53 protein-coding genes (2 of these 53 running past the window's edge) are annotated in these 57671 nt (G+C 33.7%); 25 read left to right on the top strand and 28 right to left on the bottom strand.

The genetic code is table 11. The features are described from left to right. From MK119_RS03760 to MK119_RS03745, 3 genes are all read left to right on the top strand, one after another. Nucleotides 1–699: the 3' end of a PQQ-dependent sugar dehydrogenase gene (locus MK119_RS03760; protein ID WP_366512765.1), read on the top strand. The gene continues 939 nt to the left of window position 1, outside the view; 699 of the gene's 1638 nt are visible here — the last part of the coding sequence; its start codon lies off the left edge, out of view; its stop codon occupies nt 697–699. Between the two features lie 200 nt (nt 700–899). Continuing rightward, nucleotides 900–2615: a peptide-N-glycosidase F-related protein gene (locus MK119_RS03750; protein ID WP_290671039.1), complete on the top strand. Its 1716-nt coding sequence runs from the start codon at nt 900–902 to the stop codon at nt 2613–2615. Nucleotides 2616–2717: 102 nt separating this feature from the next. After that, complete coding sequence (locus tag MK119_RS03745; RefSeq protein ID WP_290671037.1) at nt 2718–4865, top strand: M1 family metallopeptidase; 2148 nt, start codon at nt 2718–2720, stop codon at nt 4863–4865. On the opposite strand, the gene MK119_RS03740 is transcribed toward MK119_RS03745, so the two are convergent. Next, nucleotides 4862–5386 carry a hypothetical protein gene (locus MK119_RS03740; protein WP_290671035.1) on the bottom strand — a complete coding sequence of 175 codons (525 nt, stop codon included), beginning with the start codon at nt 5384–5386 and terminating at the stop codon, nt 4862–4864. The two genes, MK119_RS03745 and MK119_RS03740, sit on opposite strands and share 4 nt — an antisense overlap. 341 nt (nt 5387–5727) lie before the next feature. After that, complete coding sequence (locus MK119_RS03735) at nt 5728–6066, bottom strand: hypothetical protein (protein WP_290671033.1); 339 nt, start codon at nt 6064–6066, stop codon at nt 5728–5730. 130 nt (nt 6067–6196) lie between these two features. On the opposite strand from MK119_RS03735, the gene MK119_RS03730 reads away from it, so the two are divergent. Continuing rightward, nucleotides 6197–6679 carry a hypothetical protein gene (locus MK119_RS03730; RefSeq protein ID WP_290671031.1) on the top strand — a complete coding sequence of 161 codons (483 nt, stop codon included), beginning with the start codon at nt 6197–6199 and terminating at the stop codon, nt 6677–6679. A gap of 57 nt (nt 6680–6736) precedes the next feature. On the opposite strand, the gene MK119_RS03725 is transcribed toward MK119_RS03730, so the two are convergent. The 3 genes from MK119_RS03725 to MK119_RS03715 form a co-directional block, all read right to left on the bottom strand. Next, the gene (locus tag MK119_RS03725; RefSeq protein WP_290671029.1) at nt 6737–8287 is read right to left on the bottom strand and encodes an FMN-binding glutamate synthase family protein; all 1551 of its coding nucleotides are present in this window, start codon (nt 8285–8287) and stop codon (nt 6737–6739) included. Nucleotides 8288–8293: 6 nt separating this feature from the next. After that, nucleotides 8294–9562 carry an amidohydrolase gene (locus MK119_RS03720; RefSeq protein WP_290671027.1) on the bottom strand — a complete coding sequence of 423 codons (1269 nt, stop codon included), beginning with the start codon at nt 9560–9562 and terminating at the stop codon, nt 8294–8296. Between the two features lie 145 nt (nt 9563–9707). Further along, the gene (locus tag MK119_RS03715; RefSeq protein WP_290671025.1) at nt 9708–10955 is read right to left on the bottom strand and encodes a hypothetical protein; all 1248 of its coding nucleotides are present in this window, start codon (nt 10953–10955) and stop codon (nt 9708–9710) included. Between the two features lie 179 nt (nt 10956–11134). On the opposite strand from MK119_RS03715, the gene MK119_RS03710 reads away from it, so the two are divergent. Further along, entirely contained in the window at nt 11135–12169 is a 1035-nt protein-coding gene (locus MK119_RS03710; protein ID WP_290671023.1) for a hypothetical protein, read from the top strand. A gap of 130 nt (nt 12170–12299) precedes the next feature. Beyond that, nucleotides 12300–14639: a UvrD-helicase domain-containing protein gene (locus MK119_RS03705; protein ID WP_290671021.1), complete on the top strand. Its 2340-nt coding sequence runs from the start codon at nt 12300–12302 to the stop codon at nt 14637–14639. Nucleotides 14640–14717: 78 nt separating this feature from the next. Here the strand turns inward: MK119_RS03705 and MK119_RS03700 are convergent, their stop codons facing one another. The 7 genes from MK119_RS03700 to MK119_RS03670 all read right to left on the bottom strand — a co-directional run bounded on the left by MK119_RS03700 (nt 14718) and on the right by MK119_RS03670 (nt 18582). Continuing rightward, entirely contained in the window at nt 14718–14915 is a 198-nt protein-coding gene (locus MK119_RS03700) for a hypothetical protein (RefSeq protein WP_290671019.1), read from the bottom strand. A gap of 586 nt (nt 14916–15501) precedes the next feature. Beyond that, a complete protein-coding gene (locus MK119_RS03695) occupies nt 15502–15981 on the bottom strand; it encodes a hypothetical protein (RefSeq protein ID WP_290671017.1) in 480 nt (159 codons plus the stop codon). Nucleotides 15982–15991: 10 nt separating this feature from the next. Next, entirely contained in the window at nt 15992–16498 is a 507-nt protein-coding gene (locus MK119_RS03690) for a TlpA disulfide reductase family protein (protein ID WP_290671015.1), read from the bottom strand. 142 nt (nt 16499–16640) lie between these two features. Beyond that, the gene (locus MK119_RS03685; protein ID WP_290671013.1) at nt 16641–16832 is read right to left on the bottom strand and encodes a class I lanthipeptide; all 192 of its coding nucleotides are present in this window, start codon (nt 16830–16832) and stop codon (nt 16641–16643) included. A 120-nt stretch (nt 16833–16952) separates the two neighbouring features. Further along, nucleotides 16953–17369, bottom strand: a complete 417-nt coding sequence (locus MK119_RS03680) for an SRPBCC domain-containing protein (protein ID WP_290671011.1) — start codon at nt 17367–17369, stop codon at nt 16953–16955. A gap of 26 nt (nt 17370–17395) precedes the next feature. After that, nucleotides 17396–17698: a metalloregulator ArsR/SmtB family transcription factor gene (locus tag MK119_RS03675; protein WP_290671135.1), complete on the bottom strand. Its 303-nt coding sequence runs from the start codon at nt 17696–17698 to the stop codon at nt 17396–17398. 20 nt (nt 17699–17718) lie between these two features. Continuing rightward, nucleotides 17719–18582: an AraC family transcriptional regulator gene (locus tag MK119_RS03670; RefSeq protein WP_290671009.1), complete on the bottom strand. Its 864-nt coding sequence runs from the start codon at nt 18580–18582 to the stop codon at nt 17719–17721. A 165-nt stretch (nt 18583–18747) separates the two neighbouring features. Between MK119_RS03670 and MK119_RS03665 the strand changes: the two genes are divergently transcribed. The 4 genes from MK119_RS03665 to MK119_RS03650 all read left to right on the top strand — a co-directional run bounded on the left by MK119_RS03665 (nt 18748) and on the right by MK119_RS03650 (nt 23858). Continuing rightward, nucleotides 18748–19668: a dihydrodipicolinate synthase family protein gene (locus MK119_RS03665; protein WP_290671007.1), complete on the top strand. Its 921-nt coding sequence runs from the start codon at nt 18748–18750 to the stop codon at nt 19666–19668. Nucleotides 19669–19883: 215 nt separating this feature from the next. Then, nucleotides 19884–21467 (top strand): aldehyde dehydrogenase (NADP(+)), encoded by a 1584-nt coding sequence (locus tag MK119_RS03660; protein WP_290671004.1) that lies wholly within the window; start codon nt 19884–19886, stop codon nt 21465–21467. A gap of 10 nt (nt 21468–21477) precedes the next feature. Further along, nucleotides 21478–22485, top strand: coding sequence for a 4-hydroxyproline epimerase (locus tag MK119_RS03655; protein WP_290671002.1), 1008 nt, complete (start codon nt 21478–21480; stop codon nt 22483–22485). 125 nt (nt 22486–22610) lie between these two features. Next, nucleotides 22611–23858 (top strand): FAD-dependent oxidoreductase, encoded by a 1248-nt coding sequence (locus tag MK119_RS03650; protein ID WP_290671000.1) that lies wholly within the window; start codon nt 22611–22613, stop codon nt 23856–23858. 324 nt (nt 23859–24182) lie between these two features. Here MK119_RS03650 and MK119_RS03645 read toward each other — a convergent pair whose 3' ends face one another. From MK119_RS03645 to mnmE, 3 genes are all read right to left on the bottom strand, one after another. Then, nucleotides 24183–24380, bottom strand: coding sequence for a hypothetical protein (locus MK119_RS03645; RefSeq protein ID WP_290670998.1), 198 nt, complete (start codon nt 24378–24380; stop codon nt 24183–24185). A gap of 553 nt (nt 24381–24933) precedes the next feature. Next, complete coding sequence (locus tag MK119_RS03640; RefSeq protein WP_290670996.1) at nt 24934–25125, bottom strand: hypothetical protein; 192 nt, start codon at nt 25123–25125, stop codon at nt 24934–24936. Between the two features lie 42 nt (nt 25126–25167). Then, on the bottom strand, nt 25168–26559 hold the full coding sequence (mnmE, locus tag MK119_RS03635) for a tRNA uridine-5-carboxymethylaminomethyl(34) synthesis GTPase MnmE (RefSeq protein ID WP_290670994.1): 1392 nt from the start codon (nt 26557–26559) through the stop codon (nt 25168–25170). A 257-nt stretch (nt 26560–26816) separates the two neighbouring features. Between mnmE and MK119_RS03630 the strand changes: the two genes are divergently transcribed. Further along, nucleotides 26817–28199, top strand: coding sequence for an AbgT family transporter (locus MK119_RS03630; protein WP_290670992.1), 1383 nt, complete (start codon nt 26817–26819; stop codon nt 28197–28199). A 2-nt stretch (nt 28200–28201) separates the two neighbouring features. Beyond that, nucleotides 28202–29347, top strand: a complete 1146-nt coding sequence (gene argE / locus MK119_RS03625) for an acetylornithine deacetylase (protein ID WP_290670990.1) — start codon at nt 28202–28204, stop codon at nt 29345–29347. A gap of 191 nt (nt 29348–29538) precedes the next feature. Here argE and dnaN read toward each other — a convergent pair whose 3' ends face one another. From dnaN to MK119_RS03595, 6 genes are all read right to left on the bottom strand, one after another. Next, entirely contained in the window at nt 29539–30657 is a 1119-nt protein-coding gene (dnaN, locus tag MK119_RS03620; protein WP_290670988.1) for a DNA polymerase III subunit beta, read from the bottom strand. Nucleotides 30658–30808: 151 nt separating this feature from the next. Further along, on the bottom strand, nt 30809–32491 hold the full coding sequence (gldG, locus tag MK119_RS03615) for a gliding motility-associated ABC transporter substrate-binding protein GldG (RefSeq protein WP_290670986.1): 1683 nt from the start codon (nt 32489–32491) through the stop codon (nt 30809–30811). 2 nt (nt 32492–32493) lie between these two features. After that, nucleotides 32494–33219 (bottom strand): gliding motility-associated ABC transporter permease subunit GldF, encoded by a 726-nt coding sequence (gene gldF / locus MK119_RS03610; protein WP_290670984.1) that lies wholly within the window; start codon nt 33217–33219, stop codon nt 32494–32496. Beyond that, complete coding sequence (locus tag MK119_RS03605; RefSeq protein ID WP_290670982.1) at nt 33220–34035, bottom strand: class I SAM-dependent methyltransferase; 816 nt, start codon at nt 34033–34035, stop codon at nt 33220–33222. Nucleotides 34036–34110: 75 nt separating this feature from the next. Continuing rightward, a complete protein-coding gene (locus tag MK119_RS03600) occupies nt 34111–34407 on the bottom strand; it encodes an antibiotic biosynthesis monooxygenase family protein (protein WP_290670980.1) in 297 nt (98 codons plus the stop codon). 3 nt (nt 34408–34410) lie between these two features. Continuing rightward, nucleotides 34411–35241 carry an SAM-dependent chlorinase/fluorinase gene (locus MK119_RS03595; RefSeq protein ID WP_290670978.1) on the bottom strand — a complete coding sequence of 277 codons (831 nt, stop codon included), beginning with the start codon at nt 35239–35241 and terminating at the stop codon, nt 34411–34413. A gap of 108 nt (nt 35242–35349) precedes the next feature. On the opposite strand from MK119_RS03595, the gene MK119_RS03590 reads away from it, so the two are divergent. Further along, entirely contained in the window at nt 35350–36303 is a 954-nt protein-coding gene (locus MK119_RS03590) for a PhoH family protein (protein WP_290670976.1), read from the top strand. Between the two features lie 104 nt (nt 36304–36407). Continuing rightward, the gene (locus tag MK119_RS03585; protein ID WP_290670974.1) at nt 36408–37358 is read left to right on the top strand and encodes a phosphoribosylaminoimidazolesuccinocarboxamide synthase; all 951 of its coding nucleotides are present in this window, start codon (nt 36408–36410) and stop codon (nt 37356–37358) included. Nucleotides 37359–37417: 59 nt separating this feature from the next. On the opposite strand, the gene MK119_RS03580 is transcribed toward MK119_RS03585, so the two are convergent. Continuing rightward, complete coding sequence (locus MK119_RS03580; protein WP_290670972.1) at nt 37418–37579, bottom strand: hypothetical protein; 162 nt, start codon at nt 37577–37579, stop codon at nt 37418–37420. A gap of 378 nt (nt 37580–37957) precedes the next feature. Next, nucleotides 37958–40381: a zinc-dependent metalloprotease gene (locus MK119_RS03575; protein WP_290670970.1), complete on the bottom strand. Its 2424-nt coding sequence runs from the start codon at nt 40379–40381 to the stop codon at nt 37958–37960. A 505-nt stretch (nt 40382–40886) separates the two neighbouring features. Between MK119_RS03575 and MK119_RS03570 the strand changes: the two genes are divergently transcribed. Together MK119_RS03570 and MK119_RS03565 are read left to right on the top strand one after the other, a co-directional pair. Continuing rightward, nucleotides 40887–42491 (top strand): helix-turn-helix domain-containing protein, encoded by a 1605-nt coding sequence (locus MK119_RS03570; RefSeq protein WP_290670968.1) that lies wholly within the window; start codon nt 40887–40889, stop codon nt 42489–42491. A 95-nt stretch (nt 42492–42586) separates the two neighbouring features. Beyond that, nucleotides 42587–42778: a hypothetical protein gene (locus MK119_RS03565; protein ID WP_290670966.1), complete on the top strand. Its 192-nt coding sequence runs from the start codon at nt 42587–42589 to the stop codon at nt 42776–42778. An 85-nt stretch (nt 42779–42863) separates the two neighbouring features. On the opposite strand, the gene MK119_RS03560 is transcribed toward MK119_RS03565, so the two are convergent. Both MK119_RS03560 and MK119_RS03555 read right to left on the bottom strand, forming a co-directional pair. Then, nucleotides 42864–43073, bottom strand: coding sequence for a hypothetical protein (locus tag MK119_RS03560; RefSeq protein WP_290670964.1), 210 nt, complete (start codon nt 43071–43073; stop codon nt 42864–42866). Nucleotides 43074–43298: 225 nt separating this feature from the next. After that, nucleotides 43299–43487 (bottom strand): hypothetical protein, encoded by a 189-nt coding sequence (locus MK119_RS03555; protein ID WP_290670962.1) that lies wholly within the window; start codon nt 43485–43487, stop codon nt 43299–43301. Nucleotides 43488–43716: 229 nt separating this feature from the next. On the opposite strand from MK119_RS03555, the gene MK119_RS03550 reads away from it, so the two are divergent. From MK119_RS03550 to MK119_RS03540, 3 genes are all read left to right on the top strand, one after another. Further along, nucleotides 43717–45108 (top strand): MATE family efflux transporter, encoded by a 1392-nt coding sequence (locus MK119_RS03550; RefSeq protein ID WP_290670960.1) that lies wholly within the window; start codon nt 43717–43719, stop codon nt 45106–45108. Beyond that, the gene (locus tag MK119_RS03545) at nt 45095–45322 is read left to right on the top strand and encodes a hypothetical protein (RefSeq protein ID WP_290670958.1); all 228 of its coding nucleotides are present in this window, start codon (nt 45095–45097) and stop codon (nt 45320–45322) included. Before MK119_RS03550 ends, MK119_RS03545 begins: the two co-directional genes overlap by 14 nt. A gap of 101 nt (nt 45323–45423) precedes the next feature. Continuing rightward, complete coding sequence (locus tag MK119_RS03540) at nt 45424–45993, top strand: phosphatase PAP2 family protein (RefSeq protein WP_290670956.1); 570 nt, start codon at nt 45424–45426, stop codon at nt 45991–45993. 449 nt (nt 45994–46442) lie between these two features. Here the strand turns inward: MK119_RS03540 and meaB are convergent, their stop codons facing one another. Further along, nucleotides 46443–47528 (bottom strand): methylmalonyl Co-A mutase-associated GTPase MeaB, encoded by a 1086-nt coding sequence (gene meaB / locus MK119_RS03535; RefSeq protein WP_290670953.1) that lies wholly within the window; start codon nt 47526–47528, stop codon nt 46443–46445. A 329-nt stretch (nt 47529–47857) separates the two neighbouring features. Between meaB and MK119_RS03530 the strand changes: the two genes are divergently transcribed. From MK119_RS03530 to MK119_RS03515, 4 genes are read left to right on the top strand one after another with little or no spacing between them, the layout of a single operon-like run. Then, nucleotides 47858–48352 carry a sigma-70 family RNA polymerase sigma factor gene (locus MK119_RS03530; protein ID WP_290670951.1) on the top strand — a complete coding sequence of 165 codons (495 nt, stop codon included), beginning with the start codon at nt 47858–47860 and terminating at the stop codon, nt 48350–48352. Further along, entirely contained in the window at nt 48349–48870 is a 522-nt protein-coding gene (locus MK119_RS03525) for a hypothetical protein (RefSeq protein ID WP_290670949.1), read from the top strand. Before MK119_RS03530 ends, MK119_RS03525 begins: the two co-directional genes overlap by 4 nt. Next, nucleotides 48851–50014 carry a hypothetical protein gene (locus MK119_RS03520; protein WP_290670947.1) on the top strand — a complete coding sequence of 388 codons (1164 nt, stop codon included), beginning with the start codon at nt 48851–48853 and terminating at the stop codon, nt 50012–50014. The genes MK119_RS03525 and MK119_RS03520 overlap by 20 nt, the downstream gene beginning before the upstream one ends. 15 nt (nt 50015–50029) lie before the next feature. Continuing rightward, complete coding sequence (locus MK119_RS03515) at nt 50030–51226, top strand: redoxin domain-containing protein (protein WP_290670945.1); 1197 nt, start codon at nt 50030–50032, stop codon at nt 51224–51226. A 139-nt stretch (nt 51227–51365) separates the two neighbouring features. Here the strand turns inward: MK119_RS03515 and MK119_RS03510 are convergent, their stop codons facing one another. Together MK119_RS03510 and MK119_RS03505 are read right to left on the bottom strand one after the other, a co-directional pair. After that, nucleotides 51366–54641: a VIT domain-containing protein gene (locus MK119_RS03510; RefSeq protein WP_290670943.1), complete on the bottom strand. Its 3276-nt coding sequence runs from the start codon at nt 54639–54641 to the stop codon at nt 51366–51368. A gap of 168 nt (nt 54642–54809) precedes the next feature. Continuing rightward, nucleotides 54810–55682: an alpha/beta hydrolase gene (locus MK119_RS03505; RefSeq protein WP_290670941.1), complete on the bottom strand. Its 873-nt coding sequence runs from the start codon at nt 55680–55682 to the stop codon at nt 54810–54812. 544 nt (nt 55683–56226) lie between these two features. On the opposite strand from MK119_RS03505, the gene MK119_RS03500 reads away from it, so the two are divergent. Together MK119_RS03500 and mltG are read left to right on the top strand one after the other, a co-directional pair. Next, a complete protein-coding gene (locus MK119_RS03500; RefSeq protein ID WP_290670939.1) occupies nt 56227–56850 on the top strand; it encodes an L-threonylcarbamoyladenylate synthase in 624 nt (207 codons plus the stop codon). Between the two features lie 18 nt (nt 56851–56868). Continuing rightward, nucleotides 56869–57671, top strand: partial view of an endolytic transglycosylase MltG gene (gene mltG / locus MK119_RS03495; protein WP_290670938.1) — the 5' portion only. It continues 241 nt past the right edge of the window; 803 of the gene's 1044 nt are visible here — the first part of the coding sequence; its start codon is at nt 56869–56871; its stop codon lies beyond the right edge, outside the window.

Genomic DNA, 57671 nt, shown 5'->3' with positions numbered 1-57671 from the left:
CCAAGTGGAATGGCATTTGTAACCAGCGATGTATATCCTGAACTAAAAGGACATTTAGTTGTTGGTTCTTTAAAATTTCAATATTTAGAATTCTTAACTCTTACGAATGATGAAAAAGTAGCCAAGCGCGAAAAGTTATTAGAAGGAATCGGTCGTGTACGTTCGGTACGTCAAGGTCCGGATGGTCATATTTATGTAGGTGTTGATGGTGAAGGTGTGTTTAAAATGGTTCCAAATGCAGCTGGAAAGAAAACTTCTTCAGCATCAAATACTACAGTGAAAACGGAAGCTTCATCAGAAGAAATTAAAGAAGTACCAGTAGTAAAACCAACTTTTGTAAAACTCGCAAACGCTTCTAAAAAAGATGTAGAAGAAAGTTTAAAAAGAGGAAAAGCTATTTATACGAATGTTTGTGTGCAATGCCACTTAGCGAATGGAGAAGGAGTACCAAAAGCATTTCCTCCATTAAAGGGATCAGATTGGTTGACAGATAAAGTGGTGGAAAGCATCCGATCAGTAAAATATGGATTAAAGGGACAAATTACTGTAAATGGTGTAAAATATCAAGGTATTATGTCGCCACTTGGACTAAGTGATAAGCAAGTTGCAGACGTGATGAATTATACGTCAACTTCTTGGGGAAATACAACAGAAAACTTTTACACTCCTGAAGAAGTAGCAAAAGTAGAGAAAGAATAGCTATTTAAACATAAAAGTATATCTTATAAAACCTTAACAGAAAAATGTTAAGGTTTTTTGTTAAAAGAAAGTTTCATCTTTTTTACTTACTTTTAGCTACCAAACCAACAAATATGAAATGAGCCATCACAATACAATAATTATAAATTGACATGTGTATTGGCGAATTCCATCTGAGAATTAAAAAAATAAAATAACAGATGAAAAGAAAACCAACCATTCACACCATTTTTTATGCGCTTTTAGCATTTACGTTTATATTTTATGCCTGTAGTTCTGATGACAGTTCTGGAACTGCTAATCCTACGCTAAGTATAAATAACTCAAGCGTTAGTTTCAGTCCAATTCAAGCGGGAACTACTTCTTCTCCGAAATCAATTTCTGTGACAGGAGCACGTTTAACAAGCACTGTTTCCATGAGTGTTTCAGGAGCTTTTGAAATTTCTAAAGACAATACAAATTATAGTTCAAGTATTAGCTTTACAGCAGATCAAGCAAACCAAAGTAATACTATTTACATACGATTCTCACCTTCAGAAACGGATCTTGGTGATTTGACAGGAACAATTTTAATTACTTCAAGCGATTTTGATAACAAACAAGTAGCACTTACAGGAACTGCACTTGAAATTGTTAGAGAAATTCAAATAACAGGAGTTATAAATCCGTTTGGAAATATTACCATCGGAACAAATTCGACAGCACAAATTGTACAAGTAAGAGGTGTGAATTTAGAAAATGATGTCGTTGTAACTGTTGGAAGTCCATTTGAAATCTCTAAAGATAATCTCTCTTATGGAGGTTCAGTTACGTATGATCATACAGCAATCAATACAGCATCCGAGAGTTTATATGTACGTTTCAGTCCAACAGCAGCTGATTTAGGAACGCAAACAGGAACAGTTACCTTAGCAGCTACAGGAGTTACAGATCAAACTATAAGTGTATCAGGAGTTGGAGCTGCTGTACGTCATAATTACCAAACATTCAGTGATCAACGCATTGCTTTTGGTGGCGGATTCTCTCAAACGGTAACAAACACATATGATTTACATACAGATATGTCTAATATCGAACAAATCATGATGTATATAGAATTGCGTTGTCCAACGGGCGGTTGTAATGCATGGGATGTATACGCTAACATCAAAGTAAAAGATGATGTTTCTGGAGAATTCTATGAAATCGGTCGTTATATTACACCGTATGGAGTAGATAATTCACAATTGACAAGAGGTTTTGAAATTGATGTAACAGATTTTAAATCTCTATTGCAAGGAAACACAGAATTATTTGCACGTATCGAAACTTGGGGATCCGACGGATGGGAACTATCTGTAGAGTTTGACTATGTAGAAGGTACGCCAGATTACGAATATTACGCAATTGCTGATGTAATTACCTATGATGATTGGTCAACTTCAGGAGTTCCTTATGGAGTAGCGATTGATCCAATGACGTGGGATTTAACAAAAACAGTTAGCATTCCTGCAAATGCAGAAGCAACACATTTACGTACTATTATTTCAGGTTGGGGACACGCAACACCTGTAGACTCTGATAACAGACCATGTGCAGAATGGTGTTTTAGAACACACGATGTAAAAATTGATGGAACTACTACCTTTCAGCACAACATGGGACCTATTGGCTGTGCCTCTAATCCTGTGCAACCACAATCAGGAAATTGGGTTCCAGATAGAGCAGGTTGGTGTCCAGGAATGGCAGTTCCAGTTCGTGTAGATCAATTTGGTACGCCAATGAATGGAAGTATGTTTACTTTTGAATATGACTATCAAGATTGGACAAGTGATGGCGGAACAACCTCTGGACAAGGCGGAGCGTTTTATGCAACTTCTACATTTGTGGTTGTAAAAAGTTCGACACCAATTGTAAAACCTACAGTAACGGATTAATTATTTTTTAAAATATTAACTCAATAAATAATACACTGAAATATACTATTTTGGTGTATTATTTGTTTATAGCGTACTATGAAATACATTTTTTACATTTTTATGTATTGTTGTATAAGTCTTGGATTTGCACAACAAACTGAAGTTGTTGACTTTAAAAAAGCAGCTGTCGATATTGTAATTCGTCCCACATTAAAAGAAATTGGTATTGATGTACAATACGAATTTGAAATTTTAAAAGATACAGATTCAATATATTTAGATTACCGAGAAGTATATCATTATGAAGTTCATAAAAAGACTTTTAAGGGTAAATTTGAAGAAGTAGGAAACAAATTAGTATTCAAAAGTAATTTTAAAAAAGGAGAGAAGCATACGCTTGGTTTAGTATGGTTTACACGTCCCAAAAAAGCGATATATTTTATTGATTGGAATGAAAAAAAAGGTCGAAAACAAGTCTGGACGCAAGGTCAAGGAAAATATACAAGTAATTGGCTTCCGAGTTTTGATGATGTAAACGAAAAAGTAGAGTTTGACTTTAGTATTACGTTTGACAAGCGTTATGAAGTTATTGCTAATGGGAAACTCATCAAAAAAGAATCACCAAATGATTCGTTGACAAAGTGGTATTACGGCATGAAACAGCCGATGAGCAGTTATTTGGCTGCGATTGCGATCGGAAAGTATAACAAGAAAGTGATTAGTTCAGAAAGTGGCGTTCCAATAGAATTGTACTATTATCCAGAAGATGAAGCAAAATTTGAACCAACATATCGACATACGAAGCGTATTTTTGACTTTTTAGAAAAAGAAATTGGTGTTGCTTATCCTTGGCAAAACTACAAACAAATTCCTGTAAAGGACTTTTTGTATTCAGGAATGGAAAATACAGGAACTACCATTTTTTCAGATAGTTTTGTAATAGACAGTATTGGTTTTATCGATAGAAATTATGTCAACGTAAACGCACACGAATTGGCACATCAATGGTTTGGTGATTTAGTCACAGCAAAAAGTGGAAAACACCATTGGTTACAAGAAGGATTTGCAACGTATTATGCATTATTGGCTGAAAAAGAAATCTTTGGAGACGATTACTTTTATTGGAAACTCTTTAAATCAGCGATGGATTTAAGAGCTTTGAATGAAGGGAAAGGAGAAGCTGTGTTAAATCCGAAAGCCAGTAGTTTAACGTTTTATCAAAAAGGTGCATGGGTGTTGCATGTATTACGAAGTAAAGTAGGAGATAAACCTTTTAAAGCTGCTGTAAAGCGTTATTTAAATACGTATCAGTTTAGTAGTGCGGAAACTAATGACTTTATCAAAATTGTAGAAGAAGAAAGCGGACAAAATCTAGATCAATTTGTGCAGACTTGGTTGGTAAATCCACAGTTGCCTAATGATTTTTATGATTTTGATAAATTATTGACACATAATTCTGGCATCAATGAAAATATGTATTCACTTTTAGGTGGAATGCAAGGTGCGCCAGCACAAGTAGCTTCTTTTAGAAAGTTTAAAACTTCTGATGAGAGCGTTAAAATTTGTTTAAATATTTCTAAAGTTTTTGAGTTATCACAGAATGAATTAGTGCAAAAAGAAGTTCCTATCTCAGAAGAATTATTGGTTAATCTTACTAAAAATATACCTAAAGATAGTCCAATGGTAAGCAATAATGTTTACAAAGCTGCTTTTGCAACGAATAACCTAAAAGTCCGTCAAACCATAGCACAAACACTCACAAAGATTCCTTTTGGATTAAAAGCAGAATACGAAACTTTGCTAAATGATGCCTCTTACGAAACAAAAGAAGCCGCTTTGTATAATTTGTGGGTAAACTTTCCTGCGGATCAAAAAAAGTATTTAGATCTCACCAAAGATGTGATTGGTTTTAACGACAAAAGCTTTCGAGTATTATGGTTAACGCTCGCTATTGTAACTAAAAACTATAGCGGACGAAATATGCCAGTATATTACCAAGAACTTTCAAACTATACACGCGCTTATAATCATTTTGAAGTACGACGAAATGCATTTGTATTTATCAATGAATTGCAAGCATTTTCAGACCAAAATCTAGCGGATTTAATCAACGGAGCAAGACATCCAAATTGGCGTTTTGCTAAGTTTTGTAGAGATTTATTAGATAGTATTATTAAAAACCCTAAATATCAAGAGAATTTAGAACGCACAAAAAAACTCCTTACGGAAAAGGGGTTGGTATTTTTAGAAAAGCGAATGAAAATTTAAGGATTTAAAATATCACCAACTTCTTTTTTGATAAACGCTAAAGCAGCACTACTTGGCGATTCTTGTTCCATCATTTCCGTAAGAATGACTTCACGTAATTTATCGGCAGAAGTAACTTTTTCAGACAATCCTGCTTTACGAATCAATTGTATTGTGGTATTTTTTGCGGCAATGATGATATTCCAACATTGATCGCTCATATAAATTTGCTGTGATAAATTATGATCAAACTCTTGTTCGATGCTCTTAATCAACAAACTTTCATAAATTTCTTTATCGGAAGAACTTGGCGAAATACGAATTAATAATTTTGCTGGAGTAATGCGCTCTAAAAACAATGAAAGTCGCTCGTATGCTTGTAAACGTAAAGGTAAAGCCTCTTTTTGAGAATCTTTATGCAGTAAATAGCGTCTTCTTCGATCTTCATTTTGCATATGATCTCTAAAGAAAAAATAAGCAATTCCTCCCGTAATGATGGCAGGAATAGTATACATTAACAAGTCAAAAATTTTGTCTTCCATAAATTAGCATTTTTAGCAAACATAATACGTTTTAACTAACTAGACAAATAAAGATTTATTGTACGAAAGATCATATTTGAAGTGATGTACTGTGAGAGTGAATTAGAGTAGCTTCAAGTTCTATAAAATATTTAGGAATAGTATGTTTATCAGTGTATTTTCTTAGCAACTCTACCAGTCTCTTTCTGAAAATAAGTTTGATATTTCTTTTTAGGATTAGACAATGGTGCATGTGCTTCCATGTCTAATGTTCCATCCTCTTTGATCCTATACAATTTTTCTTGTGAGAAGAATAATTTTTTCGTTGGTTTCACACGATACTGACCACCACTAGAAATTAATTATACAAGGTATTCATTGAATCCAATCCGATCTACATTTTTATCCTGTGAAAGCACTAAAGTATCTTTTAGAATTTTACTTCTTGTAACTGGAATTCTTAGAGTATCGAGTACTAGTTTTGTAGAAAGATATATAGTGTCATTTTGTATGCTCCAAGTCCCATCAGTCCAGCTTGAAGCTAGATCGAAACGATAGGTATGACTAAATGTTGAATCAGCTCTTAATTCAATTTTCTCAGAAAAATAATCAAAATAAACGCCTATAACTTTTGGATGTGAACAAGCCACAACTCCTGATAGAATTGAAAAAATGATCCAAGTAGTTTTAATAGATTTCATATTTTTTGTGATTGGTATGTATGAAATTAAGTATGCGTGGAAAGATGTGAAACTAGAATTTAGTAAACATGTTATTTCATTTAGTAAACTTGATACAATTTATTAAATTACGCCAAAATAATTAGTAAGCATGAAAGCAGTTAATGTTTCCGTCCTCAAAAAAGAATTGGCAGCACATTCGCATCAAGAATTGATGGAAATTTGTTTGAAATTAGCAAAGTTTAAAAAGGAAAATAAAGAGTTACTTACGTATCTTTTGTTCGATTCTCAAGATGAAGATGCATACATTCGTTCAGTCAATGAAAAAGTGAATGAAGAGTTTACCAAACTGAATCATTCAAGTCTTTATTATGTTAAAAAAAGCATACGTAAAATTCTTCGAATGATTAAAAAATACATTCGATATTCTAAAAACAAAGAAACGGAAGCTTCATTATTACTACATTTTTGTGGGAAGCTAAAAGAATTGACACCTAGACATCAAAAGAGTTTGCAAATCCACAATATATATGAACGTCAATTAAATATGGCGAAAAAAGCCATTAGTACATTACATGAAGATTTACAATATGATTTTATTCTTGAATTAGAAGAATTAGGCGAGAAATTATAAAAAAATATAACTTCTATGCATAAAGCATAGTAAAGCAGAATCAATTAGCCAAAAAAACTATTTTCCTCCCAAATGTGTACATTGCTGCAATGATTGCATACCTTCAAATGGAACAGGTGTTTTTTGATAATTATAGGTAATATCTAAATCTTTAGACAAATGATGATCGTCCACATTCATCACTACATCTTTCATGGTAAACTGACACGGATGTTCATAACCCGCAGCATGTGTAATTTCGATAAATTCTTTTCGAAAAGTTTTAAAATACTGCGCTAATCGCACTGATTTCAACGTTGGATCAATTCCGTTTTGCAACCATTTACTTTGTGTAGCTACACCGGCAGGACATTTATTGGTATGACATATTTGTGCCTGAATACAACCAATACTCATCATGGCTTCACGGGCAACATTGATACAATCAACGCCCATAGCAAAGGCCATTGCTGCTTTGGCAGGAAATCCTAATTTTCCACTTCCAATCCATACAATGCGCTCTGACAATCCTTTGTCTTTAAACAACTTATACAAATCGGCAAACCCGTATACCCAAGGTAAGGAAACGTGATCTGCAAAGCTGGGCGGTGCGGCACCAGTTCCTCCTTCACCACCGTCAACTGTAATAAAATCAGGTCCTTTTCCAGTGGTTTTCATGATATCGGCCAATTCTTCCCATTGTTCTAATTTTCCAATAGCAGCTTTAATGCCTACAGGCAAGCCAGTAGCTTCAGCAATAGCTTCTACAAAATCTACCAATTCTGGTACTGTTGAAAATGCTTTATGATTTGGAGGAGATAACACATCTTTTCCAACTTCAACACCTCTAATTTTTGCAATTTCAGGTGTGATTTTTTTCCCAGGTAATACACCACCTTTTCCAGGTTTTGCTCCTTGCGATAACTTTACTTCAATGGCTCTGATAAAAGGGTTGTCTTCTACCAATTTGATCATTTTTTCCATAGAAAAACCACCATCATCGGCACGAACTCCAAAATATCCTGTTCCAAAATGAAAAACGACATCGCCTCCATAACTGTGATAAGGAGATAAACCACCTTCACCTGTATTGTGATAAGCATTTGCCATTTTTACACCTTTGTTCATGGATTCTACTGCTTTTGCAGACAACGAACCAAAACTCATAGCAGAAATATTGATGATAGAAGCAGGACGATAGGGACGTTTCCTTTTGTTGAATTCACCCATGACTTTTGCACATGGCAAAAATGACTTTTCTAAAGCGTTTGGATGGTCTTCAGTAACTTTGTACGGTATCATTGCATTATTGATAAACGTATGATGATGTGCATAAATATCTCTATCAGTACCAAAACCTTCGTAATTGTTTTGCTTTTTGGCAGAAGCATAAATCCAACCGCGTTCAATACGATTAAATGGTAATTCTTCACGATTGTTTGCCACAAAATATTGGCGGATTTCTGGACCAATACTTTCAAACATATATCGAATATGTCCAACGATAGGGAAGTTATGACTAATGGTATGTTTTCTTTGTAAAATGTCTCTGATAGCGATAATAAGTAGTGCAATCAAAATCCACATCCACCAAGTGATGTTTCCTAAAAAGTCTAAAACTGCATCCATAAGGTATTAATTATTGAGATAATCTAAAGTAAGTTGAACAAATGTTTTTACACCGAGTTTCATTCCGCTTTCGTCAATATAAAAATCTGGTGTATGATGTGAAGTTGCTACTTTTCCAACAGGTTTTCCTCCTAAGAAGAAATATAAACCTGGTACTTCTTTTTGAAAAAATGAAAAATCTTCGGCTCCAGTAATTGCTTTAATTTCCTTAACATTATTAGTACCAGCAGCTTTTTGTAAGGATGGAAGCATTTGTGCTGTTAATTTTGGATCGTTGTATGTAATTGGATATCCTTTAGCAATGTCGATGGTTGCTTCCGCTCTGTAGGCTTTGGCAATGGCAGGCACCATTTCTTTCATACGTTTATTGATAAAAGCTTGCATGTCATAATCTAATGTACGGATAGTTCCAATAAGTTGTGCTTTTTCAGGAATGATGTTACTGCGAACTCCACTGGTAATTTTTCCGACAGTAATAACAGCGCCTTCTTTTGTTAATTCAGATTCTCTACTGATGATAGTTTGTAAGCCATCAATAATCTTTGCACTTGTCACGATAGGGTCAATACTTGTCCAAGGTCTTGAACCATGACTTTGTTTCCCTTTGATATTAATTTCGAAACTCTGTGAAGCTGCCATAATTCCTCCAGGTTTATAGCTAATTGTTCCTACATCAAATCCTGCACTAATGTGCAATCCGAAAATTGCATCCACATCTGGGTTTTTAAGAACACCTTCTTTCACCATCATTTCTGCGCCGCCTTCTTCACCTTTGGGAGCACCTTCTTCTGCTGGTTGAAAAATAAATACTACAGTTCCTTTTATTTTATTTTTATGTTTAGAAAAGATTTCTGCAACGCCCATTAAAATTGCGGTATGTGTATCGTGTCCACAGGCATGCATTACACCAGTATCAACTCCATTGAAAGTCGTTCGAACCATAGATTTAAAAGGAACGTCCGTACGTTCTGTTACTGGCAGCGCATCAATGTCAGCACGTAAAGCAACTACTTTTCCGGGTAAATCTCCTTTTAAAATACCTACAACGCCAGTATGTGCTACACCAGTTTGTACTTCTAAACCAAGTGATTTTAGATGTTTTGCTATTTTTTCAGCAGTTTTAAACTCTCTATTCGATAATTCTGGATTTTCATGGAAATCGCGTCGCCATTCAATTACTTTTGATTCAATCGCGTCTATATCTTTTTCTAGCCCATGTTGTGCATTCGCTAAGCAACAAGCAAGAAAAAAACTGGCAAGAAATAATTTCTTCATAGTGTTGAGTGATTGGGAATAATTATAAAACCAAAGATATTCAATTTTTTGGTTACTTGAAGAATTCAAATTGTGCCAATTATTTAGAATGAAAAAAGCTTCCAGTTTCTTGAAAGCTCTTTTCATATTTTGTTATTAGGATTTCTTATTTACGAATTGGTTCAGGAAATAAAGCTTCAAAAGTATTCAATACTTCATACGCATTTTCACAAATTCCTTGTGTTGGATGATTGTTTATAGATTTATTCCAGCGTAAGCAAATAATACTTTTATAAATATCTAAAAAAGAAATGTTTGTGTGAGTATAAAACTTGTAATATAAAAATAAAGCTGCCACAGTTACAGAGCGACTTCCTCCTTCATGACTGTGAATTACTAAGTTTCCTTGTGCATAAAAATTTGATGCGCCATTTGCTTTTTGTTGAGCTGTTGAAGGCGTATTGAGTAATTGTTCCGCTTCTAATACCGCTGCTACTAACGTCATCATATCATTTTTATTCGTATCTGTCAAACCAACTTTACTTAGTTGATTGAGATAATATTTTTCATGTTTCGCCAAGTCAAAAGGCAACGCTGCACGTTTATCAACTTGTGGATCAGAGAATGGAATTTGTAAGTCTTCGGCATCATTTACTTCAGTAGCAACATTTAAAACACTTGCAATTTGATTATTTATAATAGCAGTTTCAGACAATAAAAAGCTTGCACCTACAAAAATGAATTGTTGCGTCAATCCTTCTGGAACATTGGCTTTTGGTACTTGAAAAATACAAGTCATGGCTTGGTTAGGGAAATTTCCAGCTGGCGTTGGGATATTTCCACTAAACAATTCACGTGGATCAATGGTTTGTAGTTCTTGACAGAAAGTTTTGGTAACAGGATCTACAATAATATCATCTGTGTCTCCATACATTAATAATTGCGGAATTTGTTCTAAAGAATAGGTTTGATCTCCGTTATACGTAAGTTTCCAAACCAAATCATAACAATCACCAGACCATGGAGATGTTGGTACATCTTTAGTTCCAAATGCGTTAGTTATGCTTTCAATATCGGTGTGTTGCCAAGCAATTGCAATGACACTATTTGTATATTTATCATCACCAAAAATATGAGTTACCATATCTTGATATTGATACTTTAAGAATTCATCATGGATTTTCTTATCTAAACGAGTAGCTAAAGGTGTTACCGTTTCTACGGGACGTTTGCTAGGGCTTTTAACACCAATACCAGCAGCAAAAATATGATCAATTGCACCAAAAGTATCTGGCAAATAGTAAGCGAGTGCAGCGGCACGTTCATATCCTTTTGTAGATAAGTTTTCATTTGTAGTCGTATCTGCAGGTTTTTCTGCATGTCGTAAGATCAAAATTTCTTTTGGATATCCCATCTAATAATTTTTGCTTAAAAGTAGCAAAATATCCGAAAAACTTTGCACCGTAGTTTTACGTAATTTTGATCTAACTAAAAAAGTGGTTCAGGAAATAAAACAGCAATTCATGTAATAGAGGTTGATAGAATGCTTACTTTTTTCCTACATTTATTATTATGTAAATTAAATTCTCTACCATGAAAAAAGCGATTTTAATGATATGTCTGTTAATACTGTTCACGAGTTTTGGACAGACTACTGGTACAAATGACACTGAAAATACCAATGATGCGTCTGATTCCAATGCTTTCAATGACTATTATCCAATAGCAGAGAAACCAACTTTCAGTTATATGTCAAACATGAATGCCACAGAAAGTATTCTTTTTGATGCAAAACCAGTAGTGTATTACAGCATTATCAACAATATTCGTAAGAATATGCAAGAATATGAAGATAGACCTGGAAATGCTTTGTATGTCACGTTTCAACCGCATATTCGAATGTATTCTGAAACATCAAAACCTGTAAAAACACCTTCCTATCGTATACTTTTTGGTTGGCAACAGATGATTAAAACGAGCAGTAATAACTTTTTTACATGGGCAATTGAGAGTGGGCATTATTCCAACGGGCAATCTGGTTGTGCCTTTTTAACTGGTGAAGAAGATGAGACCATGCCATGTACTGATTTTCATGCTACAATTACAGATGACACAAATTTATCTGATTTACTCAATAGAACCAATGGAAACTTTTCTACAAACACCTCTAAACTCTGTGTAAATTTTCGATTTAATGAATTGAATAAGCGTGACGAACCTTTTAAAATCCATTCGTTTACAGCTTCTTGGGAATTGTATCACAATCGTTTTTTCTGGTTGTTTGATTTTGGAGGTTATTCAGATTTTGATATTGATATTTATGGTCGAAATCGTTTTGGATTTGCCTATGAATACGAACATCAATGGAAACCCAAACTACGCTATGCTATTGAGCAAAAAGTAGAACTCATTCAAGGCGCGCATCCTTTTGTAGAACCGTTGCGAAGTGAAACATCGTTTACCTTATATCCTTTTAATCGCGATATCGGATTCTTTGTGAGTTATATCTATGGACATGATAATTACAATTATCGCTTTGTAGATTCTGGAAATCAGATTGCTATAGGTGTAAGTTGGGATTGGTTTCAACCGTTTCAAATTAGTCGTGTAAAAACTACCGATCAATAATTTTCTTACCCTAAAACCCAATATCCAACATCATATACCCAAACCTCAGAAAACTAACAACAAAAAGTGTATAACTTTCACAAATTCTTATTGTAATAGCGGCTAGAGTGTTTTATTTTTGAGGCTAATTATGGAGCAAGACATTCAACACTATATTGCACAGCTAAATGATGCACAGAGAGCGCCTACTATCCACAAAGATGGCGCATTAATGGTGATCGCTGGTGCAGGTTCTGGAAAAACAAGAGTACTGACGTATAGAATTGCGTATTTGATGAGTGAAGGCGTAGATTCTTTCAATATTTTAGCACTAACATTTACCAACAAAGCAGCACGTGAAATGAAGGAGCGTATTGCTAAAATTGTAGGTGGAAGTGAAGCTAAAAATTTGTGGATGGGAACATTCCATTCTATCTTTGCAAAAATTTTACGCTTTGAAGCCGATAAATTAGGCTATCCAAGTAACTTTACGATCTATGATACACAAGATTCTGAACGTTTGATTCGTTCCATCATTAAGGAAATGCAGCTTGATAAAGATGTCTACAAATACAAGCAGGTACGTTCGCGAATTTCGTCTTTTAAGAATAATTTGATAACGGTTCGTGCGTATTTTAATAATGCCGATTTAGTAGAAGCAGATGCAATGGCTAAACGCCCACGTATGGGAGAAATCTACAAAGAATACGTAGATCGTTGTTTTAAAGCTGGAGCGATGGATTTTGACGATTTATTATTACGAACGAATGAATTGTTAAACCGTTTTCCAGATGTGTTAGCCAAATACCAAGATCGTTTCCGTTATATTTTGGTAGATGAGTACCAAGATACCAATCATTCGCAATATTTGATTGTAAAAGCCTTGGCAGATCGTTTTCAGAATATATGCGTCGTAGGAGATGATTCGCAGAGTATTTATGCATTCCGTGGCGCTAATATTAACAACATTCTGAACTTTCAAAAAGACTATGATGGAGCAGTAATGTATCGTTTGGAACAAAATTATCGTTCTACTAAAAACATTGTAGAAGCTGCGAATTCAGTTATCGAGCATAATAAAACACGTCTTGATAAAGTCGTTTGGACTGCCAATGATCCAGGACCAAAAATCAAAGTCAATCGTAGTATTACCGATGGAGAAGAAGGACGTTTTGTTGCAAGTTCTATTTTTGAAACAAAGATGCACGAACAATTACCCAATGGTGATTTTGCCATCTTATACCGTACCAATGCACAGTCTAGAGCAATGGAAGATGCCTTACGTAAACGAGATATTCCATATCGAATTTACGGAGGTTTATCATTCTATCAACGTAAAGAAATCAAAGATGTATTGGCATATTTACGCTTAATTGTCAATCCAAAAGATGAAGAAAGCTTAAAGCGTGTTATCAATTATCCCGCTCGTGGAATTGGACAAACGACAGTCGATAAATTAGTCGTTGCTGCCAAGCATTATGGACGTTCGATATTTGAAGTAATGGAAAACATTTCAAAAATTGATCTGCGGATAAATGGTGGAACCAAAACAAAACTAGAAAACTTTGTGACGATGATTCGAAGTTTTCAAGTGATGAATGAAAGTGCCAATGCTTTTGAATTGACTTCACACATTACCAAGAAGACAGGTTTGGTTCAAGAATTGAAAAAAGACGGTACGCCAGAAGGAATTGCTCGTATAGAAAATATTGAAGAATTACTGAATGGTATCAAAGATTTTGTGGAAGGACAAGTTGAAGTTGCAGATGCCACAGGAGCTTTGGCTGAATTCTTAGAAGATGTAGCACTTGCAACCGATATGGATAATGATAAAGGTGATGACGATCGTGTAGCACTGATGACGATTCACTTGGCAAAAGGACTGGAATTCCCGCATGTGTACATCGTAGGAATGGAAGAAGATCTTTTCCCTTCAGGAATGAGTATGAATACACGAAGCGAACTCGAAGAAGAACGTCGTTTGTTTTATGTAGCATTAACCAGAGCCGAACAACAAGCATATTTAACATATACGCAAAGTCGTTATCGTTGGGGAAAATTGGTCGATGCTGAACCAAGTCGTTTCATTGAAGAAATTGACGATAAATTCCTAGATTATATCACACCAGTTGAAAGTTATCGTTTCAAACCCTTGATTGATAATGATATTTTTGGAGAAGTTGATAAGAGCAAATTACGTTTACAGAAACCAAAATCTGGTCGTCCTCCAGTTGTGGGAAGTCCAACACCAGAACAAATACGAAAACTACGAAAACTCAAACCACAATCTTCACAAAGTAGTCCGCCAAGCGGAAGTCTGTTAGATGAAAGACTTGTGCCAGGAACGCTAGTTGAGCATTCACGTTTTGGTCGTGGAGAAATTTTACGTTTGGAAGGAGTAGGAGGCGATAAGAAAGCAGAAATTAAATTTAAAGTTGGCGGAATTAAAAAGCTATTACTACGTTTCGCAAAACTTGAAATTGTTAAATAACATTCAATATATAAGCCGTTTCAATTCATGTTGAAACGGCTTTTTCATTTTCTCTAAACTAAGAGAATGCTGCTGTTTCTAGTTGTAGTTACATCTAGGATCTCTCACAGTACGCTGTGGACAAGGATATTCTCTAGTCACACCTTGACAATTAGAACAAGTGTCCTGTAATCCTGAACAAATCATTGTTCCAGCTCCTTTTACTTGCTCAGATTTTAAATTAGATACAGAATTCTTTCCTAAATCTAGCTTTGCTTTTAAATTTCTTTTTTTCATGGTTAATTAAATTTTAATTGTTTATCATGAAAATACATTCAATTTGATAATTGTCATAACAATTATAGTCGATATTTATGAATATCGAGAAGTTTGGAATAGACTAATTTATTGTCAATAATATTCTTAAATTAAGCTTTTACTAGTTTCTGTAGATGATTAGTTAATTCTGTAAAACTAAGATTGTATCTGTCTGCACATCGAATCACATATTTAGTGTTATTTTGATCATAAATAATAAGAGCTGGATAGTATTTAGCCAATCTTTGGATCTTACAATTTTTAATCTTTTCAATCAGAATTTTCCTTTCATCATCAATTATGATCGCATGCTTATTGAGGCTTATAATTGCTTGTTTAGTAAGCTTATTTTCGATTCGACTTGTAATGAATAATCCAAGAAAGATTTCACTAATTATAATAAAATAAATAATGATGTCTGATTTTTCTATTTTAAAAAGATAAACAACCCAAGAAGCTATAATAATAATTGATATTATTGAAATACCTACAGAAAGTAAGGTGTAAAAATATAATTTTCTTAGTGAAATAACCGGAAAACGATATGTCATAAATTACTACATTATTAAACAGTGAGTTCTTCAATCATTCGTTTAAAGTATGGAAAGTAGATCATTCCCCACATAGGTTTTTTATCAAAAAAGAATATTTCTTTCTTAGAAGCATCAATCACTACCGGAATGGCAAATCCTGCCCATTTTTTACCAGATTTCAGCTTTTTACAATACACTTTAGCTTCTTCCGATACATTTTCTGAAATTAAAATATTTACAACACCAATGGCAGATTGAAAACCTCTTGGCCAGCCTTTATAATTTTTTTTGCCGTAATTGAAAGATTCTTTCAAATTGGATTCAATCGTTTCCACAGTAATTGTAGTAGCTTTTAAATCACTCACTACATAAAATGTGTTTAACTGTGTTAGCATCCAACTCCAACGAAATTGTTTGTCGTAACCAATTACCGAGGGTTGATCTAGAATGCGATCTTCAGAAAAAAAGATACTTTTTGAATGCAATTGTTTTTTTATTCTATCAAGACTCATAAAACTAAAATTATTCTTTTAAAAATTTATCTAAAAGCTTCACCATTTCTTCAAACTCAGCATTTGAAAAACCTTTGGAAGCATATACTATTTTGCCATTTTTAATAATATAATTTCTTGGAATGTATTTCGTAGCAAAGTTGTTGTAAATAGCTTTTGAAGCATCTGGATGCGTCGGAAATGTAGTTTTAAAGTCCTTTTGAAACTTTTGTACTTTGGCCAAATCATCACCGCGACCAAAAGCAAACAATGCAAAGTTTTTATGGTTCTTATACTTCTGCCACACATCTTTTTCTAAGTAAGGCATTTCTAGTTTGCATGGTGGACACCAATTGGCAAAAAAGTTAATAAATACCACTTTGTCTTTATAATAGGACATCTTAATTTTCTTGCCGTTTTCCACCGTAAATACTAAGTTAGAAACGTCCTGTCCCTTTTGAGCAACATCGCCATCTTGCGCATATCCTACAAGAAAAAATAGACTCAAAGCAATGGTAGTAATGAATTGTAATCGCATTGTAAAGTTTGTTTTAATGTTCTTTACACAAGATATAGAATTATATTAAATAGCTGGAAGTTTTTTTTACTGGAATTTAATAAATAAAAAAGTCGAAAAAAACTTTCCGACTTTAATTGAAGTAATATTCGATTTTAATGTTCTATTGTTGTGGTGGACACCAACCTCTTTCAGATCTTCTTGGACAGTTACAGTCGGTTACAGTAACATCGCACCAGCATGATCCAAATAAACCTGTACATAATACAGAGTTTCCTCCTTTTAATGTTTCTTCATTAAGATTTGAAACTGACTTTTTGTTTAGAATTAAACTTTTTACACTCTTTTTTTTCATGATATAAAATTTTAAATTATTTGTTTTTTTAATATTACATATAAAAAAATAGTTCTCATAAAAAAGAATATCGTGATTTATAAATTTAGATATATAACTACTATATAATATTTATGTCTTTTATTGCTCCAAAAAACTTTCTAAACGATCAAAAGCGCTTCCCCAACCGTTGTAAATCCCCATTTTTTCTTGCTGACGACAATATTCTTCTGTTGCATGAATTACATGAAATGTAAAATTAGTTTTATCTCCATCAGCTTTAAAAAGTGCATGAATTTCCACATTCTCTGTCATGGGTTTAAAATCGGTTGTAAATACAATTTTTTCTTGCTGAATGATTTCCTTGTTAATTCCTTGTGAAATAAACTCGTTTCCATCTGGCATTGTCATGCTGAATTTCCATTTGCCACCAACAGTAAAATTATGTTCAACAATATCTAATTTCATTCCATTTGGAGCCCACCAAGAAGCGATATGTTCTGGTTGTGTCCAAGCTTCCCAAACAAGCGCTAATGGAGCATTTAAAAGTTCTTTCAATAGTGATGGTGCGGTTTTCTAGATTACTAATGTTTGTCGTTTTTAGATTGTAATTGGTGTAAATAGTTTTCAAAATTATCAAGTCTGTCTTCCCATAATTGCTTGTATTGATCGATCCACAGAAAAGCAGGAATCAATTTTTTAGGTTGAATCATGCAAAAGCGTTGTCTGCCTTGTTGCTCCATCGTAATGATTTCGCATTCTTTTAAAATTTTTAAATGCTTAGATATCGCAGGGCGACTTACCTCAAACTTTTTTGCAATCGAATTTACTGTCAAGGTTTCTTTGGATAACAGTTCAATAATATCTCTTCGAACTGGATCGGTAATGGCTTAAAAAACATCTCTTCTCATAATTTAGGTAACTGATCGGTTATTTTCTTCCGATAAGCAGTTGGCGTCACACCTTTTATCTCTTTAAACTTCCGATTAAAGTTAGATACATTAAAGAAACCGCAATTGTAGGCTATGTCAGCAATGGACAATTGTGTAGCATTGGTCAAAAATTTACATGCGTTTTCAATTCGTACTTCGGTTAAAAATTTAAAGAAAGTCTTGTTGGTATGTTGTTTAAAATACTTGCAAAATGCATTTGGCGTCATATTGGCAATGGTTGCTACATCTTCCAAAATAATCTTTTGATCAAAATGATTCATCACAAATTCAAAAACAGCGCTCATACGTTTTCCTTCATCATCCGTATAGTTTTTGGTATTGATAAAAGAAGAAATAGTTTCGTAATTGGATTGTGTTAAAATGGAAAGTATTTCAAAAAAACTAGCAAATTGTTGCATAGAATTCTGCTGAATGATATTCTTAAACAACAATTCAACATAAGTTTGGTTTTCTGTAAACTTTACACCAAAATTTGCATCACGCAATAGTTGTTGTGTTTTTTGAAGCTTGGGCAAGTTAAAAAAACCTTCTCCAAAACTAGTATTCGTGAAAAATAAAGAAATCATATACGAATCTTCATCATTTTCTAAATCGTTTCTAAATACATGTGGTACATTGCTACCAAACAATATAATATCATTCGGTTGAAAATCACGAATGGTATCTCCCACAATAAAAGTACCTCTGCCTGAAATAATATAGGAAAGCTGAATCTCTTGATGTTGATGCAATTGCTCATAAAACATGCGTCCACGATCTTCTTGAACGATTAAAATATCGCTTTCTGCTTTTGGTATTTTAAATGGTAGAATTTTCATCTTATGAATACAAATGTGCAAAAATTATTCTAAAAATACATATTTGTGTAAAAAATAGGATAAAATAGTATTGAAATTGGATAATATCGAACATTGTCAACTTGTAGAAGAAAAGTACTTTTACACTAACCAAAATTAGAATTATTATAACCAAAAACAAAACTTATGACAATTAATTGGAAAGGTGTAATGCCTGCCGTGACTACCAAGTTTGCAGACAATGACAAACTCGATCTAAATATGTTTGCTGTAAACATTCATGCACAATTACAAGCTGGCGTACACGGAATCATCCTTGGAGGAACTTTAGGGGAAGCAAGTACACTCACACATGACGAAAAAAGAACGCTAGTTAGAGAAACTGTAAAGATTGTAAAAGGAAAAGTTCCTGTAATTATAAATATTGCAGAGCAAGCTACAATTGCAGCAAAAGAAGTAGCAAAACATGCAAAAGAAGAAGGTGCTAGTGGTTTAATGGTACTTCCTCCAATGCGTTACAAAGCAGATGATAGAGAAACAGTTGCCTATTTTAAAGCGATTGCCAATAGTACAGATTTGCCAATTATGATTTACAACAATCCTGTAGATTATGGTATTGAAGTTACACTAGATATGTTTGAAGAATTACTCAATGAATGCCCAAATATTCAGGCAGTAAAAGAATCTACACGCGATGTTTCAAATATTACTCGCATTAAAATGCGTTTTGGTGATCGATTGGCCATCTTATCGGGAGTAGATACCTTGGCTTTAGAAAGTTTATTAATGGGAGCCGATGGATGGGTTGCAGGTTTAGTATGTGCATTTCCAGCGGAAACAGTGGCCATTTATGCCTTAGCAAAAGCGGGTAAAATTGATGAAGCTATTGAATTGTATCGCTGGTTTTTACCATTGTTAGAGCTAGACATTAATACAAAACTGGTACAAAATATAAAACTAGCTGAAGTTGCAACAGGAATTGGAACTGAACTAGTACGAGAACCGAGATTGCCTTTAGTTGGCGAAGAAAGAGCGCGTGTATTAAGGATTATAAAAAATGGAATAAAAAAGCGTCCAGAATTACCAGATTACAAGCAATATTTATAAAAGAAATAAAAATGAGTGCTAAATTTTAACAGGTAAACAAATATCATAAAAAGTTGAATGGTTAACTGTTATTCCAAGGTTAATTTTTAGCGAAGTGCTGAGTCAAATCCGTTAATATGTTTCTAATCCCTTGGTAGAAATTTAGGATTTGAGTCACACTTTTAGTATTTTCAAACAGTACATTTTCTTTTCAATTAAGAAAAACAAAAAGACAGATGATAACAGGAAAAAACTATATTGGAAATTCACTTTCCGCCAAAGGAACAATAACCTACAAAACCTTTAACCCGAAGCTTAATACTGAAAATGACACTATTTTTACTGAAGCAACTTCGGAAGAAATCAATGAAGCAGTTGCCTTAGCTTCAGAAGCATTTAAAATATTTCAAACCATTTCTGGTGCAAGAAAAGCAGCATTTTTAAATGCTATTGCAGACGAAATTTTGGTTTTGGATGACAAATTGATTACTACCTATATGTCTGAAACAGGACTGCCAGAAGGAAGAGCCAAAGGTGAACGCGGTAGAACTATTGGACAATTACGCACATTTGCAGGACTGATTGAAGAAGGTTCTTGGGTAGAAGCACGTATAGATCCTGCACAGCCAGATCGTAAACCAATGCCACGTGTAGATTTAAGAAAAATGCTAGTCCCAATCGGACCTATTGTTGTTTTTGGTGCAAGTAACTTTCCGTTAGCATATTCTACAGCAGGAGGCGATACAGCTTCAGCATTTGCTTCTGGATGTCCAGTCATTGTAAAATCGCATCCAATGCATGCAGGAACAGGAGAGTTAATTGCTTCTGCCATTCAAAAAGCAGCACAAGACACAGGAATGCCAAATGGTGTATTTTCTAACTTAAATAGTAGTGGAATCGAAGTTGGACAGCAATTAGTTGCACATCCAAAAGTAAAAGGAGTTGGGTTTACAGGAAGTATTCGTGGTGGACGCGCATTGTTAGACTTAGCCGCAAAACGTCCAGAACCAATTCCTGTATTTGCAGAAATGGGAAGCATTAATCCAGTAGTGTTTTTACCAAAAGCTTTGGAAACAAAATCGTCAAATTGGGCAAAAACCTATGCAAGTTCTATTACTTTAGGAACAGGACAGTTTTGTACAAACCCTGGTTTGATTTTAGCAGAAAAAAGCGAAGGTTTGACCAATTTTGTAGATACTTTAGCAAAAGAAATTGTAACGATTGCGCCGCAATGTATGTTACATCCAAATATTCATAGTGCATATAGTACTAATAAAGCCAGAGCACAATCACAAAAAAATGTGGAAACAAAAGCAAATGTTGATACAGTCGTAGCTGATAACTATGCACAACAAGCCGTAGCAGTTGTTTCTGGAAAAACATTTTTAGAAAATAAAACCTTGCATGAAGAAGTTTTTGGACCTTTTTCATTAGTAGTAGAATGTGAAAACGCTACAGAATTAGAAGAAATTATAGCCAATTTGGAAGGACAATTAACAGGAACAATAATCTCAGAAGAAAATGAAGTTGCTGGGCATACTCATATAGTAAATGCATTGTCTAACAGAGTAGGACGTATTATTTTTAATGGTGTTCCTACAGGTGTAGAAGTAGTACCTGCAATGTTGCATGGTGGTCCATATCCTGCATCGACAGACAGTCGTTTTACTGCGGTTGGAAGAGATGCTATAAAACGTTGGGTACGACCATTTAGCTATCAAGATTGGCCAAATGAATTATTGCCAGACGAATTAAAGAATGAAAATCCTTTAGGAATTCTTCGCTTAGTGAACGATCAAGAAACAAAAGAAGCGCTATAAAGAAATTGCTATGAGAAAGACTTTTTTTTGTATTGATGCACACACTTGTGGAAATCCGGTACGTGTAGTAGCTGGTGGTGGACCAAATTTGGTTGGTGCCAATATGAGTGAAAAACGGCAGCATTTTCTAAAAGAATTCGATTGGATTCGAAAAGGATTGATGTTTGAACCACGTGGACACGATATGATGAGTGGTAGTATTTTGTTTCCGCCAAGCAATCCTGAAAATGATTTTGGAATTCTGTTTATCGAAACTTCAGGATGTTTGCCTATGTGTGGACATGGAACTATTGGAACGATAACAATTGCCATTGAAGAAAGCTTAATTACGCCAAAAACAGCAGGGAAAATTAAAATGGAAGCACCTGCAGGTTTGGTTGAAATTGAATACCAACAAACAAACAAAAAGGTTGATTGGGTTCGATTGACGAATGTAAAAAGTTATCTAGCGGCTGAAAATCTTATTGTAGAATGTCCGGAGTTAGGAGAAATTACTTTTGATGTAGCCTATGGAGGAAATTACTATGCCATTGTAGATCCGCAAGAAAACTTTTCAGGAATTCACGATTTCACAGCAAGTAAGATTATTCAATATTCACAAGTTGTTCGTGAGCGAATTAATCAAAAGTATCCAAATCAATTTGTGCATCCAGAAAATGATACCATTCGTGATGTTTCGCATATGTTATGGACAGGAAATCCATTAGATCCGACTTCTTCTGGGAGAAATGCTGTTTTTTATGGCGACAAAGCAATAGACAGAAGTCCTTGTGGAACGGGAACATCGGCACGTATAGCACAATTACATGCAAAAGGAAAATTAAGACTTGGAAAAGAGTATATTCATGAAAGTTATATAGGTTCAAAATTTGTAGGGCGCATCGTTGAAGAGACAAACTTAGACGGAAAACCTGCCATTGTTCCAAGTATTCAAGGTTGGGCAAAAGTATACGGTTATAATACCATCATCATTGATGATGAAGACGATCCGTATGCACACGGTTTTCAGGTGATTTGATCTATTTCAGTAGTCAGATATTAGCATTGAGATTAATCACTTGAAAAAACTTCAGAAGTACATAAACGTAAAGCTGTTTTAATTCAGCAACTATAATAGGCTAAAGTCTAAAAAAAGGAATAAAATTGAAAAAAGAAGTAGTAATTATTGGTGGAGGAATTATTGGATTGTGTTGTGCGTATTATTTACAACAAGATGGACACCAAGTTACAATTGTGGACAAAAGTGATATTTCTAGTGGAGCTTCTTTTGTGAATGCGGGATATATTACACCAAGTCATATAATTCCCTTAGCAGCTCCAGGAATGATTAGTAAAGGCTTGAAATGGATGTTTAGTACATCAAGTCCATTTTATGTAAAACCACGCTTAGAAGCTGATTTTTTGCGTTGGTCTTGGTTGTTCAAAAAATCTGCCACAGCAACACATGTAGAACGCTCCATTCCTATAATCAAAGATATCAATTTGTTAAGTAGAGCATTATACACAGATATGAAAAATGCGGGAGATTTTGATTTTCATTATCAACGCAAAGGTTTGTTGATGTGCTACCAAACTGAAAAAGAAGGTGAAGCAGAATGGAAAATGGGACAACTTGCCATCGCAGAAGGATTAAACGTTCAAAATTTAACTAAAGAAGAGGCAAAGAAACTAGAGCCTAATGTTGATTTTAATATCAAAGGCGCTGTATACTTTGATTCAGATGCGCATATGACACCGACGGATTTTATGCCGCAAATGATTGCATTGTTACGACAAAAAGGAGTTCAATTTTGTACAAATGCCGAAATAACCGATCTAGAGATTGCTAATGATAAAATAGTATCTGTTCAGACTTCGAAACGTACACTAAAAGCCGACGAATTTATACTTGCAGCAGGTTCATGGAGTTCCATATTGGCAAAAAAAATAAGCATACGACTTCCGCTTCAAGCGGGAAAAGGTTATCGAATAGATGTGAAAGAACATACTGGAATAACTATGCCAGCAATTTTAGCAGAAGCAAAAGTAGCTGTAACACCTATGCAAGGATTTACACGATTTGCTGGAACGATGGAAATAGGAGGCATTAATCACAAGATAAATCAAGTACGTGTAAACGCTATTGCTAAAGCAGCAGAAACTTTTTATAACGGATTAAAAATTCCGAGAGAAGCTATTGAGAGTGCTGCTTGTGGATTGCGTCCGTGCTCACCAGATGGTTTGCCATATATTGGAAAAACCAAAAATTATAAAAACTTGATCGTTGCTACAGGGCACGCTATGATGGGTTGGAGTTTAGGACCTGCTACAGGAAAGCTTGTTAGTGAATTAGTAGGAGAGAAGCCAACTTCAATGTCATTAGATGGTTTTGAGGTGGAGCGGTTTGGGTAAAATTACACTCTCTAATTTTTAAGAGAGTTTCAGTCTAAACAAATAAAAGCAAATTCTACAAACAAGTATATAACGTCCAAGATAACTATTTCTGAATGTAATTAATTTTTATTTCTAAAATCGACGTTTTCAATTTATAGAGTATCTTTTTTTCTTTTTGATTAAAAGCACTCTATCGTCTGGTAAATATTTTGATACTTGTTGGCATTCCCAAATAAAACTTTCAGATTGAGAATTTAGATACAAAATTGCAAAATCCATTATCTGAAGTTGATAAACAACTACTTTTTTCCAATTTTTATTTTTGCAATAGAATTCTTCAACCTAAGTATAAAGTAAAAGAAAGAATGTTATATTTGGTATTGGTATTATAAATGGTAAACTATCTAATTTTAAAAACGTTCCTCTTTGTCGTATGTAATATGCAATGTATCCTAGGGCTTCTCTATATTCAGCTTCTAAATCTGGTCGTTCTTCAAAACGATTGCCTGCATATAAATCTTTGTATATTGAGCTTATCAAAATAATGTTTTTACCGACGGTTCCAAAAATTGGTAATATACATCGTTCAAATAGTAATTCTGATTCTACAGAACTTCCTCTAAAAAATGGTTTTCAACTTTATATACGGAAGAAAACCTTTTAAGGTTTTTAGAACTTTTAAATTAATATTAGAGTGCTGATATGTAGTGTTTTAAATGTTTTTAAACTATTTAGAACGCTTTTTTAGATCGTTTACAATCCAAGATAATTCTGTTTCAATGTTCTGGTTTAAATCGTTCCATGTTGGATAGATGAGTACATCAGGTTGTATGCCTTCAGTAATAGTTTCAGCGGCAGCTTTTTGTGAATTTTCTTGGTATTCTTTCTCAAAGGTATACTGAAGTTCTAATTCTTGAAGTTTTTTTGTTGCTTCAATATTAAAAAGTGAATCTGTGTATTTTTTGTATTGGCGATGCTATAAATAGGCCGATTTACAATTTTCTAATCGATACCATAATCGACTCTTTTTGCAATAGGCAGAAGCTAACTTTTGCTTAAATCCTTCTTTTTTTGGAAAGTACAATCGCTGAATCTACATATTTTCCGCTTTTCTAAAATTATAATCCAACTCGTATTCGCCTATGTTGAGTAAGGCTATAATTTTTTCTGTATTGGAAACACCGTTGTTCTGGTGTTCTTCTAATTGAAGAAGTGTACGATTTGTTTCTTGTGAAAAACAAATTGTTGTTATGAAAATTAGTAAGGGGAAAAGAAAACGTTTCATTGCTATCAAATTTTCGAATTAGAAAGTAATTCTTCTGTATGTTTACTTCCCTATACAGAAGTTTGCAAAGATGTTTCCAAGCAGATCATCAGTCGTGATTTCTCCTGTAATTTCACCAAAATGGAACAATGCTTGACGAATATCAATTGCCATTAAATCACCGGATAAACCAGATTCCAATCCGTAATGAACTTTATCAATTTCTTCCAAGGCTTTTAATAACGCATCATAATGGCGTGTATTGGTGATAATAGTTTCATTGTTACGTAAAGCACCAGTATTGACAAAAGAAACGAGTTTTTCTTTTAATGAATCCACACCAATGTTTTCTTTAGCAGAAAGAATATGAATCTGTTCAATTTCTGCCTTCAATTCTTCGATTTGCTCATCTTGAAGCATATCAATTTTATTAGCAACAATAATCAAAGGCTTTTGCGGATATTTATTCTTGATTTTTCCAATTTCTGTTTTTAAAATCTCTAAGCTATCAACTGTCAACTGTGAACTATCAATTAAGTAAATAACAACTTGTGCTTGCTCAATTTTTTCAAACGTCTTTTGTATGCCGATACTTTCTACCACATCTTTGGTTTCTCTAATTCCAGCAGTATCTATAAATCGGAACGAAATTCCATCGATTACCAATTCGTCTTCAATCGTATCACGTGTTGTTCCAGCAATGTCAGAAACAATAGCACGTTCTTCATTCAATAAAGCATTTAATAAGGTAGATTTCCCAACATTTGGTTCACCTACAATCGCAACAGGAATTCCATTCTTTATCACATTTCCAACAGCAAACGAATCAATCAAGCGTTTCAGAACAAATTGAATTCGTTCTACTAAAGTTTTAAATTGTGTACGATCGGCAAATTCAACATCTTCTTCCGCAAAATCAAGTTCTAATTCAATTAAAGAAGCAAAATTTAAGAGTTCTTCGCGTAAATTTTTAATCTCGTTGCTAAATCCACCACGCATTTGTTGCATTGCCAATTGATGCGATGCTTCAGAGTCACTAGCAATCAAATCTGCTACAGCTTCTGCTTGCGATAAATCTAATTTTCCATTTAAGAATGCTCTCAATGTAAATTCTCCTGCATTGGCATTTCTACAACCATTACGTAATAAAAGCTGAATAATTTGCTGCTGAATGTACACCGAACCATGGCAGGAAATCTCAATGGTATTTTCTCCCGTGTAGGAGTGAGGTCCTTTAAACAAAGAGACCAATACTTCATCCAAATAGCGATTCTCATCTACAATATGCCCTAAATGAATGGTATGCGATTTCTGTTTCGATAATTGCTTATTACGAATCGATTTAAAAAGTGGTTCACAAATCGTAATGGCATCTTTTCCAGAAACTCGAATCACAGAAATTGCGCCCGCACCAGAAGGTGTTGCTAAAGCGACAATTGTATCATTTGGAATCATAGTGTAAAATTTGTGCAAAAGTAAGGAATATGTTTGGTATTATTTGAGTGTTCAATATTTAGTATAAGGTTTTATTGCAATTTACTTTGACAGACTTAGTATGAGCGCTTTTGGGCATTCGTACTGAGAATTGAGTTACACATAGATAAATATTTTTAAATGCACTTCATAGAATCTAGTCTTCTCTAAATAATTTGATTAAATTACGCATCCTTACTTATAAATAGGATACAATATTGAACACAACATCAAAAAAATTGAAACGATGGTATGAACATATTCCTCATGCCGTTGTGATCATATTCTTTATTATCGTTTTTGTAACATTATTAACGTATTTGATTCCTGCAGGAGAATTTAAACGCATGTTAATTGACGGTCGCAACCGTGTGATACCAAATTCGTATAAAACTATTCCAAATACACCTATTGGCTTTTTAGACATGTTTAAAGCGATTCCTTTAGGTTTTAAAGCTGCTGCAGAAGTCATATTCGTAGTACTTTCTGGAGGAATTATGTTTGGTATCATGGAACGTACAAAAGCTATTGAAAATGCTGTAGGTACATTTGTCAAAACACTTGGACATGAAAAAAAATACCTAGCAGTTGTCATTATTACCTTTATTTATGGAGCTTTGGGTATTTTTGTGGGCTATGAACATAATATTGCAATGGTTCCTATTGCAGCTGTAGTTGCCTTGGCACTTGGTGGCGATTTACTGTTAGCCTCAGGTATCTCAGTTGGAGCAATTACAGTTGGGTTTGGACTGTCGCCAATAAATCCATATACGGTTGGTATTGGACATAAAATTGCAGAGTTGCCATTATTTTCAGGTGCTTTGTTACGCAGTATACTGTGTTTGAGTGCGCTTAGTTTTTTAGCATATTATAATGTGCGGTATTTAAAAAAGATTACCAAAAACCCTGAAAAGAGCCTTGGAAAAGGATTAAATATAGATGGTATTTCGCTATCAAAACCTATTAAAGAGTATAAAATATCTGCCAATAACTGGTTAGTGATTTCTGGATTTCTCATGGGATTGGCAGCGATTTTATATGGTGTTTTCAATCTTTCATGGTATTTGAATGAAATTTCAGCTGTATTTTTAATGGTAGCTATTGCTGTGGGAATTATTGGAAAAATGAATACAACTAATTTTAGTGAAACATTACTAAAATCAGTTGCTTATGTCGCACCAGGAGCTTTTATGGTAGGTTTTGCCACAACTATAAAAGTATTATTAGAAATGGGACATATAAGTGATACAATTTCATTTCATTTGGCAGAATTACTAAAAGATTTACCATTGCATGTTTCTGCGGTTGGTATGTCTATATCACAAAGTTTTATAAACTTTTTTATTCCATCAGGAAGTGGACAAGCATTAGCCACTTTACCTGTAATGATTCCTACAGGAGAAGTGATTGGTTTAACGAATCAAACAACGATTTTTGCATTTCAAATAGGTGATGGAGTTTCTAATTTAATCAATCCGACACTTGGCGGATTAATCGCAATGTTAAGTATGTGTCGTGTCTCTATAGATCGTTGGTTTCGATTTATACTTCCCGTCACCATAACCATATTTATTTTTTCAGCAATAACACTAGTAATAGCAGTATTAATAGGCTATAATTAATTATGAATGTAACTACAATATTAAGTCATTTAGTAAGCTTTCCTGTTTTAGGAGGCGAAAGTAATTTAGAAATTATTCATTGGATTAAAGAATATGTTGAATCACATGGAATCACCACAACATTGGTTCCAAATGAAGAAAATACAAAAGCTTCTTTACACTGTAGAATTGGTCCGGCAGTAGATGGCGGAGTAATCCTTTCGGGGCATACCGATGTAGTTCCTGTAAAAGGACAAGTTTGGGATACTGATCCATTTGTTTTAACTGAAAAAGAAGGAAAGCTATACGCTCGTGGAAGTTGTGATATGAAAGGTTTTGTAGCTTGTTGTTTGGCAGTTTTGCCTACTATGATAAAGGCTGATTTAAAAAAACCGATCTATTTTGCGTTTAGTTATGATGAAGAAATTGGCTGTTTGGCTGCGCCTGATTTGATTAAGGATATTCAAAAAACATATACAGAAACTCCTAAATATGCCATTATAGGTGAACCATCAATGTTAGAACCTGTCATTGGTAAAAAAGGGATTTGTTATGTAAAAACAGAAGTCAATGGTTCTGCAGGACATAGTAGTGGAATTCATAAAGAAGTGAGTGCCATTCATGAAAGTACACGATTGATACTTTGGCTAGAGAATAAAATGAAAGCAATGGCAGCAACTTCCAATGACGATCGTTTCAATCCACCGCATTCTACCATACATGTAGGGCAACTGCAAGGAGGTGTAGCTACCAATATAGTGGCAGATTATTGTGGTTTTGAATGGGATATTCGTGTCATTCCAAAAGATAATATTCACCAAGTATTTGAAGATTATTTTGCCTTCTGTGAAGTAACAGAAGCGGAAGTAAGAAAAAAATTCTCAGATTTTAAGATTACAAATACTTTAATACATCCGCCAGTTCCAGCTTTAGATACCAAAGAAACTGATAGTATTGTGGGATTAGTCCAAAAACTAACCGGAAATTATATGTGGAAAACAGTTGCGTATGCCGCCGAAGCTGGACAGTTTCATGAAGGCGGATATGAAAGTATAATCTGCGGCCCAGGAAGTATAGAACAAGCACATAGAGCCAATGAATTTGTAACTCAAGAACAATTGGATAGTTGTGTTGAAATACTTGAAAAGTTGGTGCAGGAGATGAGTTAAAGCACTTTTTTAGGAATTAGATCGCTCCGCTTTTTGGTATTAGGGATTAATGTTGGAAGCAACATTGAATCTTCTAACTTTAGAAAATAAAAAATCCGCTACACATACTGTATAGCGGATTTTCAATATATTTTATAAAAGATTTTTCAGGTAAGAACTAATACCTAATCCCCAATACATAATGCCTAAAATTAATTATTCAACATCACTGGCATCACCAACATAGTAATATGTTCTCCTTCTTCCAATCCATCGATTGGTGTTAAGATTCCAGCTCTGTTTGGTAGAGACATTTCTAAAGAAACATCATCCGAACCTAAGTTGTTGATCATTTCTGTTAAGAAACGCGAGTTGAAGCCAATTTGCATATCATCACCTTGGTAATCACATGTCAAACGCTCTTCTGCTTTGTTTGAGTAATCAATATCTTCTGCAGAAATATTCAATTCAGCACCTGCAATCTTTAAACGAATTTGGTGTGTCGTTTTGTTTGAGAAGATACTCACACGACGTACAGAGTTTAAGAATTGATTTCTGTTGATCTCTAATTTATTTGGATTCTCTTTCGGAATTACCGCTTCGTAGTTTGGATACTTTCCATCAATTAAACGACAAACCAATACAGTATTGTGAAAGCTAAATTTAGCATTACTGTCATTGTATTCGATTAGTACTTCTTCTTCGCTTCCTCCTAAGATTCCTTTTAAAAGATTCAAAGGTTTCTTTGGCATGATGAATTCTGCTACTTGAGAAGCATTCAAATCCGTACGTTGGTATTTTACCAATTTGTGAGCATCTGTTGCAACAAAGGTTAAATTTTCTGGTGAAAACTGGAAAAATACACCACTCATTACAGGACGTAAGTCATCATTACCTGAAGCAAAAATAGTTTTGCTAATTGCCGTAGATAACACATTTCCTTCAATAGTAGTAGAACTAGGTTCTTTTAACTCTACAGAAGCAGGAAACTCATCTCCATCAGCATACGCTAGTGCATACTTACCGTGATTTGAGCTAATTTCGACAGTATTATTATCTTCCACAATAAACGTTAATGGTTGTTCTGGAAATGTTTTTAAAGTATCTAATAATAACTTTGCAGGAACTGCAATATTTCCTGTGCTATCTGATTCTACCGTTAAAACCGACGACATCGTGGTTTCTAAATCAGAAGCAGATACTTTCAATTCGTTTTCATTCAATTGAAACAGAAAGTTATCTAAAATAGGTAAGGTGTTACTGTTATTAATTACGCCTCCTAAAACTTGAAGTTGTTTTAATAGATATGTACTTGATACAATAAATTTCATGTGCTTATGTTCTATTTAATGTTCAAAAATAATTCTTCTCAATCAATTTGCATAGCTTTTAAGCGCTAAATTCATGCGAAAAGAATTACATTGTTATATTCCTACAAATATATCTTAAATGTTGTTGTAAAGAAAGGAAACTTATTAACAACTATTTGGCAAATTTACGTTTACGAATATAGGTAAATACCACCCCGAAAATTGCAAGGATTGCAAGTGGAAACCCAATGTTTATCCATTGCCAGTACGATTTTTCGTCCGTTACTTTTTGACTATCTAAGAAGGCTAACTTTAATTCTTTCGATCGAATGTTTATAAGTCCGTTGTTGTCCAAAAGGTAATTTACAGAATTTAACAGGAATTCTTTGTTTCCATATTGACGTTTTGTGATGATATCATAACCCAATTCCTGAGGTTTTCCACGAGAAACTTGATTCTTTACCACATCGCCATCTGCGATAATCAACATCTTAGATTCGCCTTTATTTTTTGCATTTGGTAAATCAAAAGGTTTGACACGATTTGCATAGACAGACTCAAACGTTCCTTCTAATAAAACTGCTAAATTTTGATCACCTTTTCCTTGATAAGTTTCTGGTTTTGGTTCGTTTTCTATAATACTAAGTGAAATTTCTTTTGGAATTCCTTCCAATTTAGATTGCGGCGAACTTTTTAGTAGAACTGTTTTTTTAGGACCTTTCTTTAAAAGATCAATTTGATTAGCAAATTCAAAACGCACCAAGTTGGTATTTGTTGTGATTGGATGGTTTGTCGCCGCTTGTACCAACGGATTGTAACGCCATTGTACAGGCAAATACTGTGCGTTGCTACCTTCACCAAATTCCATACCGATGGCAGCACATTGCATATCATTTACTAATTTAGGATTGATGCGAATTCCGTAGTTAAAAAAGAAATCTTGCAGACCTAAATCTCTTGGAAATGCCAATGTTTTTCCTTTTTGACGAATGCTATCCATTTCAGCTTGAGCAGTTTCTATCATCCATAATGATTTTCCACCACGCATCGTATATTGATCGAGAATGTATTTTTCTTTATCGGAAAACTTTTTCGTGGGTTTTGGAACAACTAAAAGATCAAAACGTTCTAAGTTTTCTAATGTTTTTTCAGGATCATCTGGAAATGCCGTGATATCAAAAGATCCAAGATTGTAATACTCTACCAATGCTTTTTGAAAGCCATAAATATAAATATCATCTAATTCGTCATGCCCTCTTAAAATGGCAACACGCTGCCTTTTAACAATAGTTAATTTACTAAAGGCATCTGCAAAAGCATATTCTAAATGTTGTACCGAACTGGCAATTTTTTCATGATCAGAATTGGCTAAATTATTTTTGTAAAGCGAAATCTTCACATTTTTATTTTCATATTGTGCTATTGCCCATGGATACACGACCTCTTGCGAAACCTTATTGGCAGCTTCTTCAGTAACATATCGAGGTTTCATCTCGTTATTATTCAAAAAATCAACTGCATTTTCTTTGACAGGATCTACAAAAGTGTATTCAACATTATCATTGTAGGCTGAAAATTCTTCTAGTAATTGTTCCGTTTCATCTGCCAAACGCTTGTATTCTGTAGGCAAATCACCTTTTAAAAAGACGGTAATAGTTACAGGAGATGTTACCGTTGTCAATGTGTTTTTAGAAGCTTCGGATAAGGTATAACGTTTGTCTTGAGTTAAGTCAAAACGTGTAAATACGCTACTAGCGATAACATTCAAAATAATCAATCCAACTACAACTAACAGTATTTTAAGACTGATATGAATTTCTTTTTTAGTGTTATTATTCTCGGTTTGATTTTTCAAGCTTATCGTTTTTTTAGTTGTAATACAGTTAAGAATAAAAAGAAGATAGTGACACTTACAAAGTATATCACATCTCTAGTATCAATGACACCACGTGCAATGCTATCAAAATGACGTTTCATTCCTATTTTTTCAATCGTAGGATTAAAATCTCCAAACATATCTGCGTTGGCAATACCTTCAAATCCAAAATACATAATAAAACAGATAAATACAGCAGCAATAAATGCCACAATTTGATTCTGCGAAAGCGTAGAGGTAAAGATGCCAATACTCGTATACGCTGCAATAAAAAATAACAAACCAAAGTAAGATCCTAGCGTACTTCCTACATCTAAGTTTCCTGTAGGATTTCCTAAATTCCAAACAGTAAATACGTATAAGAGTGTTGGAATGAGCGCTAGTAAAATCAACACAAAAGCACCAAAATATTTACCTAGTACAATTTGCCAACCCGAAATTGGTTTGGTCAATAGCAATTCAAGCGTTCCCAGGCGTTTTTCTTCCGAAAAGCTTCTCATAGTAATAGCAGGAATTAAAAAGATAAGAATCCAAGGTGCTAAAACGAAAAACGGTGTTAAATCGGCAAATCCGTAATTCAAAATATTGAATTCTCCTTTAAAAAACCATAAAAACAATCCGTTGAGAATTAAAAATATGGCAATCACCAAATATCCTATCGATGAGGAGAAAAAGGAATTGATTTCTTTTCTAAGTATGGCTAACATTTAGTTCTTTTTTAATACAATTATATCTTGATATGATAAGGTATTTTCAGTTCTTCCAGACCATGTGCCTGGGAAATAGTTGACAATTTGAAAACCTTTTGCTTCAAACTGTGCAAAAATATAGTCTTTATCAAACGCTACATTGGCTTCTTTTACTTTTTCATCCATCAACGCATAGGTTTGTCGATCGACTTTAAAATTCATTTTACTTGACGACATGTGTTTGCGAGAGGTTTCATCCAAAATAAAAAACGTTGCCAAACATATTTTTTTAGTATCTAAAACTCGATAAATTTCTCCTAAATAATGCAATACATCCGCAGGCATCATGTGTGTAAATACAGATGTTAAAAAAGCAAAATCGAAACTTGAATTGTCATACGGAAATGTAAAATCTTTTGCTTCAGCATTGGTATTTAAATTATACAAATCGTTCTTTAACGGCGTAAACTTAAATGTGAAATTTGGATATTTTGATGTAATATTTGCAGTACACCAATCCACACCTTGTGCAACAACATCAAAACCTTTGTACGTTCCATTTTCGTTTAAAAATTCTGTAAACGGAATTGCCATACGACCAATTCCTGAACCTATATCCAAAATGCGGCTGTCTGGTTGGATGTTTCCGTATGCTTTAAAATAGCCAAAGAAAATTTCGCCAATCTCTATATAATTTCCAGGACCTGTATACACATATCCTTTTGGCGGTTCCAATTCGTGACGTTTTCTAAAAAGATCAATAGGTGCGTATACTACTTTTCTCAGTAATAATCGTTGTTTGGGCGATAAGCGGTAGTATAATGATCTTAACATATATGCTGTAATTATTGCTTCTTTTTACAGAAGCTATGAATGTGTAACGTTTGGTTCTGGGTTCTAGTATTTTTCTTAGGACAAACTCACTAATTTATCAACGCTCCATGCATAGGGTTTGTCGTTAAACATGGCTTTGGTTTGCGTCCATACATTTTTAAATAACTCTGAGTTTCGGTACGCTTCTAATTCGTCTACATGCTTCCAATGACTGTACGTAAAGAATATTTCAGGATTATTTTTATCCTGATACAACTCTAAAAACTCACAACCTTCACGATCTTTAATGGATTGTTTCTTTTCTTCAAACAATGCCAAAAAATCAGGAATATATTTTGAGTGAAAACTCATCTTTACTATACGTACAAACATAAATTATATAAAATTAATCGTTATGGTATCTCTAAATCGTAAACCGAAAAGGGTAGAAGCGCTTCCAACCGTTTGCGGATTACTTTTATAAATAGCCAATTCTAAAAAGTTAGCTGAATTAAACAATGCTAATTTTTTACCATCTTCTTCACGTTTGTGTTTTTCCAAATTGAAATTAATAGCATCGCTATAACACTCGTGAATGGTTTTAAACTTGTAATTTCGTGCTGAAATCTCAAAATTGCGACCTTTTCCAACATCTTTAAATAGCTTTCGCGTGATATTGGACACTACATTTCCGTAATTGTCAATATAAATTACATTTCCAATAATTTGATTTTCATCGGTATTGACTACAGGTTTGAGTCCCGTTAAATGTTTGATGTTTTGGATGGTTTTTCCAATAACTTCCAAAGTTCCGCCACGTGCAATATGGCAAGCCACTTGTACAAAAACGTCCAACACAGGGAAATTTGTCTCGATACGATCGTGAATATTAATTTCTACAATCTTTTCAGGAACAATCTCTGCAGCAATCAAACTCATAATTCCGTTATCGGCACAAACGAAAAAATGACCGTCTAATTTAAGTGCGATATGTTTATTTTCTGGATTCAACTCAGAGTCAATTCCGATAATATGAATACTGCCTTTAGGAAAACTATTAAACGCATTTTGAATAATATACGCAGCTTCTGTAATGCTAAAAGGATTTATGCTGTGTGAGATATCAACAATACGAACGTCAGGTAACTCACTATATATAGCTCCTTTAACTGCGCCTACAAAATGGTCTTTTTCCCCAAAATCAGTTGTCAGTGTAATAATTGCCATTGGCGAATTGTTGATATTTTTTTAAATTTAATCTATTAAAAAATGGTAAGTTTGCTCTGCAAATCTAAAAAAACAAAACGGAAATCTAATCTTTAATACGAGTCGCTTTTGAACGAAATTATTTTTGAACTTTCTGAGATCAGTCCAAGAGAGTTTTTTGGTCACCAAAATACCAATATAGAATTGCTTAAAAAATACTTCCCAAAACTTAAAATCGTTGCCAGGGGAAACAAAATCAAGGCCTATGGAGATGAAGCATTATTGGAAGAATTTGACAAGCGCTTAACGATGCTTATGGTGCACTTTAGTAAGTACAATAAAATTGATGAAAATGTTATTGAACGAGTACTTACAAGTGATAGCACAAAAGATTATGATACTTCTGAAGCAAGTGGAGAAACCTTAGTACACGGTGCTAATGGAAAACTCATCAAAGCCATTACAGCAAATCAACGGAAGTTGGTTGAGATGATGAATAAAAATGATATGGTGTTTGCTATTGGTCCAGCAGGAACTGGAAAAACCTATACAGGAGTTGCTTTGGCAGTAAGAGCTTTAAAAAATAAAGAAGTAAAACGTATCATTTTAACGCGTCCTGCGGTAGAAGCTGGTGAGAGTTTAGGATTTTTACCTGGAGATTTAAAAGAAAAACTTGATCCGTATATGCAACCGTTGTATGATGCATTACGTGATATGATTCCGCCGGAAAAATTAGCCAAATATATAGAGGATGGTACCATACAAATTGCGCCAATGGCCTTTATGCGTGGACGTACCTTAGATAATGCCTTTGTGATTTTGGATGAAGCGCAAAACACAACACATGCGCAAATGAAGATGTTTTTAACGCGCATGGGAAAAAATGCAAAATTCATGCTAACAGGTGATCCAGGACAAATTGATTTGCCAAGAAGAGTCATTTCTGGACTAAAAGAAGCATTATTAGTGCTAAAAGACATCAAAGGAATTGGAATGATTTATTTGGATGATAAAGATGTCGTTCGTCATAGATTGGTGAAGAAAGTGATTGAAGCCTACAAAAGTATAGAACATCAGAACTAAACTTTGACTCCTCTCACTTTGCAATTGAATATTGAATCATATGAAAAATTATTTTAGTTAACAGCTAACAGCCAAAACCAGCAACAACACACAACACAACAATAATGAGTAATACAATTACGGCTACGAATTTTAATTTTCCGAATCAAACAGCAAAATACACAGGAAAAGTACGTGAGGTATATACAATCAATGATGATCTATTGGTCATGATTGCCACTGATCGTTTGTCAGCTTTTGATGTAGTGATGCCTAAAGGAATTCCTTTCAAAGGGCAAATTTTAAATCAAATTGCAACCAAAATGATGAAAGCTACGGAGCATTTAGTACCAAATTGGTTGATTGCAACACCAGATCCAAATGTAGCTATCGGACACAATTGTGAACCTTTTAAAGTAGAAATGGTCATTCGTGGCTATTTATCAGGTCATGCAGCACGTGAATACAAAGCAGGAAAACGAATGCTTTGTGGAGTGGAAATGCCAGAAGGAATGATTGAAAATGATAAATTTCCATCACCAATCATCACGCCAGCAACGAAAGCCGAAATGGGCGAACATGATGAAGATATTTCTCGTGAAGATATTCTTGCTCGTGGAATTGTTTCAGAAGAAGATTATATTCAATTAGAAAAATATACACGTTTATTGTTTGAAGAAGGGACAAAAATTGCCCAAGAACGTGGATTGATCTTAGTAGATACCAAATATGAATTTGGAAAAACAAAAGACGGTAAAATTGTTTTAATCGATGAAATTCATACACCAGATTCTTCTCGTTATTTTTACGCAGATACTTACGAGGAATTACAAGCGAAGCAAGAACCGCAAAAACAATTGTCCAAGGAATTTGTACGTCAATGGCTAATTAGTAATGGTTTTCAAGGAAAAGAAGGACAAGAAGTGCCTTTTATGAGTGATGAATATATCAATTCTGTTTCTGATCGTTATACTGAATTATACGAAAATATTACAGGTGATACTTTTGAAAAAGGAGATGTGAATGATATTAACAAGAGAATTGAGGAGAATGTAGTTTCGTTTTTAGCGAAGTAAATTTTATAAATACTCAATACAAAAAGTAAAGCGGCATTAAAAAATGCCGCTTTACTTTTTTAGTTACTAGCTGAAATATCTAAGCCATCAGCACTATTTATGGTAATGATACTATGCGTATTCAATTGCCAATCAAAAGTTGGAGCTGTTCCTGTGGCTATGACTTCTTCCCGTGCATTGGTTAAAGATTGCCTTTCTTCATCTTTATATTCAAATACCAATCCGTTTAGGAAAATGTTAGTAGAATTTCCATAGGTTACTTCTTTTCCTTATTTTCTTGGGTTTAAAGAGAATTTTTCTTCCAAAGATGGTTTTTGAATGTCATTTCTTTGGCGTACTAAAAAAATTACATTAATATAATTCTTAGAATTGTTGTTGAATGTTTTTCTTCCAGACATGATTAAAAAATTTACAGGTTAATGATTAATTATATCAAATTCACGCCTAAAAAAAGAAAGAAATAACGTGCATTTTCGCTATTTGATAAAGAAGTGTAGTTTTTAACTAACTGTAATTTAAGTAAGTATAATTTATGATGCACATAAAAAAAGGCTTCAATACTGAAGAAGCCTCTTTATGTTTTTTATAAAAATCTGTAACTATTTGATTTCTTTCAGTGCATTGTCAATCATAGTTTTTAAGTGTGACTTGTGAGCTTTCGTAGCTAAATCACCTAAACCATTAGCTGCAAATCTTCGGATGGTCTTTAAGTTATAAATTGCCATGGATTGTGCAATATTATTAAAACGTCCTTTAGATCTTCCAGTTAACATTTGAACTAACATATTTGTATATTCTAACTGTAAATTTTGTCTGAATGAATTCACAGAAGTATTGATATCTGCATTAAAAATTGCTTTATTCAATTCTCTCATGTATTCTTGAATCTTATACTTATTTCCGTATAACTCAGAATCTACAATACGTTGTAAAGTATTTGGATGTAATAAATGTGCTAAAACGCCCATTTGTCTGCGTAAGGCAGTATTATGAATTTTTGGATCTTCTGTGCCACGCCCTAAATTAAATCCTCTACGTTGTCTTGCCAAGTGCGAATACAAATCTGCAGGAATATCATTTGCATTTGGAGCAAATAAATAGTCTTTTAAGGCTTTCATAGCTCTTTTTTGATCTTCATAACTTACTGGCGTATACGGTTGTGTTCCGCCAGCTTGTCCTTGCATTGCTCTATCTACATAGACACCACCAATGAAACGTGATATTACATTTACCGCGCTAGATTTTTGACTTTGTAAAATACTATGTGCAACTACTAAATTTTGGTATGACTTTCCATAATCGTTGTACTTAGAGCGTAGATTCTTTGTCATATCATTTACCAACTTAATTCTGTTGATAGAATAAGTAATTTGATCGTTAGATAAATCACCAACCATGACTCTTGGATCAATTGCTTTTCCGGGACTTCTCATGTCGTCAGCATCATTACCAAAAATCAATTCTGGCTCTGTTGATCTTTTTAAGATATCATCGAGTTCTTTTAACGTCTTTACGGGTTTATACCCAAACTCAATTGCCCAAATATCGTATGGACCTAATGTTGTTGTAAAATAGTGCCCTTGTTGTTCTCTATCATTAGTAACATTAATGGCTTCATAGTCCATTACAGAACCTGTTAAGGCTTTTCCTTTGATATATTCTTTATCAGCTAATTGTGCTGGAGAATGCAATTGACTTGATTTCATGTTATGATTTAATCCTAAGGTATGACCAACTTCGTGCATAATTAAGTGTGTTAATCCTTCATTACGTAATACTTCTTTTTCTTCTTCGGAAGCATTCATAATCGTCAAAGCTGTAGCCCCAAAAACACTGTTTTCGTGCATTAAATCTCCTATTGAACATTGTTTGTAATAGTTTTTGAAATTTTGCAATTCTTTTTCTGCGTCTTCTAAATTATCTATAGAATATTCACTCATAGTTTCAAATAACCTTTCATAACGAACTCTATTGGTTTGGTGAGTATATTCTAACATTACATCAGCACCTAAAATTTGTCCAGTTCTTGGGTTTACAAAACTAGGTCCATATCCACCAAATGGAGGTCTTGGCGAAGATGTCCATCGTAATACATTGTAACGAATATCTCCTGCGTCCCAATCAGCATCATCTGGTTGAACTTTTACCACCATTGCATTTTTGAACCCTGCTTTTTCAAATGCGATGTTCCAACGCAATACAGCTTCTTTGATTGTTTCTCTGTATTCATGAGGTGTTGTATTCTCAATCCACCAGGTAATTGGCTCCACAGGTTCAGAAATTGCAGCATTAGGATCTTTTTTCTCTAAATGCCATCTATGCACATAATCTCTATATGGCGTATTGCTTGGCGTAGTCATATCGGTAACCTGCGTAGTGAAATATCCAACTCTAGGATCATCAAATCGAGGAACATACGTATTATCAGGAATCTGAATCAAACTATGATTTACCTTAATGGTCACGTTTCTTCCATCTGTCACTGCATTAGATCCGCCATTTAAAACAGCTGGCTTAGAGTATACATATTCTATTACTAAATCTGTATTTTCTGGATAATTTTTAATAGCATTTACTTTTGATTTTCCTTTATTTAGATTTCCTAATGTAAATGCAAATGGACCTTGCCCAGGAAAACGAGGTGGCTTTATTTGTGAAAATGTTTCTTTTAAAAAGATGTCATCGGCTTTGATTAAATACAAGCCTTTTTCATCATCTGTCGCTTCAATTTTGATACTAGCCATCACACCTTCACTGATATTAGCACCTGCTGATTTTGCCAAAGCACTTTCAGGGTTATAATAGTATGAATTGTTTTTAGTAACAAATTCTATTTTGTTGAAGTATTTCTTAACGGTGAAAATTTTAGAACCTCTGTAAGAGCCTCTAAATGCTCCAATATCCATAACACCATCATTAATTTGACTAAAATAAATAAACTCTTTCTCTAATTGATCTTTAGAAATAACCATTTGAAGCGCACCAGTAATTGTATCTTGATAGATAGTAAAAAGACCTTCCATCTTTTTACTTTTTTTTGTTAAATCTGCAATAGATTTTTTGCTCGATTTCTTCTTTGGTTCAACGTTCTCTGTATCGCCTTTTTTGCCCTTTTTTCTTTTTTTACGTTATGCATTAGCGTCAGGGGAAGCTAAAAATGCAAACAGTAAAATCAAGACCAAAAATATCCTGTTTTTTGATTGAGATTTCAATGTCATAATTACTTTTTAATTTTTGGGATTGCTAATTAATTTCAAAAGTAACTTTTTCATGAAGTTTTATTTCTTAAAATCAAGTTAAAAAGCTTATTTTGAGATTGCTTTGATATCGACTTTTATAGATAATATCCCTAATTTTTGATGTTTCTAAAAAAAGTAAAGAGAATGCTTTGTCATATTTTTAAAAAAACTTTATTTTCCCAAAAGGATATAAATATTCGTTATGAACCGCTTTTTTTACTATTGTTTAGTATGTATCTTAATTTATGCTTGCGCATATTCTACACAGTCATCAAGCACAAATGATAATGTGAAAACAATATTAGAAGAAGCTGAGGAAATGCTACTTAATTATCAAGGAATAGAAACTGATACGATGATGGAACTTCGTATGGAGTATTTTCATAAAGCAACGACTTTCAATGATTCTATACATACATATCGAGCACATTTTTATTTAGGAGCCTTTTACCAAAGCAGAGGCATTTACAAAGAAGCCATGACCGAATATGATAAAGCCCTGCAAAGTATTTCTGATGATGCTGATAGTGCACGTTATGTGCAAACGAAAATTGCTATTGCAACCACAGAAATTGAATTAGGAAATAAATACAAAGCAGGTGAAATATTATTAGATGCTTATGAAGTTGCAGAACGGAATAAACGTACCTTGCAATTGATTAATATTAATGGGAATATGGGAATTTTGAGCTTGGATTTGAATAATTTTCAAGAAGCAAAGGAAAGTTTTGCAGAAGCCATTAATACGATAGAAGAGAAGGATTTAATCACAAAAGATTCTATTAATTATGTAGAGGATTATATCAATTACCACATGTTTTTGGCAAAAGCTTATCAAGCAGAGAAAGAGTTAGACTCTGCAATGTTGTTCATTGACAAAGGAATTATTATTGCTGATTATTATAATGATATTGAAGGAAAAGCATATTTGTTTGAACTAAAAGGCAAGACTAATATTGCACAAAAAAAATTTCCAGAAGCATATTCAAATCTAATTGCATCTAAAGAAATATTTACAGATGCAAGAAATGAAAAACAAGTCTCTAAAGTCATGTATTTGTTGGCAGACTATCATTTTCAAAAAGGAGAAACGGAACTAGCGTTGAATTTGTTAAAAGAATTGGAACTTAGATACGCGGAAGATCAGCTTTTAGAAACAGGTTATTATGATGCTTTGGTGTTGGAAGCCAATGTGCATAAGGAAAGTAAAAACTTTGAGCAAGAATCTATATATCGACAAAAAGCAACAGAGATTAATGCAAACATTTTAGCAAAGGAAAACAAGGCAACAGTATTTCAAACAGCTACACAATACAAAATAGAAAAAATTAAAAATAAATTTGAAGCACAACATCAAAAGGATGAGAAGCGTTTTTATACCTTCTTGAGCATTGCTATTGGTGTAATTGTTGTGTTTGGGTTTTTATTGTATAGACAATTTAGAAAGAAAAAAATCCCAGTAGTACTTCAAAACGAAACTCCAAAAGAACTGGAAGTCGTTACAGAAAAAAAGGAAAAAACACCATCGCAAACCACAATTAAAAGTGATAAAACGGTGGATGAAATTTTGCAAAAACTGAAAAACTTAGAAGCGCAAGAATTTTATCTAAATCCCAAATATAATCTCTATGCTACAGCTAAAAAAATAGACACGAATACAACTTATTTGTCTACCATTTTGAATACGCACAAAAAGATGACATTTACAGAGTATTTAAATAATCTTCGCATTCAGTATACGCTCAATAGACTAGAAGAAGATAAGAAATTTCGTATGTATACTATCAAGGCTATCGCCAAAGAAGTGGGTTATAAAAGTCATGGATCTTTTTCACGCGCATTCAAATCCAAAACAGGAGAAAACCCATCTACTTACTTAAAAAAAATCCGTTAAATAAGTCTGTTCAATTTATAAAATGGCAAGCCTTTTTTTAGCAATTATTGATGGCTGTTGTGTATATTTAGGTAAACTTAACAAACATATTTACAATGAAAACTGAACGAAAAATATTAAGATTTACCAAAATAAAGATTGCCAGAGTCGATTCACTCAACATTATTGGAAAAGGAACAAATCCTAATACGCTGATTCCCAATTGTGCCTCGGAAGAATCAAGGACACCTAAAGGAGGACGCACACAATCGACTTCACACAATACACAATGTGATACAACCAATTAATTTGATACAACAATAAGTGTTAAAGGCTTCTTGCAACCAAACAAGTAGCCTTTTTTAACTTTTAGTAACCTAATAACTACTAAAATTATGATGTTTGTGCATCATCACAAGTGTATACTTGTAAACAACCAATTAAATTGTGGCAATAAAAAGGTCCTGTTACGCGTCCTGCGCAATCACATCCGCATTTTGATAAGTCTAAATCGCCAATGTTCCAACCAGCTCCACCGTTAATTTGGCTTTGCTCAGTTTTAGAAATTTTTGAGGCACCTTTAATATTTAATATATTTTTCATGATTAAAAAAGTTTAGTTAGTTCTTACTCTATGAAAGGTTTTTCAGGGATCACCTTCTTTGGGTTAAGAATTGTAGCTCTTAGTTTTTTTAATAGCAATATCTTCAAAAGGAGACTTTAGCTCAAAAAGGCTCCGTGATGTTTATCAGAAGCCTTTCTTTCCCCTAAATGGTAGTCTGCTTATGTATGACTACATTTACTTTTGTTCGCTTTTAAAAATTGTATGTTATATATCGTCATCACAAGTATATATTTGAGGACAAGCAATTAAATCCTCACAATACTTTGGTCCAGTTACGCGCCCTGCACAATCGCATCCGCAACCGAAGAAACCACCAGCTCCGCCATTAATTTGGCTTTGATCTTGCTTTGAAATAGCCGAAACTCCTTTAATGTTTAAAATGTTTTTCTTCATAATTTCAAGTTTTTAAGTTAATAATTTGAGTTATAAATTGCAATTATATTAAGCCACTCTGCAATTCATGAGTACAAATTTAGGAGGTGTGTAAGCCGAAAGAAAGGAGTAGTATTTCTGTTTTAAAAAACAAGCTGTTCAATTTATAAAATGGAAAGGATAAATTCACCCGAAAGTATGAGTGTTTACCATAAAAGTGGACTATATTTGCCTCGTTAAAAACATAGCAGTGATCTTACAAAATTACACTAAAGAATTTCGATATAATCTAAAGATAGCATCACCTATTATTTTAGGAATGCTAGGGCATACTTTTGTGGCTTTTGTAGACAATGCTATGGTTGGACAATTAGGTCCTGCAGAATTGGCTGCCGTATCACTTGGAAACAGTTTTTTATTCATTGCCATGTCACTTGGTATTGGATTTTCTACAGCAATTACAACTTTGGTTGCTGAAGCTGATGCCATGGGTGATACATTGAAAGTAAAAAGTGCCCTAAAACATGGTTTGATACTTTGTACAGGTATTGGAATTGCTGTTTTTTTAGGAGTTATGCTGGCCAAACCGCTTATGTATGAAATGGAACAACCTGATGAAGTAGTTGCGTTAGCAATGCCATACTTAAACTTGGTAGCAGCTTCGTTGATTCCGTTGATCATGTTTCAGGCATTCAAACAATTTGCAGATGGTTTATCGCAAACAAAATATTCCATGTGGGCAACACTCTTGGCGAATGTGGTGAATGTTGTAATTAATTATTTTCTGATTTTTGGGATCTGGATTTTTCCGAAATGGGGTATTATTGGTGCTGCTATAGGAACGTTGGCTTCTCGTGTGGTTATGCTAGTATTTATTTGGCTGCTATTGCGCTACAAACAGAAATTTAAAAGTTATGTAACCAATTTTAATTTTAGAGAGATTCAAAAATCAGTGCTTAAAAAGATTATTTCTTTAGGGTTTCCATCCTCGTTACAAATGTTATTTGAAGTAGCCATCTTTACAGCAGCTATTTGGTTGTCTGGTACTTTAGGAAAGAATCCACAAGCAGCCAATCAAATTGCATTGAATTTATCATCGATGACCTTTATGGTTGCTATGGGATTAAGTGTTGCAGCTACGGTTAGAGTAGGAAATCAGAAGGGTTTGAAACGTTTTTCGGAATTACGCCGTATTGCCCTTTCATTATTTTTACTCGTATTGATCATTGACATCATTTTTGTCATCATGTTTATGGTGTTCAACAATTGGTTTCCAACCTTATATGTAGATGAATTAGATGCTGCAAATTTTGTTGACAATCAAGAAGTAATCATGATTGCAGCCAAACTTTTATTGGTTTCAGCTTTTTTCCAACTTTCTGATGGAATACAAGTCGTTGGTTTAGGCGTATTACGCGGTTTACAAGATGTAAAAATTCCAACATTGATTACATTTATTGCCTATTGGGTTATCGGTTTTCCAATATCGTATTACCTTGGATTGTACACCGAATACAAAAGTATAGGCATCTGGATTGGACTCTTGGCAGGATTGACGACTTCTGCAATATTATTGTATATTAGATTTAATTATTTATCAAAAAAACTTATTAATAAGCAAACAACTCATGGAGCTTCCTAAATTTTTATTGGGCGATAATACAGATTATCCCAATGCAATTTTTATTGTACATACCGAATTTCCAAGATTCATCATCAACCTAGAAAATGATGAAGTAGAATGGTTGGAAGAATTCGCAAAAGAGGATGAGAAAGAATTGGCTTCAGAAGCGGAGAACTTATTCCAAGCAGCAAACGATTTTTACGATCGTGAACTAGAACGTTACGAAGACTAAACTCGATAATTGAGATTTAAAATTGGCGAACGTATGTTAATAGATAACACTGAATTTCTTTTGAATACTTTCTAAACGACCGCAAATTAATAGTATCTATTATGATTGATCAATTAATACAATTTGATAAAGAAGTATTTCTATTTCTCAACGGACTCGGAACGCCTACGTGGGACGGTTTCTGGATGTTTATCACAAATAAATATTACGCCATTCCGTTGTATGCTTTTTTGTTGATTCTAATCCTAAAAACAAATAAGAAGAAAGAAATTATTTTTACGTTGATATTGGTCGCTTTGTTGATTACGATTACTGATCAAACAGCAAATTTATTTAAAAAGACACTCTTTTTGCGTCAACGACCATGCTATACACCCGATTTAGTAGATCATCTGCGTTTAGTTAAAGATTCTTGTGGTGGCGCGTTTGGATATTTCTCTGGACATGCTTCTAATGCAATGGCGTTGGCTGTTTTTATTGGGTTGGTATTGCGTAAACATTTCAAGTACATTTTTCCATTCTTACTAGTTTGGGCAGCATTTGTAGGTTATAGCAGAATTTATATTGGAGTGCACTTTCCGGGAGATGTGCTAACAGGTGCTATTGTAGGCGTCATTTATGGAACTTTGATATACAAACTTAGGCAGTTTTTGATTCAGAAATATGCCTAAACCTCTTTCGTTTTTTAATGTTAAAGATGTAATACAACTTATATATAATTGGTCATTTTTAGTAATATTATGGTATTATCAAATTAAAATTTTCAAAGCATAAAAAAACAAAAAGTTACCTACTGAAACTAACAAAAAAATTATAGAGTAGACAGAGTGTTGCGGGCGATTGTTCTATGGATTGTTCATTTAATAGAGATTGTTAGCATAACAAACCATATTGAATTAAGTTATGTGCATTTAAAAGCGGACGCTAGTTCGCTTTTTTGTACAGTTTATGCCATAAATTATTATTGTTTTATCTTTAAATTATGTTTAAAACGCTAATAATCATTTCAGTAATTCTTTTAGGTTACTTAATTTTTAGGCTACCAGATATTTTTCCAAATACATTTACGCATCATAACCCATATGATGACGATTCTGATTTTCCAGATGATGACACTTTTTCATGAATTTAATAATGCTAACAACTGTTGTGCGGCATTAAATGGAGAAATACTACTATTTTCAGTAGCGTTTAAATATCCGTCTAAAACATTTTTTATTTTCTCGTTGGTGTAAAAGTTATGTTTTAAGCGTTCTTCGATAGTTTGCAATAGCCAAAAACGGTTTTGTTGTTTTCTGTGATTTTCAAAATGACCATTTTTTTTAGTGCTTTCACGGAATTCTTGAATCATTTGCCAAACGTCATCAATACCGTTTTGTTTTAACGCTGAAGCTGTCACTACTTTTGGTTTCCATTCAGAAGCTTTTTGTGGATACAAGTGTAATGCACGTTTAAATTCCGTTCGTGCCATTTGTGCACGTTTAATGTTATCGCCATCTGCTTTATTAATTACGATAGCATCTGCCATTTCAATAATTCCGCGTTTAATTCCTTGTAATTCGTCTCCAGCACCAGCCAATTTTAATAACAAAAAGAAATCTACCATACTATGTACAGCGGTTTCACTTTGCCCAACACCAACCGTTTCAATAATAATAGTATCAAAGCCACAAGCTTCACACAAAATAATAGTTTCACGAGTTTTTCGAGCTACACCACCAAGCGAATCACCAGAAGCAGAGGGACGAATGAAAGCGTTTTCATCTTTAACCAAATCTTCCATGCGGGTTTTATCTCCCAAAATACTTCCGCTAGAAATAGAACTACTCGGATCTACTGCTAAGACAGCTACTTTTTTGCCCAAACCTGTCAAATGCTTTCCGAACGCTTCTATAAATGTACTTTTTCCCACACCGGGGACACCTGTAATTCCCATACGAATAGAATTATTGGCATGTGGTAAACACTTTTCAATAATTTCCGTTGCTTTCGCCAGGTGTTTGGTGCTTTTACTTTCTATTAACGTAATGGCACGACTCAACGCGACTTTATCTTGATTCAAAATGCCTGTAACCAATTCATCCACAGAAGGTTGTTTTCTTCTGTTTTTTTTGATGGAAGCTACCGATGATTTACTGATATAATCAGGTTGCTCAATACCATCCTTTTCGTGTAGAGCAGATGTATGTTTGGGTTTTGAATTCAAGAAATAGTAATGTTTTTAAACGTTAAAACGAAATTACGATATATTTTTTTATAAATTCAGAATTGAGAAACGTCTTTGCGAAAGTTTTTTAAAAACTTATGGCAATCTATAGCTTTAGAAAGATGAGTTTTGATCAGAAACATATTGCTTTGTTATATATTCTTCGAAATGATGTTATAAAGCGATCTATTAGCTAAATTTAAAAAATCTAAAAAAATGAAACGCTTCAAAAATAGTGTCGTCTTTAGTATAGAACACAAATTAAAATAATGAACCAACAGCATTTAGGAATCTTAAAAAAATGTAAGCAAGGCAATCGGAAATCACAGATGAAACTTTATGATTTGTATGCGGATGCCATGTATAGTATTACGTGTCGCTACATCTCAAATAGGGAAGATGCTAAAGATGTCATGCAAGAAGCATTCTTAAAAGCATTTACACGATTAGCGCAATACAAAGGAGAAGTTGCCTTTGGAGCGTGGTTAAAGCGAATTGTCATCAATCAATGTATTGATACACTCAAAAAAAGGTCGTTGGTTTATGAAGAAATGAACGATCAAACAATGGTGATTATAGAGGATGAAACTTCTTGGGAAATAGATATTAATGTCACGAAGCAAGAAATTATTCACGCCATTGAAAGTTTACCAATCAAATATAAATATGTGTTGCAATTGTATCTAATAGAAGGCTACGATCATCAGGAAATATCAGAAATATTAGAAATTCCTGTACGAACATCACGCACACAATTGATGCGCGGAAAAACAAAATTGAAGAAAACGATACATGATCTTTTTAAACATAAAATATCATTATGAACAATATTAAAGACATTTTAAACGAAAACGATGCTCCTTTGGAGACACCAAAATTACCGAAAGGACATCGCGCTGAATTTTTAGAAAAATTATCAGCAACAGAAACGATTTCCACTACAAATAAACCTTTTAACTATTGGCGTGCTATTGCTGCAGCATGTGTATTGCTGATGGGAATTGGAGCTTTTATATATACCAATTCGGGCGGAGAAGAAACAGCGCAATCTTCACTATTTGCAGAAATGAAATCAATAGAAGATAAGTATCTTCAAGATATTGCTTCCGAATGGAAGTCGTTTCAGCTCACAGCAAACGATAGTTATTTAGTAGACAAGTACGAAGAACGCTTGAAAAATTTAGATGAATCGTATCAAGAATTGAAAGAAGTGTTTTTGGTAGAAAAAAATAGCTTGACGACGCTGGAAAAAATGATTAAGAATTTGCAAATGCGTTTGACACTTTTGCAAGAAATTCAACAACATTTAAAACGATTAAAAGATGAACAAAAAAATATATAAAACCTTCATTTTGTTTTTAATAGGTTCGTTTGGACTTATAGCTCAATCTGAGAAAAAGTATCAAAAAACTTTTTCAGTTGACAAAAATACCCAGTTGCTATTTCAAACTCAAAACATTGATGTAACGTTTAAAACATGGAATAAAAATGAAGTAAAAGTTGACTTTACAGTCGATTTTCAAAACTATTCTAAAGAAGAAATCAAGAAAATTTCTGAAGCTATTATCATATCAGCTCAAATGGAAACCTCAATGGGAAATAGGAATACATTGCAAATTCGAAATGCTTCTGCTACCTCTATTGGAAAACTTTCGTATCATTTAACGGCTGGTGAAATCCATGTAGAAAATCTTTCATGGATAAAAGATCAACTTAATAAATACAAATCTGTAGCTGACATTCATAACGAAATTGATACAAGCATTAGAGGCTTCCATGATTTAGATGGTTATATAGTATTTGAAGATGGGAAAGTACCTTTAAAAGACATAGGAAAGAGTACTCGGAAGGAAATTAAAAGTATTCAGTCTAAATATGAAATTTTTGTTCCTGCATATATGGCTATTGAGTTGGCAGCTGATAATGCGAATGTAAAATTTGACGGTAATTTTTACAATGTCATACGTGGAAGTTTTCAAGAAAGTGATTTATCTGCCGATGTGTTGAATAATAATGGGAATAGTATTCAGTTTATGAATGGAAACGTAAGAATCAAGAAAATAAAAGGAGGAAACTTTTCTTTTCGAAATGTTAGAGTCGGATTGTTTGGTACCATTGAGAATGCAACACTGCAAACAGAGTTTTCAAAAATAAATATTGGTGAACTTACTAAAAATGTGCAGCTTAAAGATTTTAAAAGCAAGTTTTTCTTTTACAATTTGCACAATGATTTTGAATCTATTTCAATGTTGTGTGAATATTCAGATATTAAAATGTATATAGATCAAGATCAAAAATATTACATGGAAGCTGTAGGACACAATGCAGTCCTAAAAGATGGAGAAACAAAAATCATTATGCAACCCAATAAAGAAGGTAAACGATTTAAGATGTTTACACGCGGAAAGGATAACGAAGCATATCGAAAAAACACGTTTAAACTCGATCTAATTCACGGTTTTGTAACCTTATTCTACAACAAATAATAATCTAAAATACAAATGAAAAAAATAGTAATATGGTTGATGCTTTTTGCATTGACAAGTATCACGTATGCGCAAACTAAACTAGAGATAGGAGATAAAGTATCTAGTGTGAAAATTTCTAATTTGTTAAATAGCAAAGATTCAGAAACTTCTTTGAAAAGTTTGAACGGTAAAATTGTTATTCTTGATTTTTGGGCAACTTGGTGTGGTCCTTGTATTCCTGCCATGAAAAATTTAATAAAATTACAGGACGAATTTTCAAATGATATTCAAGTCATTGGAATTTCGGAAGACAAACCTGAGCGTTTGCAACGATTCATAGCAAATACGCCTTCCAAAGTTTGGTTTGGACTTCAAACAGAAGCATTAAAAAGTTTGTTTCCGTATCGCATATTATCGCATGCAATTATCATTGATGCCAAAGGGAAAATTGTAGCAATCACGGCTACGGATAATATTACCAGAGAAATCATTCAACAAGTAAAATCGGGCAAATCAATTTCGTTGCCACACAAACAAGAAAATACCACATTTGATTATGAAGCTGATCCATTTCCTGTAAAAGATGTACATGCGCAACGTGTATTGATTAAAGGAGGATTTGAAGGCGTTTCGTCTTATTCAAGAGGTTATTTAAATGATAAAGTTTTTAACGGAAGAAGAATCTCCATCATCAATCAGACTATACCTAGTATGTATAGAAACTTATATCAAAAGTCTTATAACAGAACTGTTTTTGAGATTGATGAAGCTACGTACAGTTATAAAAATCCTAAAAACAAATACTGTTTGGATGTTATCACAAAAAAAGCTGATAATTCCATGTATGCTATTGGAATTGAAAAATTAGCAGAAACATTTTCGGTAAAGGCAAAACTTTCAACACAAACGATTCCTGTGTATGTATTAAGTGTTATGGACAGATCGAAATTAAAAAACCTAAAATCCAAAGCTTCAAAGCGAAGTCTAGAATTTAGAGGATATGAATTTCATGCTAAAAAGATTCAAATGAAAGATTTTGCAGATTATATAGAAAACGAAGCGCCAGTTCCTGTGGTTGATGAAACAAACTATTTTGGATTATTGGATATCGATTTTGTCTTTTATCCACAGAAAAAAGGATCGTTCAAAGAGGAATTGGCAAAGATAGGTTTGCAACTCAAAAAAGCAGAACGCGAAGTTGAATTGTTAGTGATTTATGAAGATAAATAGCTTTTACGAATAGAAAAACGCCAGATTGCATAATACTCAACCTGGCGTTTTTTTTATTTTAAAAGTTAAATGTTGATTTGAAAACTATTTTTATTAGCCAACAGCCAACAGCCAACAGCCAACAGCCAACCGACAAAAACTAAAACGTCATCTTTGCAACAATGATATTATCTTTTGATCTCGTTAATCGAATAATTTTGACTTCTTTGATTTGTTTTAATGTTCCGTAATACGCATACATAGTAACTTTCATAAACGTAGGATTTTCAATTTTTTGGTAGCGATCACCGTAATAATTCACTTTTATATAATAATCTCCTTTGATGGCATTTACTAAAGTAAACTCTTCAGGACCAAATCCTTGTGTCATATCTTTGGAAATGCTTCCACCAATTTTGGTTGTGGTATGCTTATACGAACATTCTTCACGATTTGGATCAATAACGTGCAAATCAATATCGGTATCATTATGATTCCAATCGACCACAATACGCACATCAAAGGTTTCAGGTTCAAACACGATAGAACTTTGTTTACTCGTGTCAATATAGCCTTTATACTTTTCTAGTAAATAGTTCATTTCATTCATAATCACTCCATTCAAACCTGCAAAATTGCGTCTATGCGTTTGTTCGTAAATCTTTCCAGAAAGAATATCATTCAAAATATTGAATGCTTCTTGACAATCACCTACATTTTCATACGCCAGCGCTAAGTCACGATACGATTGTACATCTTCTGTTCGCAATTCCAACACGCGTTTAAAAATGAACAACGCCAGTTTATGCTGATTTGTAGCTTGTAATTGATACCCATACACTTTTAACAATTCATAATTATCAAAATCAGTTTCAGCTATATTAGATAAAATTTGATTCGATACTTTTACAGCTTTTAATTCATCTTTAAAAAAGTTGGAAACATCTACATAATATGCTGGTGTGCCTTCATACTGAGCACGCTGTAACAAGTAAAAATCATAAGCTTCTGCAACTGTTTTAAATTGGCGTAATTCTACAATATATGGTGCTTTTGAACGAAGATCAGCTACTTGTAATGTTCCTTTATATTGGTATGGAATTACTGGAGTTTTTGGGCGTGTTTCAGTAACTATTGGAGTTGTTACAGTGGTATTAGTTGTATTTTGAACAGCATTTCCATTAGCGCCAACTCTAAAAACGATAGGTAATGTATATCGAACATTTACATTTCTTCCTCGTTGTCTGCCTGGAAGCATTCTAGGAAACAAACCTATCACACGACGCACTTCTTCTTCAATACGTTCATGAGGTGCTCTTACTCTGATATCTTCAACGATTCCATCTTGATTCACCGTAAACAATGCATAGGCGCGTTGTCTTCCTTCAGACAAACCTAATTGGTTGGCAATACTGACATTAAAATTTTCTGAAACAAGTTCTTGTATTTTTTGTGACATGCATTTTTTACGTTCGGAAGTTCTTTGGAGGCTTTCACAACCTGGAAATACAGGTGCTTCTTCAATAATGTTAAACGGAATTTCGTCAATTTCTTCTTCAGCGTCTTCAGCTTCTTCGATTTCTATTTCCTCAACAACTTCTACATCTTCTACAGGCATGATTTCAGATTCGTTACTTATGTCATCTCTGATCTGCATTGGTGTATTCGAAAGTTCATTGCCTCTAACACTTCGAATATTGCTCGTTTCCATAACTTGCTCAGTAATCACCATTTCTTCTTCATCCGTTTGCTCTTGCCTTACATCAATAAATATTTCTTTTTTACCTTTATCGCGTTCCATCTCTGCCAATAATCGATTGTATTCTTCTAGCAGTTCTGCTGGCGGTTCAATTTTATAACGCACATAATCACTTACATTTTCTAAGACAATAAGCGATGTATAATCGGTTACCAAACTATATTTTGTAGCAAGTTGTATAATCTCTTTTTTATTTGCTTTAGAATTTTGTTGAAGAAACGCCAATCGTTTTTGTGCCCACATACGAGGAACATTCGTAGCCGCTTTTTGTGCTTCTTTTAAATTGAGCGTAATGCTTTCTGTAATTTCAGAATCGTATCCGAAATACAAAACGACATCTTCATAATTATTTAAATTTTTCCCAGTGATAGAAAATGTATTGTCAATATTTACAGAAGCTCTAGGGTAAATGTCAATATTTTTTACATACGATTTATATCCTAAAAATTGATACTGTTGATGCTTTAAATGATCAAAAGCTTCTTGGGCAGATTTTACAGTCAAATTAATATATACACCTTTTGAAGATTCCGCCATTTGTTTCAATGCTGGATGATTTGACTTTTTATTGCTATTCACAACAATCAAAGGTGTTTCTGCATAATATTTAGCATTGCTCAAGGATTGAATTCCATCAGAAAACAACAATACTAAATCGTCATTTTCTGTTTTTGTATTGAGCATATCATACATTGTTCCACCATCGTATGTCGTATTTTTGAGTTCGTTTCGCAATGCATTCCAATCCCTGTTTTTAATGGTAAACCTTTTCTCTGTAATCAATTTATTACTAAATGATTTAAAGTGTACATTGATGTTTTTTACGTATGAAAAATAGCTGTCCAATAATTCAATTTCTTTCGCAATATCACGATCTTTCATAGAAAGCGAAGCATCCCAAAGTAATGTGATGTTTTTTGCTTTTTTTCGTAATCTTTTCTGTGGATTTAAAATCAAGTGTGAGTAAAAATAATCGTCAGAAACTACCAATTTTTTTGTATTCACTTGTGTTGGAATCTTAATCAGTAGACTATTATTTGGGACATATTTATACTTTTCAAGTTGTGTTCGGTAATTTCGTTTCCAATTTTTAAAATTCAATCCAGAGACTTTTCCTTTTTCAATAACAGGTGCATCATCCTGTTCAAAAACAGTAATGTCTAAAGAAAACTTCTTAAGCTGGTTTTTAAAATTCAGTGGCAAATCAAAATAATAACCACTTTTTTTATATAATAATTTTTGTTCATACGCGAGTACAACGCGTTTGTAACCTCTGGCAGGAATCGGGTAGATACGTGCTTTATAATTGTTTCCTGTGCCTTTTTCAAGCAATGCAGGATCAACTCTTCTACGTACTACTTCTTCAAAAGCAATTCTTCCAAGTTCTTTATCAACGACGACAGCTTCTCGGAGTTTACCATTTACATCTAGCGCAAAGCGAGATATATTAAAATTTTCTCCAAGTGGAAATGACAATTCACCTTCCAACACTTGATTTTTTGGGTTGTAATACAACATATCAAAGGTTGTAATGGCTTTATTGCCTACAATTTCTACGGAAATGTCTAAGGAATTGAGACCTATTTGTGAGTTGCCAACTTTTAATATTGGCGCATTTTGTGCGGTACTGATTGCGGCAACTAACAGTATCCACACAAATGAGATAATTGTTTTCATAAAATCGGTTTTTGAGACTAAAGTTTGGAGTCTACACAATCAACTTTCATACCACTTTAAGAAAACTTTAAGAATTCCATAGTATATAATAATTACATGCTTACAGATTTATAAGATAAAATAGAAGTAGTACAAATGTAAAATTGGATATCATACCAAACACCCAAATCAATGATGCTCTTCCACAAAAGTAGAAAGCTTATTCCAAGTATCAATTGCGTTTTGTCCGTCCCAACCGTGACCTTCTTCAGGATAAAAAGTAAATTCATGCGATACACCAAGTTGCGTTAAACGATCGCTCAAACTACTTCCTTGCGAATTTGGGATCAAAGGGTCTTGTCCGCCATAGAATAAAACTGTCGGAGGTGCTGTATTCGTTACTCTGTGAAGAGGACTGTAGGTTTCTAAAAACTGTGTTGATAATTCATTACCAAATATTGCAAATGCTGCTTGTACAGCAGGATTGGTACTATTTAGATATGCATCATCCGATAAATTTGTTGGTCCTACAATACTAGCGACCATATTTACATCGCCTTGCGTGTCATACGCATAACTCCATAAAAGTGATAAATGTCCTCCAGCACTTGTGCCTATAAAGGCATAATCTTTAGAAATAATATATTCTTCATTTCGGACTTTCAAATCATTGATAATACTTGTAATGTCGTCTAATTGCATTGGAAACGGCGGATTGTTTTGATCTGCCAAGCGATAATTAATGTTCACAATAGCATATTGAGGTAAGTTTGCCTGAATTAACTCTACATAATCATTCATATCTGACTTATCACCGGCAACCCAAGAACCACCATGCACTAAAACAATCACTTTGGTATTTAATGTCCTATTTTGTGGTAAATATAAATCATACTTCTGGTCTTCATCAGAACCATACGAAACATCAAGTGAAGTAACGGCTACAATTGTAGAAGGATCATTTGGAGAAGGAGTTATATTCAACTCTGAATCCTCAGAATTACACGAATAACTCAATAAAATAAACAGACTTAAAATACCAATGTAGAGCGACTTTTTCATGAACCAAATTTTAATGCAATAGCATAACGCAATATCTTAAAAAAAAGTATACACAAATCTTAATTTTGACTTAAAATTAAAGCTAGGTGAGTGATTTAAAATCAACAGTTTATGTAATATTATTTAAGCAAAAAAACTGCTGGTGTTACGTAGATATGACAACCAGCGGTTTTATAATTTTAATATGGCCAGTAATATGGTTGCCCGTTAAAATGTCCTCATAACCTAGGACAATGAGGTAGACCGCATGGCTATCCTTGTGTATTTTCAGTACATGCGTTTGAAATTAGAAGTCTTACTCTATGTGCTTTTTTTGCTATTCCTTATCTAATAAAGAAACACCCTTAAGATTTAAAATTGTTTTTAACATGATATAAAGTTTTGGTTTGTAAAAAAGTTAAAAAAATAAAACGGAAAGCATTTACGATTCTATCTTAATTAACATACTTAGAGTTTTTTATGGTGAAAAAATAGAGATTCAAAATGTACTAGGTATTATTGTCAAAAATCAATTACTTTTGTAAGACTAAATTTTATGTATTGTATGGCAGAATTTATCAAACTATATAACGAAAATCCGAATCCGAGGGAAATAAAAAAAGTCGTAGACATTCTTCGCAATGGCGGCTTAGTAATTTATCCAACGGATACCGTATATGGTTTGGGTTGTGACATTACCAATACCCGTGCGTTGGAACGTGTAGCTAAAATAAAAGGAGTAAAGCTAGAAAAGGCAAAGTTCTCCTTTATCTGTAATGATTTGAGCCACATTAGCGATTATATTCGTCAGATTGATACACCAACGTATAAAATTCTAAAAAAGGCATTACCAGGTCCGTATACATTTATTTTAGCGGGAAACAACAATCTTCCAAAAGTATTTAAAAAGAAAAAAACAGTCGGAATTCGTGTGCCAGATAATAATATCATACGCACTTTGGTACAAGAATTGGGGAATCCTATTGTATCTACTTCTATTCGTGATGACGATGATATTATAGAGTATACAACTGATCCAGAATTGATTTTAGAAAAATGGGACAATCTTGTAGATGCTGTAATTGATGGCGGTTATGGAGATAATGTAGCCTCTACTATTATTGATTTATCTGGGTATGAACCAGAAATTATTCGGGAAGGAAAAGGAGATATTGATATCATTCTTTAAAATAGATTTTACACATTTATGAAGAAATTTAAACTCATAGGACTTATACTGCTTCTTGCTGTTATTGCAGTTGGAATTTATGTATATCCAAAAGCTTCTATGTATTTCTACGGAAAAAAAATAGCTAGTATTCAAAAAGAAACAGCATTTTATGTACCAACAGGAGCAACGTTTGATGAAGTTTTAGATGGCTTGAAAACTAAAGGCATCATAGAAAATACAGAAAAGTTTCAAGAATATGCAGTGCTCCGAAATCTGAAAGAAGGCACCTTGGAAGCTGGAAAATATGTATTCCCAAAAAATGTAGCCTACAGTAAAATTGTAGAAGATTTGCGTCAGGGAAATGTTGAAAAGGAAGCAAAAGTAACCTTCAATAACGCACGTACGAAAGTTGAATTAGCTGAAAAAATTGCGGCTACTGTAGAATTATCAGCGGATGATATATTAAAACTCATTTTAGACGAAAAATTTACAAGTAAATACGGTTTTACACCAACAACTATCAATACCATGTTTATTCCAAATACGTATAATGTATATTGGGATATTTCTGCGGAAGATTTAATTGCAAAACTAGCTAAAGAATACAAACGTTTTTGGACACCTGAACGAAAAGCAAAAGCAAAAGCATTAAAGATGTCACAAACCGAAGTCTCTACGTTGGCTTCTATTGTTGTGTGTGAAACGATTAAAATGGACGAAGCTCCCAAAATTGCTGGAGTATATGTAAACAGATTGAGAAGAGGAATTCCATTGGATGCTGACCCAACGTTGGTGTGGGTTTTGGGCGATTTTACCATCAAAAGAGAGTTGAACAAGCA

The organism is Kordia sp. (assembly GCF_022447245.1).
In the GTDB taxonomy this organism is placed as follows: Bacteria; Bacteroidota; Bacteroidia; order Flavobacteriales; family Flavobacteriaceae; genus Kordia.
This window is presented reverse-complemented; position numbering and strand designations above follow the sequence as displayed.

What these genes read in the sequence shown, in the direction of transcription:
- MK119_RS03750 (WP_290671039.1), top strand. Translation starts at nt 900, where the DNA reads ATGAAAAGAAAACCAACCATTCACACCATTTTTTATGCGCTTTTAGCA.
- MK119_RS03745 (WP_290671037.1), top strand. Translation starts at nt 2,718, where the DNA reads ATGTATTGTTGTATAAGTCTTGGATTTGCACAACAAACTGAAGTTGTT.
- MK119_RS03740 (WP_290671035.1), bottom strand. Translation starts at nt 5,386, where the DNA reads ATGGAAGACAAAATTTTTGACTTGTTAATGTATACTATTCCTGCCATC.
- MK119_RS03735 (WP_290671033.1), bottom strand. Translation starts at nt 6,066, where the DNA reads ATGAAATCTATTAAAACTACTTGGATCATTTTTTCAATTCTATCAGGA.
- MK119_RS03730 (WP_290671031.1), top strand. Translation starts at nt 6,197, where the DNA reads ATGAAAGCAGTTAATGTTTCCGTCCTCAAAAAAGAATTGGCAGCACAT.
- MK119_RS03725 (WP_290671029.1), bottom strand. Translation starts at nt 8,287, where the DNA reads ATGGATGCAGTTTTAGACTTTTTAGGAAACATCACTTGGTGGATGTGG.
- MK119_RS03720 (WP_290671027.1), bottom strand. Translation starts at nt 9,562, where the DNA reads ATGAAGAAATTATTTCTTGCCAGTTTTTTTCTTGCTTGTTGCTTAGCG.
- MK119_RS03715 (WP_290671025.1), bottom strand. Translation starts at nt 10,955, where the DNA reads ATGGGATATCCAAAAGAAATTTTGATCTTACGACATGCAGAAAAACCT.
- MK119_RS03710 (WP_290671023.1), top strand. Translation starts at nt 11,135, where the DNA reads ATGAAAAAAGCGATTTTAATGATATGTCTGTTAATACTGTTCACGAGT.
- MK119_RS03705 (WP_290671021.1), top strand. Translation starts at nt 12,300, where the DNA reads ATGGAGCAAGACATTCAACACTATATTGCACAGCTAAATGATGCACAG.
- MK119_RS03700 (WP_290671019.1), bottom strand. Translation starts at nt 14,915, where the DNA reads ATGAAAAAAAGAAATTTAAAAGCAAAGCTAGATTTAGGAAAGAATTCT.
- MK119_RS03695 (WP_290671017.1), bottom strand. Translation starts at nt 15,981, where the DNA reads ATGAGTCTTGATAGAATAAAAAAACAATTGCATTCAAAAAGTATCTTT.
- MK119_RS03690 (WP_290671015.1), bottom strand. Translation starts at nt 16,498, where the DNA reads ATGCGATTACAATTCATTACTACCATTGCTTTGAGTCTATTTTTTCTT.
- MK119_RS03685 (WP_290671013.1), bottom strand. Translation starts at nt 16,832, where the DNA reads ATGAAAAAAAAGAGTGTAAAAAGTTTAATTCTAAACAAAAAGTCAGTT.
- MK119_RS03670 (WP_290671009.1), bottom strand. Translation starts at nt 18,582, where the DNA reads ATGAAAATTCTACCATTTAAAATACCAAAAGCAGAAAGCGATATTTTA.
- MK119_RS03665 (WP_290671007.1), top strand. Translation starts at nt 18,748, where the DNA reads ATGACAATTAATTGGAAAGGTGTAATGCCTGCCGTGACTACCAAGTTT.
- MK119_RS03660 (WP_290671004.1), top strand. Translation starts at nt 19,884, where the DNA reads ATGATAACAGGAAAAAACTATATTGGAAATTCACTTTCCGCCAAAGGA.
- MK119_RS03655 (WP_290671002.1), top strand. Translation starts at nt 21,478, where the DNA reads ATGAGAAAGACTTTTTTTTGTATTGATGCACACACTTGTGGAAATCCG.
- MK119_RS03640 (WP_290670996.1), bottom strand. Translation starts at nt 25,125, where the DNA reads ATGAAACGTTTTCTTTTCCCCTTACTAATTTTCATAACAACAATTTGT.
- mnmE (WP_290670994.1), bottom strand. Translation starts at nt 26,559, where the DNA reads ATGATTCCAAATGATACAATTGTCGCTTTAGCAACACCTTCTGGTGCG.
- argE (WP_290670990.1), top strand. Translation starts at nt 28,202, where the DNA reads ATGAATGTAACTACAATATTAAGTCATTTAGTAAGCTTTCCTGTTTTA.
- dnaN (WP_290670988.1), bottom strand. Translation starts at nt 30,657, where the DNA reads ATGAAATTTATTGTATCAAGTACATATCTATTAAAACAACTTCAAGTT.
- gldF (WP_290670984.1), bottom strand. Translation starts at nt 33,219, where the DNA reads ATGTTAGCCATACTTAGAAAAGAAATCAATTCCTTTTTCTCCTCATCG.
- MK119_RS03605 (WP_290670982.1), bottom strand. Translation starts at nt 34,035, where the DNA reads ATGTTAAGATCATTATACTACCGCTTATCGCCCAAACAACGATTATTA.
- MK119_RS03600 (WP_290670980.1), bottom strand. Translation starts at nt 34,407, where the DNA reads ATGTTTGTACGTATAGTAAAGATGAGTTTTCACTCAAAATATATTCCT.
- MK119_RS03595 (WP_290670978.1), bottom strand. Translation starts at nt 35,241, where the DNA reads ATGGCAATTATTACACTGACAACTGATTTTGGGGAAAAAGACCATTTT.
- MK119_RS03585 (WP_290670974.1), top strand. Translation starts at nt 36,408, where the DNA reads ATGAGTAATACAATTACGGCTACGAATTTTAATTTTCCGAATCAAACA.
- MK119_RS03575 (WP_290670970.1), bottom strand. Translation starts at nt 40,381, where the DNA reads ATGGAAGGTCTTTTTACTATCTATCAAGATACAATTACTGGTGCGCTT.
- MK119_RS03565 (WP_290670966.1), top strand. Translation starts at nt 42,587, where the DNA reads ATGAAAACTGAACGAAAAATATTAAGATTTACCAAAATAAAGATTGCC.
- MK119_RS03560 (WP_290670964.1), bottom strand. Translation starts at nt 43,073, where the DNA reads ATGAAAAATATATTAAATATTAAAGGTGCCTCAAAAATTTCTAAAACT.
- MK119_RS03555 (WP_290670962.1), bottom strand. Translation starts at nt 43,487, where the DNA reads ATGAAGAAAAACATTTTAAACATTAAAGGAGTTTCGGCTATTTCAAAG.
- MK119_RS03545 (WP_290670958.1), top strand. Translation starts at nt 45,095, where the DNA reads ATGGAGCTTCCTAAATTTTTATTGGGCGATAATACAGATTATCCCAAT.
- MK119_RS03540 (WP_290670956.1), top strand. Translation starts at nt 45,424, where the DNA reads ATGATTGATCAATTAATACAATTTGATAAAGAAGTATTTCTATTTCTC.
- MK119_RS03530 (WP_290670951.1), top strand. Translation starts at nt 47,858, where the DNA reads ATGAAACTTTATGATTTGTATGCGGATGCCATGTATAGTATTACGTGT.
- MK119_RS03525 (WP_290670949.1), top strand. Translation starts at nt 48,349, where the DNA reads ATGAACAATATTAAAGACATTTTAAACGAAAACGATGCTCCTTTGGAG.
- MK119_RS03520 (WP_290670947.1), top strand. Translation starts at nt 48,851, where the DNA reads ATGAACAAAAAAATATATAAAACCTTCATTTTGTTTTTAATAGGTTCG.
- MK119_RS03515 (WP_290670945.1), top strand. Translation starts at nt 50,030, where the DNA reads ATGAAAAAAATAGTAATATGGTTGATGCTTTTTGCATTGACAAGTATC.
- MK119_RS03510 (WP_290670943.1), bottom strand. Translation starts at nt 54,641, where the DNA reads ATGAAAACAATTATCTCATTTGTGTGGATACTGTTAGTTGCCGCAATC.
- MK119_RS03505 (WP_290670941.1), bottom strand. Translation starts at nt 55,682, where the DNA reads ATGAAAAAGTCGCTCTACATTGGTATTTTAAGTCTGTTTATTTTATTG.
- MK119_RS03500 (WP_290670939.1), top strand. Translation starts at nt 56,227, where the DNA reads ATGGCAGAATTTATCAAACTATATAACGAAAATCCGAATCCGAGGGAA.